The 55,637-nt window shown below is 71.0% G+C and carries 46 protein-coding genes; 14 read left to right on the forward strand and 32 right to left on the reverse strand.

Annotation, left to right across the window (positions count from 1 at the left end):
• Positions 1 to 159, reverse strand: a 159-nt coding sequence (locus tag PPSIR1_RS51315) for a CsbD family protein (protein ID WP_006974487.1), incomplete at its 3' end; no start/stop codon positions are given.
• Positions 160 to 526: 367 nt separating this feature from the next.
• Here PPSIR1_RS51315 and PPSIR1_RS46615 point away from each other — a divergent pair.
• Positions 527 to 700 carry a DUF1328 family protein gene (locus tag PPSIR1_RS46615; protein ID WP_006974488.1) on the forward strand — a complete coding sequence of 58 codons (174 nt, stop codon included), beginning with the start codon at positions 527 to 529 and terminating at the stop codon, positions 698 to 700.
• A gap of 94 nt (positions 701 to 794) precedes the next feature.
• Positions 795 to 1,301, forward strand: a complete 507-nt coding sequence (locus PPSIR1_RS27600) for a hypothetical protein (RefSeq protein ID WP_006974489.1) — start codon at positions 795 to 797, stop codon at positions 1,299 to 1,301.
• Between the two features lie 626 nt (positions 1,302 to 1,927).
• Here PPSIR1_RS27600 and PPSIR1_RS27605 read toward each other — a convergent pair.
• Together PPSIR1_RS27605 and PPSIR1_RS48345 are read right to left on the reverse strand one after the other, a co-directional pair.
• Positions 1,928 to 3,364, reverse strand: coding sequence for a BNR-4 repeat-containing protein (locus PPSIR1_RS27605; RefSeq protein ID WP_006974490.1), 1,437 nt, complete (start codon positions 3,362 to 3,364; stop codon positions 1,928 to 1,930).
• 60 nt (positions 3,365 to 3,424) lie between these two features.
• Positions 3,425 to 3,754 (reverse strand): PilZ domain-containing protein, encoded by a 330-nt coding sequence (locus PPSIR1_RS48345; protein ID WP_006974491.1) that lies wholly within the window; start codon positions 3,752 to 3,754, stop codon positions 3,425 to 3,427.
• A 265-nt stretch (positions 3,755 to 4,019) separates the two neighbouring features.
• On the opposite strand from PPSIR1_RS48345, the gene PPSIR1_RS27615 reads away from it, so the two are divergent.
• The 9 genes from PPSIR1_RS27615 to PPSIR1_RS43940 all read left to right on the forward strand — a co-directional run bounded on the left by PPSIR1_RS27615 (position 4,020) and on the right by PPSIR1_RS43940 (position 12,776).
• Positions 4,020 to 5,279 (forward strand): dipeptidase, encoded by a 1,260-nt coding sequence (locus tag PPSIR1_RS27615; protein ID WP_006974492.1) that lies wholly within the window; start codon positions 4,020 to 4,022, stop codon positions 5,277 to 5,279.
• A gap of 156 nt (positions 5,280 to 5,435) precedes the next feature.
• On the forward strand, positions 5,436 to 6,761 hold the full coding sequence (locus PPSIR1_RS27620) for a cytochrome P450 (RefSeq protein ID WP_157596044.1): 1,326 nt from the start codon (positions 5,436 to 5,438) through the stop codon (positions 6,759 to 6,761).
• A gap of 205 nt (positions 6,762 to 6,966) precedes the next feature.
• A complete protein-coding gene (locus tag PPSIR1_RS50855; protein ID WP_006974494.1) occupies positions 6,967 to 7,095 on the forward strand; it encodes a hypothetical protein in 129 nt (42 codons plus the stop codon).
• A 67-nt stretch (positions 7,096 to 7,162) separates the two neighbouring features.
• Positions 7,163 to 7,807 carry an extensin-like domain-containing protein gene (locus PPSIR1_RS43935; RefSeq protein ID WP_157596045.1) on the forward strand — a complete coding sequence of 215 codons (645 nt, stop codon included), beginning with the start codon at positions 7,163 to 7,165 and terminating at the stop codon, positions 7,805 to 7,807.
• A 17-nt stretch (positions 7,808 to 7,824) separates the two neighbouring features.
• Entirely contained in the window at positions 7,825 to 8,877 is a 1,053-nt protein-coding gene (locus tag PPSIR1_RS48350; protein ID WP_006974496.1) for an ABC transporter permease subunit, read from the forward strand.
• On the forward strand, positions 8,787 to 9,305 hold the full coding sequence (locus tag PPSIR1_RS27635; RefSeq protein ID WP_006974497.1) for an ABC transporter permease: 519 nt from the start codon (positions 8,787 to 8,789) through the stop codon (positions 9,303 to 9,305). Before PPSIR1_RS48350 ends, PPSIR1_RS27635 begins: the two co-directional genes overlap by 91 nt.
• A complete protein-coding gene (locus tag PPSIR1_RS27640) occupies positions 9,302 to 10,282 on the forward strand; it encodes an ABC transporter ATP-binding protein (protein ID WP_006974498.1) in 981 nt (326 codons plus the stop codon). Before PPSIR1_RS27635 ends, PPSIR1_RS27640 begins: the two co-directional genes overlap by 4 nt.
• A 126-nt stretch (positions 10,283 to 10,408) precedes the next feature.
• On the forward strand, positions 10,409 to 11,422 hold the full coding sequence (locus tag PPSIR1_RS27645) for a polyamine ABC transporter substrate-binding protein (protein WP_006974499.1): 1,014 nt from the start codon (positions 10,409 to 10,411) through the stop codon (positions 11,420 to 11,422).
• Positions 11,423 to 11,882: 460 nt separating this feature from the next.
• A complete protein-coding gene (locus tag PPSIR1_RS43940) occupies positions 11,883 to 12,776 on the forward strand; it encodes a DNA-processing protein DprA (protein ID WP_006974500.1) in 894 nt (297 codons plus the stop codon).
• A gap of 208 nt (positions 12,777 to 12,984) precedes the next feature.
• On the opposite strand, the gene PPSIR1_RS27655 is transcribed toward PPSIR1_RS43940, so the two are convergent.
• From PPSIR1_RS27655 to PPSIR1_RS43960, 9 genes are all read right to left on the reverse strand, one after another.
• Positions 12,985 to 15,099 carry a PAS domain-containing protein gene (locus PPSIR1_RS27655; RefSeq protein WP_006974501.1) on the reverse strand — a complete coding sequence of 705 codons (2,115 nt, stop codon included), beginning with the start codon at positions 15,097 to 15,099 and terminating at the stop codon, positions 12,985 to 12,987.
• A gap of 98 nt (positions 15,100 to 15,197) precedes the next feature.
• On the reverse strand, positions 15,198 to 15,884 hold the full coding sequence (locus tag PPSIR1_RS27660; protein ID WP_006974502.1) for a hypothetical protein: 687 nt from the start codon (positions 15,882 to 15,884) through the stop codon (positions 15,198 to 15,200).
• A 479-nt stretch (positions 15,885 to 16,363) separates the two neighbouring features.
• Positions 16,364 to 16,630 carry a hypothetical protein gene (locus PPSIR1_RS27665; protein WP_006974503.1) on the reverse strand — a complete coding sequence of 89 codons (267 nt, stop codon included), beginning with the start codon at positions 16,628 to 16,630 and terminating at the stop codon, positions 16,364 to 16,366.
• Between the two features lie 17 nt (positions 16,631 to 16,647).
• Positions 16,648 to 20,382, reverse strand: a complete 3,735-nt coding sequence (locus PPSIR1_RS43945; protein ID WP_198154627.1) for a serine/threonine-protein kinase — start codon at positions 20,380 to 20,382, stop codon at positions 16,648 to 16,650.
• Positions 20,383 to 20,446: 64 nt separating this feature from the next.
• Positions 20,447 to 21,724 carry a GNAT family N-acetyltransferase gene (locus PPSIR1_RS43950; protein ID WP_006974505.1) on the reverse strand — a complete coding sequence of 426 codons (1,278 nt, stop codon included), beginning with the start codon at positions 21,722 to 21,724 and terminating at the stop codon, positions 20,447 to 20,449.
• Between the two features lie 162 nt (positions 21,725 to 21,886).
• Positions 21,887 to 22,852 (reverse strand): hypothetical protein, encoded by a 966-nt coding sequence (locus PPSIR1_RS27680; protein WP_157596046.1) that lies wholly within the window; start codon positions 22,850 to 22,852, stop codon positions 21,887 to 21,889.
• 19 nt (positions 22,853 to 22,871) lie between these two features.
• A complete protein-coding gene (locus tag PPSIR1_RS43955) occupies positions 22,872 to 25,256 on the reverse strand; it encodes a DUF1592 domain-containing protein (RefSeq protein WP_198154628.1) in 2,385 nt (794 codons plus the stop codon).
• Between the two features lie 34 nt (positions 25,257 to 25,290).
• A complete protein-coding gene (locus tag PPSIR1_RS27690) occupies positions 25,291 to 26,586 on the reverse strand; it encodes a DUF1552 domain-containing protein (protein ID WP_045116865.1) in 1,296 nt (431 codons plus the stop codon).
• 145 nt (positions 26,587 to 26,731) lie between these two features.
• Complete coding sequence (locus PPSIR1_RS43960) at positions 26,732 to 27,628, reverse strand: expansin EXLX1 family cellulose-binding protein (RefSeq protein ID WP_006974509.1); 897 nt, start codon at positions 27,626 to 27,628, stop codon at positions 26,732 to 26,734.
• A 221-nt stretch (positions 27,629 to 27,849) separates the two neighbouring features.
• Between PPSIR1_RS43960 and PPSIR1_RS27700 the strand changes: the two genes are divergently transcribed.
• Together PPSIR1_RS27700 and PPSIR1_RS27710 are read left to right on the forward strand one after the other, a co-directional pair.
• On the forward strand, positions 27,850 to 29,109 hold the full coding sequence (locus PPSIR1_RS27700) for a Vgb family protein (RefSeq protein WP_006974510.1): 1,260 nt from the start codon (positions 27,850 to 27,852) through the stop codon (positions 29,107 to 29,109).
• 78 nt (positions 29,110 to 29,187) lie between these two features.
• Positions 29,188 to 30,273: a hypothetical protein gene (locus tag PPSIR1_RS27710; RefSeq protein ID WP_006974511.1), complete on the forward strand. Its 1,086-nt coding sequence runs from the start codon at positions 29,188 to 29,190 to the stop codon at positions 30,271 to 30,273.
• 57 nt (positions 30,274 to 30,330) lie between these two features.
• Here PPSIR1_RS27710 and PPSIR1_RS27715 read toward each other — a convergent pair whose 3' ends face one another.
• On the reverse strand, positions 30,331 to 30,891 hold the full coding sequence (locus PPSIR1_RS27715) for a hypothetical protein (protein WP_006974512.1): 561 nt from the start codon (positions 30,889 to 30,891) through the stop codon (positions 30,331 to 30,333).
• 157 nt (positions 30,892 to 31,048) lie between these two features.
• Between PPSIR1_RS27715 and PPSIR1_RS27720 the strand changes: the two genes are divergently transcribed.
• Positions 31,049 to 32,203, forward strand: a complete 1,155-nt coding sequence (locus tag PPSIR1_RS27720) for a tetratricopeptide repeat protein (RefSeq protein ID WP_006974513.1) — start codon at positions 31,049 to 31,051, stop codon at positions 32,201 to 32,203.
• A gap of 108 nt (positions 32,204 to 32,311) precedes the next feature.
• On the opposite strand, the gene PPSIR1_RS46625 is transcribed toward PPSIR1_RS27720, so the two are convergent.
• The 19 genes from PPSIR1_RS46625 to PPSIR1_RS27805 form a co-directional block, all read right to left on the reverse strand.
• Entirely contained in the window at positions 32,312 to 32,959 is a 648-nt protein-coding gene (locus tag PPSIR1_RS46625) for a sigma-70 family RNA polymerase sigma factor (RefSeq protein WP_086001749.1), read from the reverse strand.
• Between the two features lie 99 nt (positions 32,960 to 33,058).
• Complete coding sequence (edd, locus tag PPSIR1_RS27730; protein ID WP_006974515.1) at positions 33,059 to 34,909, reverse strand: phosphogluconate dehydratase; 1,851 nt, start codon at positions 34,907 to 34,909, stop codon at positions 33,059 to 33,061.
• Between the two features lie 12 nt (positions 34,910 to 34,921).
• The gene (locus tag PPSIR1_RS50860; RefSeq protein WP_006974516.1) at positions 34,922 to 35,185 is read right to left on the reverse strand and encodes a 6-phosphogluconolactonase; all 264 of its coding nucleotides are present in this window, start codon (positions 35,183 to 35,185) and stop codon (positions 34,922 to 34,924) included.
• Positions 35,098 to 35,637, reverse strand: a complete 540-nt coding sequence (locus PPSIR1_RS46630) for a 6-phosphogluconolactonase (protein WP_006974517.1) — start codon at positions 35,635 to 35,637, stop codon at positions 35,098 to 35,100. The genes PPSIR1_RS50860 and PPSIR1_RS46630 overlap by 88 nt, the downstream gene beginning before the upstream one ends.
• Positions 35,634 to 39,497 carry a glucose-6-phosphate dehydrogenase gene (gene zwf / locus PPSIR1_RS43980; protein WP_232296558.1) on the reverse strand — a complete coding sequence of 1,288 codons (3,864 nt, stop codon included), beginning with the start codon at positions 39,495 to 39,497 and terminating at the stop codon, positions 35,634 to 35,636. Before zwf ends, PPSIR1_RS46630 begins: the two co-directional genes overlap by 4 nt.
• A 75-nt stretch (positions 39,498 to 39,572) precedes the next feature.
• Positions 39,573 to 40,547, reverse strand: a complete 975-nt coding sequence (locus tag PPSIR1_RS27745; RefSeq protein WP_006974519.1) for an ROK family protein — start codon at positions 40,545 to 40,547, stop codon at positions 39,573 to 39,575.
• Positions 40,544 to 41,188, reverse strand: a complete 645-nt coding sequence (locus PPSIR1_RS27750) for a bifunctional 4-hydroxy-2-oxoglutarate aldolase/2-dehydro-3-deoxy-phosphogluconate aldolase (RefSeq protein ID WP_006974520.1) — start codon at positions 41,186 to 41,188, stop codon at positions 40,544 to 40,546. The genes PPSIR1_RS27745 and PPSIR1_RS27750 overlap by 4 nt, the downstream gene beginning before the upstream one ends.
• 38 nt (positions 41,189 to 41,226) lie before the next feature.
• A complete protein-coding gene (locus PPSIR1_RS27755; protein WP_006974521.1) occupies positions 41,227 to 42,975 on the reverse strand; it encodes a hypothetical protein in 1,749 nt (582 codons plus the stop codon).
• Positions 42,972 to 43,766, reverse strand: a complete 795-nt coding sequence (locus PPSIR1_RS27760; RefSeq protein ID WP_157596048.1) for an SHOCT domain-containing protein — start codon at positions 43,764 to 43,766, stop codon at positions 42,972 to 42,974. Before PPSIR1_RS27760 ends, PPSIR1_RS27755 begins: the two co-directional genes overlap by 4 nt.
• Before the next feature lie 30 nt (positions 43,767 to 43,796).
• Entirely contained in the window at positions 43,797 to 44,618 is an 822-nt protein-coding gene (locus tag PPSIR1_RS27765) for a hypothetical protein (RefSeq protein ID WP_157596049.1), read from the reverse strand.
• Between the two features lie 12 nt (positions 44,619 to 44,630).
• The gene (locus tag PPSIR1_RS27770; RefSeq protein ID WP_006974524.1) at positions 44,631 to 45,986 is read right to left on the reverse strand and encodes a two-component regulator propeller domain-containing protein; all 1,356 of its coding nucleotides are present in this window, start codon (positions 45,984 to 45,986) and stop codon (positions 44,631 to 44,633) included.
• Positions 45,987 to 46,257: 271 nt separating this feature from the next.
• Positions 46,258 to 46,650, reverse strand: coding sequence for a glycoside hydrolase family 9 protein (locus tag PPSIR1_RS43985; protein ID WP_006974525.1), 393 nt, complete (start codon positions 46,648 to 46,650; stop codon positions 46,258 to 46,260).
• Positions 46,651 to 46,706: 56 nt separating this feature from the next.
• Complete coding sequence (locus PPSIR1_RS27775; RefSeq protein ID WP_198154629.1) at positions 46,707 to 49,208, reverse strand: glycoside hydrolase family 9 protein; 2,502 nt, start codon at positions 49,206 to 49,208, stop codon at positions 46,707 to 46,709.
• A gap of 66 nt (positions 49,209 to 49,274) precedes the next feature.
• Positions 49,275 to 50,081 (reverse strand): ICP22 family protein, encoded by an 807-nt coding sequence (locus PPSIR1_RS27780; RefSeq protein ID WP_006974527.1) that lies wholly within the window; start codon positions 50,079 to 50,081, stop codon positions 49,275 to 49,277.
• Positions 50,082 to 50,099: 18 nt separating this feature from the next.
• Complete coding sequence (locus tag PPSIR1_RS27785) at positions 50,100 to 51,194, reverse strand: glycoside hydrolase family 5 protein (protein ID WP_006974528.1); 1,095 nt, start codon at positions 51,192 to 51,194, stop codon at positions 50,100 to 50,102.
• 128 nt (positions 51,195 to 51,322) lie between these two features.
• A complete protein-coding gene (locus PPSIR1_RS27790) occupies positions 51,323 to 52,708 on the reverse strand; it encodes a GH1 family beta-glucosidase (protein ID WP_006974529.1) in 1,386 nt (461 codons plus the stop codon).
• Entirely contained in the window at positions 52,705 to 54,024 is a 1,320-nt protein-coding gene (locus PPSIR1_RS27795) for an MFS transporter (RefSeq protein WP_006974530.1), read from the reverse strand. The genes PPSIR1_RS27790 and PPSIR1_RS27795 overlap by 4 nt, the downstream gene beginning before the upstream one ends.
• A 133-nt stretch (positions 54,025 to 54,157) precedes the next feature.
• Complete coding sequence (locus PPSIR1_RS27800) at positions 54,158 to 54,838, reverse strand: helix-turn-helix transcriptional regulator (protein WP_045116881.1); 681 nt, start codon at positions 54,836 to 54,838, stop codon at positions 54,158 to 54,160.
• Positions 54,839 to 54,878: 40 nt separating this feature from the next.
• Positions 54,879 to 55,292: a VOC family protein gene (locus tag PPSIR1_RS27805; RefSeq protein ID WP_006974532.1), complete on the reverse strand. Its 414-nt coding sequence runs from the start codon at positions 55,290 to 55,292 to the stop codon at positions 54,879 to 54,881.
• Positions 55,293 to 55,637 lie beyond the last annotated feature (345 nt).

Genomic DNA, 55,637 nt, shown 5'->3' on the forward strand with positions numbered 1-55,637 from the left:
CCACTCCTTGGTCTCACCGTAGCGCTCCTCGAGCTTGCCGATCAGCCGGTCGCGCCGGCCCTCGCAGCGCTCGACGTCGTCGTCTGTCAGCTTGCCCCACTGGGTGCGGACCTTGCCCTTGAATTGATGCCACTGTCCTTCGATTTGCGTCCAGTTCATTGTGTTGTGATTTCCTCTCGTTGGTTGTTCGTGTGAATCGTTAGTGGATGTTCGAGGCCTGCGCTGGTCGGGCGCCTCGACCTCTCGCCGGGTAGACAAAGCAAGGCTCGTGCCAAGCCCGGCGCGGGCTCTCTGAGCGGGCGCAGGCCAGAGCCCCGAGGCCGGATCGGCGGCGCGATCGGGTGGTTCTGACACAGCGCCCGCGTGCCCCGTGTCGGACCGGCACAGCTGGCATCGGTTGCCGACGGGGGCTCGCCCTCGCCGGGCCACTCGGGCCGCGAGGGCGGCTTGGCACGCGTATTGCTCCACAGTCCAGCGACGCGCTCACCTCCACCACCCCGAGCGACTCACCACGAAAGGACCAGACATGCTCAGAGCCTCCATCGCCTTGTTCACCATCGCCCTCGTCGCCGCCGTATTCGGCTTCGGTGGCATCGCCGCCAGCGCGGCCGGCATCGCCAAGCTCTGCTTTTGGGTGTTCCTCGGCCTCGCGCTCGTGTCCTTCGTCTTCAACCTCGGCCAGGAAGCGACCGCCTCCTGACCGCCACCACGACGACGACACCGAGACGACGACGACGTCGACCCGCACGAACACGACACACGACACGACACACAAAGAAAGACACCACGACACGATGACCCACCCCGCCCAGACCAAGACCCCCAACGCCACCGCCCTCCGACTCGCCGCCGCGCTCATCGCCCTGTCCGCGGTGTTCGCCTGCCAGCCGAGCGCGGGCGAAGACCACGAGCCCACGAGCCTCGCCCACGCCACGCAGCGCGCCGCCGCGGAGCTCGATCGAGCTCAATACGAGGCCGCCCGCGAGGCCAGGGAGACCAAGCGCGAGCTCGGCGAGGAGCTCCGCGACACCAGCCAGCGCATCGACGACAGCCTCGAGCGGGCCGAGCAGAACCTGAGCACCATCGACGAGCGCCTAGACGCCGCCCGAGCCAAGGCCCGGTCCGAGGGCCGCGAGCTCGGCCGCGAGCTCGAGTCCGAGGTCAGCGAGGCCAAGGCCGAGCTCGAGGTCAAGGCGGACGCCCTCGAGGAGGCCAGCGCCGAGCGCTCCCGAGAAGCCCTCGCCGAGCTCGACGCGGCGCTCACCGAGCTCGATCGAGCCCTCGACGCCGTCGCCAGCTGAGTTCTGTTTTGCCCCCACAGCCGCTTTGGGACCGGGGACGCTTCGTCGCTCCGCTCCTCCTCTTTGGCTTGGTGGGCAATGAAGTTCGTACCTTGGAGAAGGCTCGTGGTCGCCCCCGCTCGCGGGGGCGTGGGTTCGTTGACAGCCTCTGAGTCGTGGACGTGGGGCGGGGAGGGCGTGGCGTCGTCCACGACGACTAAAATGGACAGGGACTGTGAAATCTTCACAGTCCCTGAGTCGTGGACGTGGGGCAGGGAGGGCGTGGCGTCGTCCACGACGGCTAAAATAGTCAGAGGGTTGGCCAGAACTCGTTTTGGCCGACCCTCTGAGTCGTGGACGTGGGGCAGGGAGGGCGTGGCGTCGTCCACGACGGCTAAAGCAGACAGAGGGTTGGCCAAACTCGTTTTGGCCGACCTCTGTCTGCTGTTTTGCCCCCACAGCCACCTGGGACCGGGGACGCTTCGTCGCTCCGCTCCTCCGCTTTGGCTGGTGGGCAATGGAGTTCGTGCCTTCGAGAAGGCCCGTGGTCGCCCCCGCCAGCGGGGGCGCGGTCTGCCCCCACAGGCATCCGAAGACCGGGGGCGCTCCGTCGCTACCGCTCCTCCGCTTTGGCTGGGCAGAGGCGACTAATCCGGATCGATGATCATCGCCGCCACGGCCGAGTCCCAGTTGCCGCGGTTGTTCGAGTAGCCCCCGCGCATCCACACCAACGCCGTGCGCTCGTCCTCCCACTTGGGGATGATCGGGCGCAGGTTGTCGACGTCCGAGTCCGCGGTCACGGGCTCCCAGCTCCACATCCACGGGTCGCCCGCCTTGGTCGCCCGGAACAGCTCGTGGTGGGTCTCGCCGTCGGCCTCGGAGACCAGGGGCTCGCCCGTGCTCGGGTCGACGTCCGTCGAGATGTAGACGGTGTCCGGATCCTCCGGGTGCAGGGCGATCAGGCCCGAGTAGTCGTCCTCGCCCGAGTACAGGCGCGTGCCCGCGTAGGCGATCTCCTGGGTCCGCCACTGAGCCTGGTCGAAGCGCCCGTAGTGGTAGCGCAGGTCGAAGCCGCCGTCGTAGCGCGGCACGCCGGCGCCGTCGCGCTGGACCGAAAAGGCGATGTAAGGCTGCTCCTCGTCGTCGAGCTCGATGTCGACGGTCCAGGCCACGTGGTCCTCGTCGCCCTCGAACGCCAGGGTCAAGTCCCACACCGCCAGCCCCGCCTCGAGGCCCTCGCCCAGGGCGCCCAGGGCCTGCCCGAAGGAGTCGTGGATCATCCCGTCCTCGATGTAGCCGTGGTAGATGCTCGTGTCGTAGTTGCGCGGGTGGTCCTCGGTCGCGATGAAGTGCAGCCGGCCGCTCCCGTCGTAGGCGTACTTGAGGTAGGGGCTGTAGCCGTCGAAGCCCTCGAGCCAGCGCCCGCCGTAGGTCCAGCTCAGGCCGTCGTCGTCCGAGAACATGTAGTTGGGGTCGTGGTCGTAGCCCCGGAAGAAGTTGTAGATGCGCTGATCCGGCCAGCGAAACAGGTTGGAATAGGTGACGTTGTCCCCGCGAAAGTCCTTGTCCATGCCCGGCGTGTCGAACTCGATCGCCTCGGACCAGTCCAGCGGATCGCCCGCGGAGCTGCGCCGGATGTAGACCATGCGCTCGGTCGCGTGCTTGGAGTAGACCGCGAGCAAGCCCCCGTCGAGGGTCGGCAGGAAGGCCGGGTTGTTGTGGTCGTCCTGCTCGAACTGCTCGTGCAAGATGATGGACTCGACCGCGTCGAGCTCGATGTCGTAGGTCGCGACCTCGACGTTGCCCCAGCCGTCCATGCCCATGGTCGAGTTGAAGCCGCCGAGGGAGCGGACGGAGCCGACGACCAAGACGCCGTCGTGGACCACGACGCGCTCGTCCATGAACCACGACCAGGCCCCGTTGTCGTTGAGCTGGATGATGGGCGCGAGGGACCAGCCGGGGGCCGTCCCGGCCGACTCTTCGCCGAGCTCGTCCCCGTTGTCATCCCCGGCGTCCTCGCACGCGACGAGGGCGGTCAACGCGAGGACCAGCAGGCCCCGGGCGCTCGAGCTCGAGGAGGTCATGGGCGGAGCCTAGCCGATTCTCAGACCCTGCCTGCTGACCCGGAGGGTCAGCCACGGGGCTCAGGCCGCCTGCAACAGGTAGTCGCGCACGCGGGTCCGAGTCCCGAGATCCATGTCGAGGATCTCGAGACCCCAGACCGCCTCCGAGTCCACCCCAGCCCAGGCGCTGCGACGACGGAGCACGGCGTCGACCTCGGTCCAGGCGGCGTCGCGGCGGCCGAGCTGGAAGCGGACGCGGACGGGGCCCAGGGGCAGCGCGCGCGCGGGGGTGACGACGGCGAGGCCGTCGGCGGACAGATCGAGCACCTGACACGGGACCACGCGGTCTCCGAAGTCGATGGTGCCAATGGAGCGGAGCTCGACTCGGTTGCGATGGCGTCGGTCGGACATGTCTGATACTAGGCCACACTTACCTACATGTATGCAAGCATGAAATTTGACTTTTGTAGGTTTACGCCGAGTCAGCGTTCGTACTGTGTTTGAGACTAGTTTCGGGGTTTGACGCAGCTGAGTTGGACGCTGGAGCGAAGTCCGCGGACCACGCGACAGCAGCCATGACAGCTCCGGCGTCCCGAGCGCTCGATGGGGATGCGAGAGTCCAGCCATGCACCCGCGCCCTCTCGGGAAACTGGCGCTTTTTGCGCTGTCGCTTGGCTTGGCCGCCCCGGCCAGCCTGGGCTGCACCCCCTCCCCCACCCAGCCGCCCCAAGCGAGCGACAACCAACAGCCCGAGCCCGAGCCCGAGCCCGCCAAGACCGAGGACCCCGCCGTCCTCGCCCCGCTCCTCGCCAAGCGCTTCATCATCCTCGACGGCCACGTCGACGCGCCCATGAAGCTGGCCATGGCCGAGCGGGACCACGAGCCCACGCCGACCATCCACGACCACGCCGGCGACACCGACTTCGACTACGCCCGCGCCAAGGAGGGAGGCCTCGACGCGCCCTTCATGTCGATCTACACGCCGGCGCGGCTGCAAGACCAGCCCGGAGCCAGCAAGGCCTTCGCCGAGCAGAACATCGCCTACGTCCGCGAGCTGATCGCCGCGCACCCCGACCGCTTCGGCGCGGCCTCGACCCCCGCGGACGTGCGCGCCAACTTCGAGGCGGGCCGGGTGTCCCTGCCCATGGGCATGGAGAACGGCTCGCCCATCGAGGACGACCTCGCCAACGTCCGCCACTTCTACGACCTGGGCATCCGCTACATCACCCTGACCCACTCCAAGGACAACGCGATCTGCGACTCCTCCTACGACGATCGCCACACCCACGAGGGGCTCAGCGCGTTCGGCCGCAGCGTCGTCGAGGAGATGAACCGCGTCGGCATCATGGTCGACGTCTCGCACGTCTCCGACGACACCTTCTGGCAGGTCATGGAGCTCAGCGCGGTCCCGGTCATCGCCTCGCACTCGTCGTGCCGCCACTTCACCCCGGGCTTCGAGCGCAACATGAGCGACGAGATGATCGCCGCGCTGGCCGAACGCGGCGGGGTCATCCAGATCAACTTCGGCGGCAGCTTCGTGTCCCAGAGCTACCGCGAGGCCAGCGACGCCGCCGAACAAGAGATCAAGGCGCTGTTCGAGGAGGCCGGCGTCGAGTGGGGCGACGCGAAGGCCATGGAGATCGCCGAGGCCTACGCCGCCGAGCACCCCATCGAGAAGGTCGACGTCAGCGTGGTCGCGGACCACGTCGACCACGTCGTGAAGCTCGTCGGCATCGACCACGTCGGCCTCGGCTCGGACTTTGACGGCGTCGGCGACAGCCTCCCCGAGGGCCTGTCCGACGTGTCGATGTACCCCAACCTGATCCGCGAGCTGCTCGAGCGCGGCTACTCCGAGGGCGACATCGAGAAGCTGTGCGGGGCCAACGTGCTGCGCGTGTGGGACGAGGTCGAGCGCTACGCGGCCTCGCGCCGCTGACTGACCGCGCCCCCACCCACGGAAGGGGGCCGTCGTGGCTTTGAAGGCGTACGCCACGCGAAGCGCTCGAGCCGAGGCGAGCGGGAGTCCGCGGGAGCCACGGCGGCGCTGCCGAGCTGCGCGAGCCGCCCGCGGATCTCGTGATATAGCCAGGTGGTGGATGCGATTCGTGAGGCCAAGGATGCACCCCGGCTGGGCGGTCGCCTCCCGGTCCTCGGGCACTTCGTGTCGATGTCGAGGAACTCCCTGTCGATGTTCGAGCGGGCGCACAGCCAGCTCGGGCCGGTGTTCTGGTGCGACTTCGGCTTTGGCCACGACACGCTGATCGTGCTCGGCGAGGCCGGCATGGAGGTGTTCCGCAGCAAGGCGACCAACTCCTCCCACCTCGCCCAGCTCGAGACCTTCCTGGGCAAGTCGATGCTCGTGGTCGACGGGCCGGACCACAAGCGCATGCGCGGCGCGAGCGGGCACGCGTTCACGCCCGCAGGCCTGCGCCGGGCCAAGGTCGGCGACATCATCGGCGAGACCGTCGCCCGCCGCCTCGGCGAGTGGCAGGGCCGCGAGCGCGTGCCCGTGGTCGTCGACACCCGCACCATCGCCCTCGAGGTCATCTTCCGGGTCATGGGCGTGGAGGTCGACGACCTCCAGGCTTGGTCGAAGTGGTACGGCGAGTACACCCTCGGCGCGCTCAACCTGCCCCTCGAGTTCCCCGGCACGCCGCTGTGGCGGGCCAAGCGAGCGCGCCGCTGGCTCGACGAGCGCATCCGCAAGATGATCACCACGGCGCGGTCCAAGGACGACCACGACAGCCTCGTCGGCGCCATGGTCCACGGCCGCGACGACCAGGGCGCGGGCATGTCCGAGGCCGAGCTCATCGACAACCTGCTGATCCTCGGCTTCGCCGGCCACGAGACCACGGCCTCGACCATGGCCTGGTCGATGATTCACCTCGCCCACCACCCCGAGTACTGGGACCAGCTGCGCGAGCAAGCCACGGCCCTCGACGGGGTCCCGCGGGACTTCAAGGTCCTCGCCGAGCGCGTGCCCATCGCGGTCGGCATCTTCCGCGAGAGCCTGCGCCTTTACCCCCCCGTCGCCCAGGACACGCGCCTGGTCCACGCCCCCTTCGAGATCGCCGGCTACCGCGTCAGCCCGGGCTCGACCGTGGGCACGAGCTTGATGCTGCTCTCGCGCAGCCCCGACCTCTACGAACAACCCGAGCGCTGGCTGCCCGAGCGCTGGGTCGACCGAGAGCGCAAGCCGACCCCCGTGGAGAACTGCCAGTTCGGCGGCGGGGCGCACTTTTGCCTCGGCTACCACATGGCCCTGCTCGAGGGGACCATGTTCCTGGTCCAGGCCGCGCGCACCCTGGCGGCGTGGGGCGTGCGTCCGGCCCCGGCCGGGGCCATGCCCAAGCCGCGCTTCCTGCCCCTGGTCCAGCCGCCGCGCAAGGCCGAGCTGCGCCTGGAAAAGGCGCGCTGACGAAGCGGCCAGTCCCTGCTCATCCCCCTGCGCGTCGGCGAGGACGTCCGCGTCCTCGTCCTCGGCTTTGACGACCGCTGGAGCGGGAGCGCGTCGAGTCCCCTCCGGTAGTGCTCCGTGACGAGCGTCGACATGGACTACGCCTGCGAGGCCTTCGAGCCCGAGATCGCCCGGGTCTACTGGGCCCGACCACTACGGCTCGGACGTGTTCCTCTACGCCGACCACGACTACCTGTACATGGAGCACCTCGGGTCGCAGATCGGCAGCGACAAGGGCTGGCGCGCGGCCGAGGTCGCGGCGCTCCAGCGCGAGTTTGGCATCGCGCCTGGATGAGACGGGACGAGGCCGGATTGAGGCAGGACGAGGAGTCGATCGCCGGCCCCGCGCGTAGACTGATCCCGTGGCGCTTTTGCTGAGCACCTTCCCCTCTTGGCTCCCCGCCGCCCTCGGACTCCTCGACGTCGTCGACCCCGAGGTCATGCGCCCCCCGGATCCCATCGTCGCCTGCCACGAGCGCCTCGAGAACTCCGGGGTCGAGTTCCGCAAGTCACGCATCCCGCTGCACCCCAACAAGAGCGGGGACTTCACCTGCGGCGCGCCCCAGGTGGTCCGCTACGAGCGCGGACCGGGTGACATCTCCTACGGCGGGAGCCCGCAGATGGCCTGCCCCCTGGCCCTGGCGATGGCCGAGTGGGAGCTCATCCTACAGGAAGAGGCGCAGGCCCACCTCGGCAGCCGCGTCAAACGCATCAAGCACGTCGGCACCTACAACTGCCGGATGATGGCCGCCTACGAGGGCTGGATCAGCGAGCACAGCTACGCCAACGGCATCGACATCAAGTCCTTCACCCTCGCCGACGGGCGCGTGGTGCCCATCAAGGACACCTACTTCGAGGACACGCCCGAGGGGCAGTTTCTCCGGGCCATGTCCAAGCGGGCCTACGAGGAGGTGTTCAACGTGGTCGTGACCCCCGCGACGCCCGACGGCCTGCACGAGATGCACCTGCACTTCGACATGGCCCACTACACCTTCGACGGCAGCTGACGTGCTATGCCGCAGCGGTGAGCTCGGGAGCATCCAGCCGCGCGGGGCGAGCCTTCGCCCTCGCGCTCCCGGCCCTGGTGTTCGTGGCCTTCGTGGTCGCGCCGCTGCTGGTCCTCGGTGAGCTCGCCGACCCCTTCGAGCTCGCCGACTACGAGCGCGCCGCCGTGGCCCGGGCGTGGTCTCGCGGCCTGCTCCTGGCTCTGGGCGTGGCGACCCTGAGCGCGGCCCTGGCCGTGCCCCTGGCCCGCGCCGCGTCGCCCCTGGCCCTGCTCGGCCTGCTGCTGGTCAGCCGCAGCCACCTCGCCATGGGCGTGCTCGCCCTCGGGCTCGCGCCTGGTCCCGGGGCGGCGACGTTGACCCTGGTCCTCGACAGCCTGCCGCTGGCGGCTCTGCTGGTGGGCCTGCGCCTGCGGACGCGACCGCGAGCCCGCATCGACGCCGCCGCCGATCTGGGCGCGAGCTGGCTCGAGCGCGCGTGGACCTTCGAGCTCCCCCACCTCGCGCCGGCCCTGCTCGCGGCGTGGTCGTGGGCTCTGCTCCAGGGCCTCGGGGACGTGGTCGCCTTCGAGCTCGCGGGCGGCGGACACAGCTACACGCCGGGCCTCTTGATCCGCGACGCGCTGCTGCGCGAGCAAGCGGGAGCCCGAGCGCTCGCGGGCGTGCTCGGCATCCTCGTCGTCGCCCTGCCCTGCGCGTGGATGGTCGCCGGCGAGCTCGAGGGCTTCGAGGCCCACGCGCGCCGCGGCGAGCTCGCGCCGCGCACGACGGCCCCCTGCGCGCGCGCTGGAGCTGGGACGCGGCCCTCGGGTGGGCGCTGTTCCTGGCCATGCTCGCCGCCCCCGCGGCCCTGCTGCTCGGGGAGCACCCCGCCGGGCTCACGGCCCGCGACCTCGAGCTCGGCCGCCTCGGCGCGCGCAGCCTGGGCCTCGCCGCGGGGGTCGGCGCCCTCGCCAGCGCCCTCGCCTTTGGCCTCGCCCTGGTGCCACGAAAAGCGCACCCGCGCCTCGTCGCGGCCGCCCTGCTCACGCCCTTCGCCCTGCCGCCAGCGATCTCCGGCCTGCTCACGCTGACCGCCGGCACGCGCCTGGGCCTCGGGCCGGGTCCGACCCTGACCGCCCTCGCCCTGCTCGGCCCGACCCTGCCCCTGGCCTACCTGTGCGCGCGCCCTCTGGTCGCCGGCCTGCCGCCGCAGCTCCTCGAGCTCGCCCGGGACCTCGGCGCCAGCGCCCGCGAGCGCCTGCTTCGGGTGTGGTTGCCCCTGGGCCTGCCCGCGATCCTGGTCGCGTTCGCGGCCGCGTTCGCGTGGATCCTCGGCCAGGCCGCGCTGCCCTCGTTCACCTCCGGGCCCGGCGGCGACACCCTCTCGGTCGCGCTGACCATCCTCGCCCGCGGCGGCGCCCTGCCCCTCGTGCGACGCTGGGCCGCGCTCTCGATCCTCGCCCCCCTCGGCCTCGCCCTCCTCGCCAAGCTAGCCATCACCGCCACGACCCGCCGATGACCGCCAACGCCGACCTCGACGCCCGCGGGCTCCGCAAGGCCTACGCCGGGACCCTCGCCCTCGCCGGCGTCGACCTGCACCTCGACGCGGGCACCCACGCGTGCATCATGGGCGCGTCGGGCTCGGGCAAGACCACGCTGCTGCGCATCCTCGCCGGGCTCGAGTCCGCCGACGCCGGGGAGCTGCGCATCGCAGGGCGGCGCGTCGACACCCTGCCCCCCGAGCGCCGACCGACGCGCAGCGTGTTCCAGACGCCGACCCTCTTCCCCCACCTGAGCGTCCTCGACAACCTGCGCTTCGTCGACGGGCTGCGGGCCAGCGCCGCCCTCCCGCCCCCGCCCATGGACGCCGAGGCCCTGCTCGACGCCGTCGGCCTCGACCCCTCGCGCTTTGGGGCGCGCTCCATCGACGCCCTGTCCGGCGGCGAGCGGCAGCGCGTCGCCCTGGCCCGCGCGCTCTACCGGCCGCCGCCCTGGCTGCTCCTCGACGAGCCCCTGTCGGCCGTCGACAGCCCGCGCCGCAGCGCCCTGCGCCGCACCCTCGCCCAGCTGCGCGCGCGCCTGGGCCTGGGCATGATCCACGTCACCCACGCGGCCGGGGACGCCCTCGCCCTCGCCGACCGCCTGCTCATCTTCGACGCGGGCGAGCTCGTCGGCGCCGGCGCTCCCCGGGCGCTCTACGCCCGCCCGCCCAACCTCGTCAGCGCGCGCCTGCTCGGCGAGCTGAGCCCCCTGCCCGGCGCCGAAGCAGGCCGCTACCTCCGCCCCGAGCACCTCGAGCTCGTCCCGCCCGAGCGCGGCCGCGTGCGCGCCAAGGTCCTCGCGCGGACCTGCTCGGGCCCGCTGTGGACCCACGAGCTCGCCCTCGTCGGCGAGGACTCCAAGGCGCACGTGCTCGCCTCGGGCTCCCGACCGTGGGAGGGCGCGGACAGCTGCGGCCTCGACTGGCGCGACGAGGACGTCCTCGAGCTGCGCTGAGGCGCGGTGTCTACGGCCGGAGCGCCGCGCGACGGCCTTTGCTACTCTCCTCGCCTCCGCGTGGCGCCCCCGACCTCAACCTCTCTGGCCTCCTCGGCCCTGTCTCGACGCGCGCTGCTGCGAGGGATGATCGCGGGAGCGGGCGTCGGCGCCCTGGGCTGCCGACGCGGCCGCGCCCTCGCCCTCTACAACTGGGGCGACTACCTGGCCCCCGAGGTCGTCGAGCGCTTCCTCGAGTCCCAGGCCGGCGCGACCTTGACCCAGGACTTCTACCTGTCCGAGGCCGAGCTCGGGGCCAAGCTCCGCGCGGGGGCGGCCTACGACCTGTGCGTGCCCATCGACTACCAGCTCTCGGGCTTGCAGCGCGACGGCGTGCTGCTCGAGCTGCGCGCGGAGCCCAAGGGCGCCCACCACCTCGCGCCCGAATTCCCGATCTGGTCGGCCCGCGCGACCCGGGGCGGGGGCAAGTACGCCATCCCCTACCTGTGGGGCACGACGGGCATCGGCTACGACAGCGAGCGCGTTGATCCGGCGCCGACGAGCTGGAACGCGCTGTTCGACGCGCGCTACGGCGGGCGCATCTCGGTCATCGACAGCAAGGGCGACGTGATGGACCAGGGCCTGCTGGCCAGCGGCCTGGGCATCAACTCCATCGACAAGGCGGCGATCCGCGAGCGCGTCTACCCGCGCCTGCGCGAGCAAAAAAAGCTGCTGCGCGGCTACGACAGCAACCCCGCCGCCGCGCTCATCAACGGCGACACCTGGATCGCCCAGATCGACAGCGGCGACCTGCTCCGCGCCCAGGCCATGCGCCCGAGCCTGCGCTACCTCGTCCCCGAAGAGGGCGCCGCGGTGTGGACGGACTACCTGGCCATCCCCGACAAGGCCCGCGACCCCCAGCTGGCCCTGCGCTTCATCGAGTTCCTCCTCGACCCCGAGATCGCGGCGCTCAACGCCAACACCCTGCGCTACGCCACGCCCAACGCGACCGCGCTCGAGCGCGGGCTGATCGCCGACGCGCACGATCGGCAGATTTACCCGGACCCCGAGCTGCGCGAGCGCCTGTTCACGAGCGAGGACTGGGACGGGAATACCAAGCTGCTCGTCGACGAGCTGTGGCTCGAGCTGCGCGCGAGCTGAGTCGTGGACGTGGGGCAGGGAGGGCGTGGCGTCGTCCACGACGGCTAGAGCAGACAGGGACTGTGAAAACTTCACAGTCCCTGAGTTCTGTTTCGCCCCCACAACCGGCTGGGACCGGGGGCGCTTCGTCGCTCCGCTCCTCCTCTTTGGCTTGGTGGGAAATGAAGTTCGTGCCTTGGAGAAGGCTCGTGGTCGCCCCCGCTCGCGGGGGCGTGGATTCCTTGACGGCGCGCCGCCCCACGACCCCAACGCCCTCTTGCTCCATAGTCACCGTGCGTCAGCATAGCCCGCCCCGAGGTCCAAGCGCCACGACGACACCGGGCCTCACCGGCGTCTTTCTTTCTCGGGGTCTCGGCCTCGAGCTTGGCGATTCGGTGTTCGTGGTCATGCCCCCCGAGTGCCCGCTCGCCGGCAAACGGTTTAACTCGAAAACCCCGCCCGCGCGGGCCGACGAGGAAACGTGCGCCCCGAACTCGCCCACGCTCGCCTCCAGGTCCGGCTGCTCGCCGCCGCTCCCCTGCTCGTCGAGGGGACCCAGCTGGGCCTCGGACCCCGCTCGCGCCGCCTCTGCGAGCTCCTGGGGCCCCTCCCCCCGCCGCCGCGCCTGGCCGTCGTGGGCAGCCGAGCGGCCCACCGCGCCTACCTCGACTGCCTCCCCGCCGTGCTCGAGCTCGCCCGCAGCCGCGGCTGGTCGCTGGTCTCTGGCGGCGCCCTGGGCATCGACGGGGGCGCGCACCAGGCCGCCCTCGACCGCCGCGTGGCGCAGCTGGCCGTGCTCCCGTGCGGCCGCGACCAGCCCTACCCCTCACGGCACGCCGCCTTGTTCACGGCCATGCTCGACGCCCCCGAGGCCGGCCTATTGTTCGCGCAGCCCGTGGGCACCTCACCGACGCGAGCCATGTTCGCCTCGCGCAACGCGATCGTCGTCGGCCTGGCGAGCGCCGTGTTGGTCGTCGAGGCACGCTCGCGCTCGGGGACCATGGGCACGGGGCGGCTGGCGCTGGGCCGGGGCGTGCCGCTCGCGGCCGTGTCGGGCTCGGCCGGCGCGGGGCGCTTGATCGCCGCCGGAGCCCGGGGCTTGCCCCGCCCCGGAGGCCCGACGCACCGAGACCTACGCGCGGCCCTCGACACCTTCCTCGGCGCGGCCCTCGACCCCCAGCGCACCATCGAGGAGCCGACGCGGCCCTGGCCCGAGGCGCTCTCGGACCTGCGCGCACGGCTGCGAGCCGCCGGCCCTCGCGGGCTCAGCATCGACGCCTGCCCCGACCCCGAGGGCACCCTCTCGCAGCTGTGCGAAGCGGAGCTCCTCGGCCTGGTCACCGAAGCCACGCCGGGCCGCTGGGTCGCCCTGTGAGCCGAGAGCTCAGCCATCCACCAAACGAAGCTCCCGGCCCCCCGGTGGTTTGAGACCGCTCTTCATCCCCGCCAACTGACGCCCCCGCCAGCGGGGGCGACCCCATGCCCTCTCCCAGGCACGAACCCCATTGCCCACCAGCCAAAGCGGAGGAGCGGAGCGACAAAGCGTCCCCGGTCCAAAGGCGCCTGCGGGGGCAAAACAGGCTTCAGGTCGTCGCCGACCAGCTCTCGCCGGCGTCCCGGCTGACCACCGGCCGAAACAGCACCCGAAAGGCCACGCCCTTGCCCGGCCGGTTCTCGACCAGCAGCCCCCCGCCGTGAGCGCGCACGATCTCGGCCACGGCCGCGAGGCCCAGGCCCCGACTCGCCGGCTTGGTCGAGAAGAAGGGCTCGAAGATGCGGTCCTCGATGGACGCGTCGATGCCCCCGCCGGAGTCGCGCACGATCAGCCACACGTAGCGCCCCGGCTCGAGCGAGGTCCCGGCGCGCAGCTCGGCCAGCTCCTCCTCGCCGAAGTCCCCCACCCCCGTCGCCAGGGTCAGCTCTCCGCCCACGCGCCCGATCGCCTCGGAGCCGTTGTTGGCCAGGTCGAGGACCAGCTGGCGCACGCGGTGGACGTCGACGGACACCGCGGGCAGGTCCGGGTGCAGCGACAAGCGCACGCTGACCGCGTCGAAGATGACCGCGTGGATGGCCTTGGCGAGGTTGGCGACCAGCGAGCTCAGGTCGACCTGCTCGATGCTCGAGCGCCCGTAGTTGCTGTACTCGAGCATCGACGCGGCCATGCGCGCGGCCTCGCCCGCCGCGGCCTCGATGTCGAGGACGCAGACCGAGGCCAGGGTGTCGGGCTCGAGCTCGTCGAGGGCCATGCCCGCGTTGCCGAGGATGCCCTCGAACAGCTCGCCGAATTCCCGCGCCGTGCTGCCCGCGAGCACGGCCAGGTTCTCGAACTTGTGCGACTCGCCCTCGAGCTCGCGCAGCGTCCGCTGCATGCGGCGCTGCTCGGTGACGTCCTGAGCCACGGCGGTGATCACCGGGCCGCTGTCGCCCTCGCCCTCGCGCCGCACCTTGGCGACGACGAAGAGCTCCCGGACCTCGCCGTCGACGAGCAGGCGATGCTCGAGGGTCAAGCGCGTGCTGCCCTCCCCCCGGGCGCCCTCCTCGAGGGCGCGGCGCGTGGCCTCGACGTCGCTGGGGTGGAGCAGATCGAGGAGGGTCGAGAGCTTGTGGTCGTCGGCGCTGGGCAGGCCGCAGATCCGGCCGAAGTGGCTGTCCCAGCCCATGCGATCGCGCTCGACCACCCAGGTCCACCAGCCCAGGCGACCGAGCTCCCGGGCCTCGTCGAGCTCGGCCTCGCGCTCGCGCAGGGTCTCGCTCATGCGCACGGTCTCGGTCACGTCCATGGCCAGGCCGCCGATGTAGGACTCGCCGCCGGGACCCTCGAAGGGGAACTTGGCGCCCTTCCACCAATTGACCACCCCGCCCACGCCCACGGCGGGCTCGAGGATGTTGACGATGTCCCCGGTCTCGAGCACCTCTTCGTCGATGGCGCGGACCCGAGCCATGAGGCTCGCGGGCAGCAGCTCCTCCTCGAGGCGCCCGACGACGTCCGCCGGATCGATGCCAAACTTTTCGCGAAAGCCCTCGCTGATCCACCCCACCCGCCGCTCGGAGTCGCTCAGGTAGGCGACCAGCTGCGAGGCGTCCATGAACATTCGAAAGCGCTCCTCGGCCCGGGCGTACTCCTGCTCTTGCTCCTCGACCAGCGCGACCAGGTCGTAGTGCGCGACGAGGTTGCGGGCCACGCTCATGATCGGGCCCAAGCTGGCGATGAAGGCGTCGTCGAAGCCGCCGCTGCGATTGATCAACCCGACGACCAGCTCGTTGCGCGCGACCTCCGTGTCCGCGGCGGTCATCCTCGGCGCGGAGCTGCGCGCGATCGGCAGGGTGAGCATGTTGTCCACCGGCAGCTGCGGGTTGGCCTCGAACAGCTTGGGCCGCCGCGCCGTGAACAAGTCGGCGAGGGGCCGGGGGGGCGCCGCGCCGGCTCCGAGCTCCTGGAACAGGTCGTGGACCCAGAGCATCAAGGTGCCGTTGGGGTCGGCGTCGCTTGCCTCGACCGCGCCGTGGCTGACCAGCGGAACCGGACCGCCCGCTTCCCAGGTCAGCGGCAGGGCGAAGGCCACCGCGGCGCCCGAGAGCTCGACGAGCTCGACGGCGAAGCTCGACAGGGCCCGGCCGAGATCCTTCACGCCTCGCTCGGTAGGGGCGAGCATGCGCTGGATGGCGACCAGGACACGGTTCGGATCGGGGGCCGCCATGGACGCCGCCGATGGTGCCACGAAAGGGCTGAGCTGGGGGCGCGAGTTGTCGCTGCGCGTCTTTGCGCCCCTAGCAGTCGCTCCGGGCGAAGTTGCGCTCACTCGTAGCCGACGAGCAGCACGTCGAGGATGTCGGCGCTCCCGTCGAGCAGGTTGATCTCGGAGATGAAGTTGATCTCGATCATGAAGCCCTTTTGGTCCGCGAACTCGCCGGTGCCGCCGAGCAGCTCGCCGCTCCCGAACGAGGTCGTGACCACGGTCAGCGGCGGGGAGTAGCTGCGCACGAACTCCTGGGTGGCGACCATGTCGTTGATCTCGCCGAAGATCGGGGCGAAGTTCTCCTCTTGGCTCGCCAGCATGGTCCCCCGGTCGGGGAGGGTGAGGGTGTAGGTGGTGTCGGCGAGGGCGGTCTGGGTGTCGAGCAGCTGCTGCTCCGAGCCGAAGCCGATCAAGTTTCCACAGCGGTCGAGGACCTTGGTGCCGACGAAGGCGCCCTCGGAAATCTCGGGCTCGTCGAAGGTGTCGATGGTCGAGGGGAAGGGCGCGAGCAGCCCCCCCGTCGCGCTGGTCAGCGCGAAGGCGTCGGGCTGCAGGGAGAACATGAACACCTCGATCGAGCTGAAGTTGGGCACCATCAGCTGCGGCATCTCGAAGCCGGTGCATCCGACGTTCGCGCTCAATTCAGCGTTGTCGTCGACCGGCAAAGCGCGCAGTTCCCCGGAGTATTGCTTGTCCTCGGTGGCCTCGGAGTCACATCCCGCCAGCGCGGTGACGGCGAGAACCATGCACGTAGTGAGCAAAGTAACGACATTGCGAATCATCATGTTTTTACCCTTCATTCCTGCACGCGCCTACACTATCTCCCATCCGCGCACCTGCTGAAGCTCAGCGGTCTACGGCGAGAGATGCCCCAACACCTCGTCCCTACCCAAACCAAGAGTGGCATGTGCGGCCATGCAGAGCTCGTAAATTTGATCGGTTAATTTCAACTACACTCTCTCCTTGTACTTTCGATCAGTTTTGACGACTCATCCGCTAAATCGAGACACATTGCCGAGGTATTTTGGTGATTTTCGCCATCTAGACTGCAGTCGAGCGCTCGCCACCAAGTGCACCGAAGACCGAGGCTTGGATGATCGACCAGTGACCGGCGACCCGTTCGATCGCGAGACGGGGGTGAATCTTCGCCCGTCATTCGCGCGACTCGCCCGAGGTCCAGGTCGAGCAGTCGGGCTCCGGCCCAGCGTCCGGTCGCCGGCCTCCGCTATAGGGTTCGGGCCCGGTCGCGAATCGTCAGCTCTGCAACCAGCTCGCCTGCGCGATCCGCCTCGAGCATGGCCCCCAATCGCCGCAGGCGGGTCTCGGCAAGCTTTGCCAAGTCGAGGGCACCGCGCAGGTCGTGCGGGGTGAGGACCACCGCCTGCGCGAGCTGACACAGGCCCACGTGGCGCTGCGCGACGAGGGACTGGGCCTGGTTCGAGAGCACCTCGAGGCCGACGTACTCGTCGCTGGCTCCGTCGCCCGAGCCCACGCCCAGGCGCAGCGAGGTCAGGCCACGTCGAGCTCGCGGAAGGGGTTGCCGAGGACTTCGCTCTCGCTCCGGGCCCGCGCGAGCAGCTCGGGGCGCCCGCCCGCGGGGCTCGCCTCGGCCATGACCAGCAGCCCACCGATGCTCACCTCGCGCATGCCCAGCTTGTCGGCGATGGTGACCGCCTCACCAGCGTGGCGGCGCGCGTCCTCGGGGCGACCCTCGGTCAGCGCGACCAGCCCGAGCAGCTCCTCGGCGCGGGCGAGCTCGGCCTGGGCCCCGGCGCGGCTGGCCATGTCTCGGGCCCGTCGGGCCGCGCCCCCGGCCTCGGGCACCCGCGCGCCGAGCAGCAGGTGGCGGCCGTACTCGACGTGGACGAGGGCGAACAAGCGCGGCTCGTCGAGGACTTTGACGAGGTCTCGGGCCGCGTCGAGGATGTCGCTCGCGTCCTCGATCATGCCGAGGTCGCGCATGATCCGAACGCGCAGGCAGTAGGTCCGCGCCAGGCCGCGGCGGTCGCCCATCGCCCCCTTGTCCTTGGCCGCGCGCTCGAGCGAGCGCAGGGCACCGCTGGCGTCGCCCGCCAGCGCGCGAGCCTGAGCGAGGTGCAGGCGCACGCTCGAGGCTGTCCACCGCTGCTGACCCGCGTTGAGGGCGAGGCAGCGCTCGTAGGCCTCGATCGCCGCCTCGGCCTCGCCCCGGGCCAGGAACAGGGCGCCGGCGCTGCGCTCGAGGGCCGCCGCGACGGCGTCGCGCTCGGGGGTCCGCGGCTCCCGAGGGTAGGTCTCGAGGTCTGCTCCCCCCGCCTGCAGCTCGCCCCAGGCGCGGTCCAGGAAGCCCGCCGCGCAGTGGGTCTCGGCGGCCTGGGCCCACAGCCCCACGCGCTCGACGGTGCGCCGCGAGCCGACCAGCTCCAGGCCCTCGCGGCAGTAGTTGAGGGCCGACTCGTAGTGGCCGAGCTTGCTCGCCACCCGGGACAGGTTGCACAGCTGGCGCAGCTCCTCGTCGAGGTCGCGCTCGCTCTTGGCCCGGCGCCGCGCGTTCTCGTAGGCCTCGCGCGCCCGGGACAGCTCGCCGTGCATGAAGTGGTTGTCGCCCACGGACATCGAGCGGGCCGAGCTGACCGGGCGCAGGGCCGCGAGCTCGACCTTGGCCGCGAGCTCGAGCTCGGCCGAGTGCCCGTCCTGGGGGCGCAGGCCCAGGAGTCGATCGGCGAGCTGGCGCTTGCCCATGGTCCGGGCCAGCCCCGCGCCGCGGGTGCCGAGCTGCTCGAGGCGCGAGTCGTCGGACTCGTCGAGGGTCGCGGCCAGGCGCTGCAGCGCGCTCAGGGCCCCGCCGTGCTCCTTGCGCATGAGCTCGAGCTCGGCCGAGGCGAGGTAGAGCTCGGCGCGCTCGACCGCCGGGAGGGAGTCCGCGACCTCGAGCAGGGCCGAGAGCTTTGACAGCGCCCGCAAGGGGCGGTGCTCGGCCGCCGCGCGCTGGGCGAGGGCCACGGCCCAGGTCCGCGCGTCGGCCAGCTCGCCGGCCTCGAGCAGGTGGGCGAACAGGGCGTCGTCGCGGGCGACGTCCTCCTCGCCGCGGATGATCTTGCGCAGGCGAGCGGCGCAAAAGCGGTGCAGCTTGCGGCGCGCGGCCTCGTGGATGTCGTCGTGGATGACCCGGCGCAGGACCTCGCTCGAGAACCGGTAGACCACCGCCCCGCCCTCGCGGTGCTCGGTCAGCATGCCGCGGTTGACGGCGTGCTCGAGCTGCCGGACCAGGAGGTTGCGCGGGCGCGTGTGCAGCTCGGCGAGGTGGCCGAGCTCGAAGCCCCCGGAGCCCACGGCCAACACCGAGCCCGTGCGGAGGGCGGTGACCAGGCCGTCCTCGAGCTCGTTGAGCGTCCCGGCCAGCTGCACGCGGAGGCTGCGGGGCACGGGCCACAGGGCGGCGTCGAGGTACCACGAGCCCTCCCGGCGGATCAGCAGGCCCGACTCGAGGGCCGCGCGGACCAGCTCCCGGGCGAACAGGGGCCGGCCGCCGCTTTGGTGGTGCAGGCTCTCGGCCAGATCGAGCTCGGGCTGCTCGCTGCCCAAGAACTGGGCGAGGAGTCGGTCGTAGCGCTCGGGGGCGATGGGCCCGAGGCGCTGACGCAGGCAGCGGGGGTGCGCCCGCAGGCACCGCTCGAGGCGGCGCAGGGCGTGGTTGGGGGGCAGCCCGTCGTCCTGGTAGGCGACGACGATCAGCAGCGGGCTGTGGGGCAGGCGGCGAAACAGCAGCTCGACGAGCTCGACGGTCTCGCCGCACAGGTGCGCGTCGTCGATGGTCAGGGCGAGCGGGCGTCCGTCGGCCACGAGGGCCTCCACGGCCCGCACGATCAGCATGTCCACGCGCTCGCGCGGGGACAGCTCCCGGGTCACCTCGGTGCGCACGCCTCGACGGGGGCGCCGCCGGGGGGCCGCGGCCGAGAGCCCGGCGAACAGCTGCGGGTCGGGCTCGCGCCTGCTCGCCAGCTCCCCCAGGCCCTCCCGGTTCAGGGCCGGGAACACCTCGACGAGGTCGGCCGCGATCTCGACCAGGTCGCCGGCGGCCTCGGGGCGGCGGGCCATGCCCGCCGTGAGCACCTCCTCGAAGGGCCCGAGGCGCCCGTGGTCCTCGTCGGCGCGGGTCCGCAACAGCTCGATGCTGCGCTGCTGGCAAGCCAGCACCAGCTCGTCGAGCAGCGTGGTCTTGCCCATGCCGATGGCCCCAGACAGCAGCACCAGCTGCAGCCGCGAGCTCCGGGCCGTGGTCAGGCGCGCGTCGAGGGCCCGCAGCTCCCGGTCGCGACCGATCGCCTTGCCCAGCATGGTCCGCGCGTCGGCCTCGCCGCCGAGGGTCCAGGCCCCGCGCGAGCGGGCCGGCTCGATGAGCAACGTGGCCGCCGTCGAGCCGTCGGCGTAGAGCGACAGCCGCTTGGCCACGTCGCCAGCGTCGCCCGGGCGCCGCGAGGGGTCCTTGGCCAGGAGCTCGACGACGAGCAGGTCGAGGGCCCGGGGCAGGTCCGTGCGCAGCACCGCCGGGCGCACCGGGGTCGCCTCGGTGATCGCCTGGAGCACCGCCTGGCCGGTCCCGACGAAGGGCGGGCGGCCGACGATGCACTCGTAGAGCAGCAGCCCGAGGGCGTAGAGGTCCGTGCGCGGATCGGTGTCGCCGCCCCAGACCTGCTCCGGCGCGAGGTACTCCGGGGTGCCCATGGACAGCGCGGCCTGAGAGCCCTCCCCCGCCGCCTGCACGTCCGCGATGGGGCTCAGCCCGAAGTCCATGACCCGGACGTGCAGCGCCCCGTCGACCATGCTCAGGTTGAGGTTCTCGGGCTTGAGGTCGCGGTGGATGACCCCCTCGCCGTGGGCGTGGGCGAGGACCTCGGCGACCTGGCGGCCGATCTCCGCGGCCAGGGGGATCGGCAGGGGGCCCGGCAGCAGCAAGTCCCGGAGCGTGCGCCCCTCGAGCAGGGGCATGACCAGGAACAGCAGGTCGCCGTCGCGGTTGAACTCGAAGATGGGCACCAGGCCCGGGTGCTCGAGGCCCCGGACCTGCTTGGCCTCGTAGCGCAGGCCGACCTCGAGCAGGTCGCGCCCGGGGTGGTCGCCGATGACTCGGATCGCGACCTCGCGCTCGTCGACGAGGTCGAAGGCGTGATAGACGACGCCCGCGCCCCCCTGCCCGAGCTCCCGCTCGAGCACATAGCGTTCCCGGAGGATGCGCCCGTCCTGCACCAGGGACGTGTGTACCATCGCGGCGCTGGCGACGGTGCACCCACCCCGACCGAGAAGAGCCAAGCAGAGTCTAGAGAGCGGCTCAGAGCTCCAGGCGCATGGGCAGCCAGGGCTCGGTCCCGCCCCCCTCGGGGGCCTGGCCGTCGACGCGGGTGAAGCCGCAGCGGGCGTAGAATTCCCCCGACTTCGAGGGCGCATGGACGCGCAGCTCGGGGTCCCCCGCGCCGCGCCGCGCCCGAGCCAGCGCCTCGACGATCCCCTCGCCGAGGCCGCGACCGGCGTGACTCGGCGCGACGACCACGGCGCGCAGCCGGCCGAGATCCCCCGCCCCACCCGCGCCGGCCCAGCCCGCCTGGGGGTCATGGAGCGCGCCGCCCACGACCTCCCCGCGCACGCGCGCGACACACCAGACGCTGCGCGCGGCGATCGGCCCGAGCGCGTCCAGGCTCTCGACGTCGGGGCCGAAGCCGCGCGCGGACCACAGCGCCTCGAGGGCCCCCCGCCAGGCCTCGGGGACGGCCTCGAGGGTGTCGTGCAGGCTCACCTCGACGTCGGGCCAGCTGTAGTGCCACCACACCGGGCCCAGGCCGCTGCGCAGCGCCGCGGGCAGGTGCTCGAGCTCGTTGTGGGCCTGGAGCAGGGCGCCGCCGCCGGGATCTCCGAGGGCGAGCTGCACCCGGGTGATGCCGGTGTTGCCGTGCACGAAGGCGCTGCGCTGGTACCACGGGACCTCGAACAGGCGCCGGAGCCAGCGCGACATCAGATCGCCGTGCACGACGACGATGGCCCGGGACCAGCCCCGCTCCATCGCCTCCGCGCCCAGGGCCTGGGTCCACGCCATCACGCGATCCAGGCGCGCCCAGCAGTGCTCGACCGGCTCGGCGCCCCGCGACTCGACGCCCCGGCCCGAGTACCAGCCCGCCTCCGAGATGTCGCGGCAGTGCACCGGGTGGGCCGCCTCGAGGGCGTCCGCGTTGGCCGTGGCCGCGGCCCGCTCGCCGACGTAGGCGCCCCCGACCTCGTAGAGATCCCCCTGGCAGCGAAAGCGCTCCCGCGGGACCTGGCCGACCTCGGCGATGGCCTGCGCGGTGTCCAGGGCCCGGCGCATCGGGCTGGCGACGAGCAGGGTGTCGGGCCGCGCGGCCAGGGGCCCGAGGGCCTCGCCGACGATGGCCGCCTGGCGCCGGCCGAGGGCCGAGAGCTCCGGGTCCGCCGCGCGCCGCGTCTCGTACAAGTCCTTGGCGCGGACCAGATCGCCGTCGCAGTCCTCGACGCTCTGGGCGTGGGCGACGTTGTTTTGAGACTGAGCGTGCCGCACGAGCAGCAGGTTCAGGCGCGACGGGGGGAGCCTCCCTGGCATGCCCCAAAGCTACCCTACCGCCGGCGACACGCTCACCCCGCGCGGGTCACGAGCGGGCAACGGTGCGCGCTCAGAGGGTCGGCCAAAACGAGTTTGGCCATCCCTCTGTCGACTTTAGCCGTCGTGGACGACGCCACGCCCTCCCTGCCCCACGTCCACGACTCAGCAGCCCACGCGCTCGAGCGCGACGACCACGTCGTCGAACCACACCTCGTTGGCGAAGTTGCTGAAGCTGTGCCAGCCGAGCATGAACTCGGTGAACTTGCCGTCGAGGAAGTCGGTCCCGAGCACGCCGTTGTTCCACTGCGAGGGGTCGTCGACGAGGTGGATCGGCTCGCCGTCGCTCCACGCCTCGACGCGGTGCGGGCCCTCGTCCGCGACGAAGGCGACCTCGATGCAGTGCCACTCCCCGGCGGTGATCTCCGGGCCCATGCCCCACTGCTCCTGGGTCGGGGAGATGTCGTCGCTGGGCACCTCGTTGGTCCCGATCACCCCCTTGATCTCGCCAAAGCGGACCTCGTCGCTGGCCTGCCCCGGCGTGCCGCGGATGCCGATCAGGGTCTCGTGGTTGTTGCCCGGGTTTTGGCCGAGCTTGCCCGTGAGCCACACGTGGGCGCGGACGTAGATGGTCGTGGTCCCCGGCGGCAGCGGCCGGGTCAGCATGCCGGGGTTGGACCCGGCCTTGACGTGCAGGGACTGGGAGCCGCCGTGGGGCTTGGTGCCGTCGACGAGGGCGAAGGTGTCCGCGCCGGGCATGTTCGCGGCGTTGACCTGCCAGTTGACGAAGCTGTCCCAGCCCGCGGGCACGGTGTCCGGGGCCGCGGCCTCGAAGTCCTCCTCGAAGAGGATCAGCGCCGGGTCGAGGCCCGTCTCCGAGCTCTCGGAGCTCTCGCTCTCCGCGTCGCTCGAGCTCGAGCTGTCCGTGGTCGACTCTTCACCGGCCGTGGTCGAGCCCTCCGCCTCGTCGGAGCTCGAGCTGTCCTCGGTGTCCTCGCCCGCGTCGAGGCTCCCCGCCGTCGTGTCGAGGGTGGCGATGGCCGTGTCCTCGCCCTCGCTGGGCTCGGGCGCGGAGCAGGCGGCCAGGCTCGCCAGCGCGAGCGCGGCCAGGCCCGTTTCGTGGATGGTCATGCGCATCATCCCGCTCCCCTCAGTAGCTGACGCAGTAGCCAAAGGAGGTCGTCCCCTGGGCCGGCACCGTCGCGTTGGTGAAGTCGCCGGTGAAGGTCGTGTACTCGCCGTCGGGCGTCGCCGTCGAGGTCCAGTGGTTGTTCAAGGTGCCCTCGAGGATCAGGCTGACCTCCCAGTCGATGGGCGCGTCGGTGACGTTGTAGACGTGGATGGTGTTGCACTGGCCCTGGGCCCACTGCGAGTCGATGGTGACCTCGATCTCGATGCCCTCCGAGATGAGCCCGTCGCCGCCGGAGTCTTCGCTCTCGGTGTCGGCCTCGCCCTCGCCCCCGTCCGTCGAGCTGCCGCCCTCGTCCGTCGAGCTCTCGCCCTCGTCGCCGCCCCCGGTGTCGCCGCCGGGCACGTAGTCCCCGGCCTGGCGGCGCAGGAAGTGGGGCGAGCGGACCAGCTCCGAGACCAATCCGTCGAGGCGACCGCCGTTGGTCGCGAAGCTCTCGCGCATGGACTCGCCCACGCACTCGAGCTCGCCCTCGAGCTCGGCCCCGAGGGCGAACTCGGTCCACAGCTGCGCGTAGCAGTCGCGGACCTCGTCGCCGCCCGCGAGGATGCCCTGGAGCTCGGCGGCGCCCTCGAAGGTCCCGTCGATGCCCTGGCTGCGCACGATCTCACCGGTCGCGTCGACGGGGTGGATCCCGTCGACCTCGCGGAAGCGGCCGATCGCGTCGTAGTGCTCGAGGCCAAAGCCGATGCCGTCGATGAGCTCGTGGCAGCCGCTGCAGGCCATCTCCGAGGAGTGGGCCGCGTAGCGCTCGCGGGTGCTGAGGTCGGGGTCGACCGCCGGCGGCGAGGTGTCGAGGCCCGCCGGCGGCGGCGGGAGCTCGTGGCACATCAGGCGCCCGCGGACCATCAGCCCGCGGTGGATCGGCGACGAGGTCGTCGGCAGGGCGTGGGCGGCGTTGACCGAGCCCTGGGTCATCAGGCCGCCGTAGCTGACCCCGTCGAGGCCGACGCGGCCGTAGCCCTCGGCGTCGACCTCTCCCGGCGCCGGGACGCCGTAGAAGGCCGCGAGCTCCGAGGTCACGTGGGTGAAGTCGGCGGTCAGCAGGTCCGCGAGGCTGCCCCCCGAGTAGAACACCTCGGCGACGACGCGGTGGGTCTCGCCGAGCATCGCCTCGCGGATCTCCGGGGTGAACTCGGGGTAGAGATCGGGGTCGCGGGTCACCGTGGGCAGCAGGCCGATGCCCAGCCACTCGTCGACGAAGCGCGCGAGCACCCGCTCGCTGCCCGGGGCGCCGAGCAGGCGCTGGGCCTGGGCCTCGAGCACGGCCGGGTCGAGGATCTCCCCGCTCTCGGCCAGGGCCTCGAGCTCGGCGTCGGGCATGGTCCCGACGATGAGGTAGGAGAGCTCGGACGCGACCTCGTGGGCGGTCAGCGTGTAGGTCCCGTCGCCCGCGTCGACGCCGAGCTCCGTGCGGTAGAGGAAGTTCGGCGACTGCAGGGCCGCGGCGACCATCCACTTGAGGCCCTCGTCGAAGCCGTCCTCGGCCTCGACGACGGTGTAGAGCGCCAGGTAGCGCGCGACCTCCTCGTCGGTCACGGGCCGCCGGAAGGCCCGGACGGCGAAGGCGCGCATGAAGGACTCGGCGCAGGCCTCCCCGTCGATGGGGTCGCAGCCCAGGAAGTCGCCCTGGTTGGTGACGATGTGATCGGCGAGGGCCTCGGCCGCCACGCGGTACTGGTCGGCGAGCAGGCCCGAGACCGTCAGCGAGTCGGCGTTGTTGGTGAAGCCGTTGATGACGTTGTCCGAGGCGAAGCCCTCGGCCTGCGCGGCCAGGTCCCCGTCGACCGCGACCAGATCGCGCACGGTGTTGTCGTACTCGAGGTGCGAGAGCCGTCGGATCCCGCGGCCGCCGATGTCGGAGTTGGCGTCCTCGCAGCTCGCGACCTCGCCGCCTTCTTCGCCGTCGCTGCCGCTGTCTTGCTCGCAGTCGAAGGTGCCCTGGGCCCGGGCCACGAACTCCTCGAGGGCCGCGTAGTCCGGCGTCCCCGGGGTCAGCTGCGTGCCGCCGCCGTGGCCGTCGGGGTGCGCCCCGATCGGCTTGAGCAGGAGCACCGAGGTCCCGTCGACCTCCTCGTTGGCCACGCCGGCCATGACCTGCATGTTGTAGGCGGCGGCGCCCTCTTCCCCGGGCGGGCGCAGGACCATGGCCGAGTCCTTGGCCGCGCCCTCGCTGTTGTGGCAGCTAAAGCAGGTCATGGACGCGAAGGGCTTCCAGACCTGCTCCTCGAAGAACTCGGCGTCCGAGGGGCAGTCTTCGCCGCCGCCGTCTTGTCCCTGAGCACAGCCCGCGGCGACGCCCATGGCGAAGCCCGCGACCGTGAGAACCTTGAATACCGGATGCATGGGATGCGTGGTGGTCATCGGATGCTCCGCCTTCCTAAGCCATCAGCCCCGCGAGGGGTCCCGCGCCAAATGAAGCCTGACCGAAGGTGTCGTTGCTCAGGCCCATGGCCTGACACAGCGACACCATCAGCTTGTTGTGGGGTTCGCCGTCGAAGCTGAGGTACTGCCCCGTGGTGAAGCAGCCGCCCCCGCCCCCCGCGAGCACGAAGGGCACGTCGGTGCACACGTGCTGGCGGGAGTCGCCCATCTCCTTGGCCCACAGGACCACCGAGTTGTCGAGCATCGTGCCCTCGCCCTCGGGCTCGGGCAGGGCCGCGAGCTGCTCGAGGAGGTAGGCGAACTGCTCGGCGCTCCACCGCTCGCAGGCGGCGAAGTGGGCGACCCCGGCGGGGTTGCTGTCGTCGATGTGCGAGAGCGAGTGGTGGCCCTCGTTGACCCCGTCGACCCAGGAGAACACCGACTGGCTGACGGTGTGCGACAGCTGGATCGTCGCCACGTTGGTCAGGCCGCAAGACAGGCCGATCACGGCCAGATCGATCTGGGCCTTGGTGATGTCCGGGATCTGGGTGTCGGAGAACAGGTTGCCGATGACCGGGGCCAGCGGCGGCTCGCCGCAGCTGCCCGAGGCCTGCAGCCCCTGCTCGACGGTCGCCAGCGCCTCGAGGTGCGCGTCGAGCTTGTGCCGCTCCTCGCTGCCCAGCTCCTGGCGCAGGGAGTGGGTCTCCTCCGTGACCAGGTCGACCACCCGCTGACGGCGCTCGCGGAGCTTGGCCGCCTCCTCCTCGCCGCCGAGCAGATCGCCGAACATGCGGTCGTAGACGTTGAGCGGGCTGTCGTCCGGGGTCACGAACTGCCCGGGCGCGCTGTAGCACATCCGGGTCTGGTTCGAGCCGCCCCAGGCGCTGGTCTGGATGCCCAGCTCGAGGGACTTGAACTTGGTCGAGGTGTCGAGCTGCGAGGCGATGAACTGGTCGACGGACGCGCCCCCGCCGACCGAGCCCGCGTCGCCCTTGCAGGTCAGCATCGCCTCCATGCCGCCCTCATGGTTGTCGGCCTGGAAGAAGTTCAGCCCGTCCATGACGATCAAGTTGTCCTGGTGGGGCGCCAGGGGCTCGAGGATGCTCCCGGCCGGGAAGGAGAAGTCCGTCCCCCCGCCCGTCGGCCGCCAGTGCGAGTGCACGATGCCGTCGGGCGAGAAGAATATGACCAGGCGCTTGGCCACGCCATCGGCGGCGCGAGCCCGCCGGGTCCGGGCCAGGTTGACGAAGGGCGCGGCGACGAGCCCTGCTCCTGCGAGCTTCAAGAAGTGACGACGGCGTACGGTGTGCATGGTTCACGCTCGAGCCTCGCTGAGGGACGAGGCGCGGCTACGTCAGCCGAGCAAGGGAGCTCGGCCTGACATTGGGTGCTCACGGTTGGGGTTTGACGGACCTCAGCTCCAGCGCGAGCGGGCTGGGGTAGAGGCGGTGGTGGCGTCAATCACAAGCAGGAAACTGGGAGCCGCCGACGACGGGGTCGCCGAGCTGCAGGGGGATGTCGACGTCCGTGATCACGTGGCCGTGGATGTCGGTCACCCGGAAGGTGAAGGGGCCGGTGCCGAAGCCGTCGGGATCGACGAAGAAGTTGTAGCCTTCGCGCGGGACGGCCTTGAAGTTCCCGCCGCCGGTGTCGTACTCGAACTTGGCGATGGGGTTGCGGTGGTTGCGGACCAGGACCCCGGTCCACCACTGGCTGCTGCCTTCTTTAAAGCTGTAGGCGATCGTGCCGGGGTCGTCGCAGGAGATGAGTTCCCAGGTGATCGGGATGATGCCGTCGATGATCTCGCCGATCTGCTCGAAGGCGGGCGGGTTGAGGTCGATGTGGCCCTCGTAGCAGATCGGGTTGGTGGCGATCGGGCACTGATCGACGATCTGGATGTCGACGCTGCCCTTGGGCCCGGTGACCCGCGCGCAAGCGCCACACATCGCCGCGTCGGCGTACTGGGCCGTGTTCAACGCGCCGTAGAACTGGGGCAGCGTTCCCGTGGGGTAGCTGCAGTTGACCAGGTCGGTGGCCAGCTCGTACCAGGTGGCCTGGCCCTCGAAGACCTGCGCAGGTCCGCACGAGCCCTGTCCGCCGCTGGTCTCGGACGCCGTGTCCCCCGAGCTCGCCTCGCCGCTAGTCTCGCCGGAGCTCTCGCCAGACCCCGACTCGCCGCTCGACGCTTCGCCCTCGGAGCTCTCCCCCGCGGTCGTCGTGTCGGCCTCGTCCCCCGTGTCCGGAAAGCCGAGGGTCGCCCCGCCCGTCGAGCCCTCCTCGCTCGGCTCCTCGGCGCACCCAAACAGGGACACCAGGGTCAGCGAGAGCAGGGCGATGCTACGAGCAGGAGACATGAGAACGAGAGGCACACGCCTTGTGTATCAGTGCTGTGCACCCGGCTTCGACGAGTGGATGAAAGTTTCCCGATATTGAAAAAAATCGTCCATTCAGACACTCGGGGACCCACGTGGTCCACATGCGAGGGTTGTCCCCATCGTCCTGCCTGATCCCCATCTGTTGTGTCACCGCGCTCACGCTGAGTGCATGTGGAGACGACGGCTCGAGCAACCCCTTCGTGACCACCGAGGGCAGCGCGACCCTCACCACGACCGGCAACGATGACGAGGCCGGCGACACCCTCGGCACCGAGTCTGGAACGACGGGGCCCAAGCTCGACATGTCGGCGGAGGAGTCCGGGGCGGAGGGCAACCCCTGCGCCGAGACCACGGGCGGCGGCGGGCTGGCCGAGATCGCGTTCAGCAACATCTGGATCGCCAACTCCCCCGAGGGCACGGTGTCCCGCGTCGACACCGTGACCGGCGAGCACGTCGGCCGCTACGCCACGGGCCCGAACAACGCCAGCGATCCCTCCCGGACCACGGTCAACCTCCAGGGCGACGTCGCCGTGCTCAACCGCCAGGGCTCGGTGATCAAGATCGCCGCCGAAGAGGATCGCTGCGTCGACCTCAACGACGACGGCATCATCCAGACCTCGACCAACGACACGGCCCTGGGCTGGGGCGTCGACGAGTGCATCGTGTGGGAGGTGCCCCTGCACCCCGGCGCGCGCGCGGCCGCGTGGGACTCGGGCAGCGACCCCGAGTCGGAGGACTGCGAGGGCATCCCGAGCCTGTGGGTCTCGGCCCTCGACGCCCAGAACACCATCCACGTGTGGCGCCTGGCCGGGACCGACGGCGCCGAAGAGGGCCACGCGACCATGCCCAACTGGGCCGGCGCGCAAGAGTGGGGCGGCCTCTACGGCGGCGCCGTCGACAAGGGCCGCAACTTCTGGGCGATCGGCAAGGACGACCCCGCGCTGTTCCGCACCGACTTCGACACCATGGAGATCACCCGCTACGACGCGCCCCAGGGCGTCGGCCGGCTCTACGGCATCGCCATGGACAAGGACGGCAACCCCTACGCGACGGCGGAGTTCGACAACCGCCTGCTCCGCTTCAACGCCGACAGCGAGACCTGGGAAGACCTCGCCACGATCCAGGGCACGCTCCGGGGCCTCGCCGTCGACGGCCTCGGCGACGCCTGGGTCGCGACCAACGGCAACTGCGGCCTGGCCCACTACCACCTCGCCGACGGCACCGTCGACACCATCACGCTGCCCGAGTGCAACATCCCCGTCGGCGTGTCCATCGACGTCGACGGCTTCGTGTGGGTCGTCGACCAGTGGGCCGGCGCGCCGCCCTTTGGCCGGGCCCACAAGCTCGACCCCCTCGACTACACCGTGGAGTTCACGGTCATGGGCTTCGACACGCCCTACACCTACTCCGACATGACCGGGGCCGGGCTCGATCTGGTCTCCTACCCCCCCGTGGGCTGATACACGGCTCTCCTCGACCATCGAGCGACCCGCTTGACCGCCCCCGAGCGGCTCCGGATACTCGATTGGTCGAGTTGAATGCTCAGCCTCCTGCTCAGCACCTTGGTCCTGGGCCCCGCCCCCGAGCCCGCGCCCGCCGAGACCCAGCCCGAGACTCCCGGTGAGCCCGCCGAGCTCTCGGCCGTGGAGGACATTGCCTTCGCCCTCGTCGGCGAGTGGCCGGGGCTCGAGCCCGCCCAGCTCGAGCCGGTGCTGGCCTCGAACCTCGTCGACCTCGGCATCGAGATCGAGGTCACGACCCGGCCCGCCGGGAACGTGTTCGTGCAGCTCGACTGGGCCCGGACCCTCGGGGCGCAGCGCCGCGGCCGGGCGGTGTTCTGGCTGGTCCGCCGAGACCCCGAGACCGTGCAGCTGTTCGTGCTGCCTCCGGGGACCGACCTCGGCTACGTCCGCGACATCGCCTTCGCCGGCGGCCCCGACGAGCTCGCCGAGCTGCTCGCGGTCATCGTCCGCGGGGCCGCCGAGTCGCTCCAGGCCGGACCGCCCAGCGGGATGCGCGGAGTCGAACCACAGCCCGATCCCGATCCGCCGCCGGACCCGGACCCCGATCCCGACCCGCCGGTCCTCCCGCCCGTCGACCCCGGCCCCTGGGTTCACGTGTCGGTGAGCTACCTCGGCGCGAGCTTGTCCTCGAACGCGCCCTGGCAACACGGCGCGGCCGTGGACGTCGGCCTGCGCCTGCGCTCTCGCCTCGACGTGGGGCTGACCGCCGGGTGGGGCACGGGCCTCGCCCGCGACGCGCTCAGCCCCCTCCAGCTGCACCGCGTGCCCATCGGGCTGACCCTCGGCTACGCCTTCGATCCCGACCGACGGGTCTCCGGGCGGATCCTCGCCACGGGCGTGGTCGAGGCCGTGAGCTGGCAACCCACGGACGCGAGCGACCTGGAGCTCGCGGGCGGCACCGACCTACGCGTCGGCCTCGGGGTGCGCGGTGACCTCGTCATCAAGCTCCACGCAGGCCTCGGCCTGCTGCTCGGCGGCAGCGTCGTGGGCTGGCTACGCAACGTCCGCGTCGACGTCGACGAGTCGGGCGAGCTGCGAACCGTCCTCGGGCCTGCGCCCGTGGGTGGAGAGCTGCGCGCGGGCCTCGAGTACGCCTTCTGATCTGACACCACTGCAGGAATTGCCTGCACTCCTGGATGGGTGCAGAAGCTGCCCGCTTCACTCGCCGGGCATGCAAGCCATGCAGCAGCCGAACTGAATGGTCTGCCCTTCGAGCACGACGACGTTGCTCGCCGCGGCCGTACCCGTGAAGCTCCAGTCCGTCGGAGAGAGCTCCTCGAACTCGGTGTTCCAGCAGTTGTTCATCTCGCCGCCGAAGCGAAGATCGCGGGTCCAGACCAGGTTTTCCGTGGACTCATTGGTCAGGTAGACGTACCTGCACGCTCCGTCTTCCCAATCATTCATCGGGGCAAACTCGACGGTGATGCCTTCGGTCCCGCCCAGGTCGACGATCTCGCAAGGCTCGGGTACGGGACCGCCCGTATCTTCGCTGCCGTCGGTCTCCGTATCCATGGACTCGGAGGACTCGGTGCCCGTGTCGGTCTCCGTCGACTCGGTCTCCGTCGACTCGGTCTCCGTCGACTCGGTCTCCGTCGAGCCCGAGTCCGTCGAGCCCGTCTCGGTCTCCGTCGAGTCCGAGTCGCTCTCGTCTCCCCAGGCCTCGGTCGCCGCGTCCTGTGCGCCTTCGTCCCCCGCGTCGACCTGCCCAAGTTGATGCACTTGCACACAACCGACCCCCAACCCACACGCGACCGCTGCAAAAAGGAAGCGCACGTCAACCACGACTGGGGTAGTGTACCCCACTCGCGGAGGCGACTCCCACGCCTTCGTTTTTGTTCGTCCGTTTCGAGCCGCTGCCGACCACCTGCAATACGTGATGTCCAGTGACGCGAACAACGGCGCTGCCGACGGGGTTGAAGAGGCCATTCTCGCCGCGCTTCGCCAATACCCCGAGCTGGAGGCGTCGCCCGCCGAGGACGACGAGGCGCTAATCTCGGCGGTTGTCACCGCCCACCTCGAGGGCTCGAGCGCGACGGCCCCCGAGCCTGCGCGCGTCATCCCGATGCGCTGGATCGCCGCCACGGGGCTGCTCGCGGCGGCGGCCGCCGCCGTCTTGTGGCTGGTCCCGTCGAACTCCGACGACACCGCGCGTCAGGCGACGGCGACCAATCAGACCGACACCAACGCACCCACCCAGGCCATGTGGGTGCTCGAACCCCAAGGTGCGCCCGCGCAGGGGATCGTCGTGTCCGAGTCCGTGGAGACCTGCGCCAAGCGGAGCGACGCCCGCGCCTGCCTCGAGCCGGGATCGCGCGCGAGCTTCCAGGACGACGGCAACCTCGAGCTGCTCGCTGGGCGTGCCCGCGTCGAGGCCGAGGCTCCCATCGTCGTGATGCTCGCCGGCGTGCGCATCCAGGCGACCACCGCCGCGGCGGTGTTCGTCGCCAACTTGCGCATGGACACCGAGACCTGGACCGTGTCCGTGGAGAGCGGGACCGTCACGGTCTCCGACTCCAACGGCATGAAGCAGGTGCTCGAGGCTGGGGAGTCCGCCGGCAGCGAGAGCGCTGGCGTGCCCGCCCAGGTCGTCGACCCCGACGACGCGGCGCCCCCCGTCGACGCGGCCGCGCCCAGCTCCGATCCGAGCGTCGCCAAGGCCAAGCCCAAGTCGAGCAAGAGCGCCGACGAGCTCCTCGATCTGGCCCGCAGCCAACGGACGGCCAAGGACTTCGCGGCCGCGGCCGCGACCTACGAAGAGCTGGTCCGCAGCTACCCCAGCTCCGCCAAGGCCCGATCGGCCCACGTGTCCGTCGCCCAGCTCTACCTCGGGCCGCTCGACAACCCGAGCAAGGCGATTCGCCACTTCGATCGCTACCTCAAGCGCGGGGGTCCCCTCGCCGAGGAGGCCCACTACGGCAAGATCCGGGCGCTCCGCAAGCAAGGTCAGACGGCCAAGGCCAAGACCGAGGCCGCGGCCTTCCTCGACGACTACCCGCAGAGCGCCTACGCCGACGCCGTGCGCGGGAACTAAAACCGGGGCCGCCCCCCCAAGCGAGCTTCGAGGCTGTGGATGTGTCCACGGCCTCTTTCATTTTCTGCCATCTTCTGCGACCCCCGCGGACCACCAAGCGTGCGAGGGCTACTCCGTTCGGCGAACGCCGAGCTTGAGATCGCGACGCACCAGCCGACACAGCTCCTGGTGCCCCTTTTGGATCCTCGACTTGACGGTCGGCACGGGCGCGCTGGTGATCTCGGCGATCTCCGGGATGGTGTGGCCCATGGCGAAGCGCAGCAACACGGCGACGCGCTGCACCTCGGACAGCTGGCCGAGGTACTCCTCGAGGGGCCGCGGCAGACGATCGAGGAGCTCGGTCTGCAGCAGGGTGCGGCGCTCTCGTTGCTCGCCGTCTTGGGCCTGCGCCTGGGCCTGCCTGCGCTCGCGGACCCGCTTTTGCTTGTTCATCCAGCGCAGGGTCGAGCGCGTCGCAATGCGCTGCGCCCAGGCCTCGAGGGGCCCCCGGCCCGCGTAGTTCGAGGCCGAGCTCAACAGGTCCATCAGCGAGATCTGGACGGCATCGTTCGCGTCATCGCTACGTCGCAGCAACCCTCGCGAGACACGACGGACCGTGGGCAAAAGACGACGCGCGAAGGTCTCGCACGCGCGCTTGTCCCCCTCGGCGACTGCGCGCGCGAGGGCCAAGTCATCGGCGTATGCGCTCGTGCTCGTCCTCCCACTGGACCCGTCCAGCGCGCGGTCCATGGGAATGGCATTTCCGCCAGACCCCATCGACGCGATCGTATCGGAGGCCCATGGCCTTGTCCACGACGGTGATCCCCCCGTTGGCTGTCGAGTTGGTCGCGTCAGCGCGCCCAACACCTAGGCTCGTCACGCGGGTCCGTCGAGGTCGGCGAAGATCGAGGCACCGCGGTCCGCCGGACCGACGCCCGCGCGGAACCTGGCGAAGAGCTCGCGCCCGTAGCCCTGGGCGCTCGGTTCGGGGGCGACCTCGTCTCGCCCAGCCCGGACCTCGACCTCCGTATCCCACGCGAGCGTCCCGGCGTCGCCGTCGAGCTCGAGCCAGTCGCCGTCGCGAATCTTTGCGATCAGGCCGCCGTCGGCCGCTTCGGGGGTCAGGTGGATGGCCGCGGGGACGCTCCCCGACGCCCCCGACATGCGACCGTCCGTGACCAGCGCGACCGCAAAACCGCGCTGCTGCAGCGCCTTGAGCGGCGCTGTCAGCTTGTGCAGCTCGGGCATCCCGCGCGCCCGCGGGCCCTGGCCACGCACGACGGCGACGAGATCACGCTCGAGCTCCCCGGCGTTGAAGGCCGCGAGCAGGTCGAGCTGATCCTCGAACACCCGCGCCTGGGCCCGGACCTTGCGGTGCTCGGGCGCGACCGCAGAGATCTTGATCACCGCGCGGCCGAGGGGGCCGGTGATCACGCGCAGGCCCCCATCGGGCGAGAACGGCTCGGCGGCCGGACGCAGCACCGCCAGATCGCGGCTGCTCGCCTCGGCCTCGGGCGCGGGCCACTCGACCTCGCCCTGGGCGTCGAGCCGCGGCCTCCGGCGGTAGGCCTCGAGCCCCTCGGGCTGATCCGCGCCCCAGTCGAACACGGTCCCGATGTCCCCATGCAGCAGCCCCGCGTCGAGCAGCTGGCCGATCAAGAAGGCCGTCCCGCCCGCGGCCCGGAAGTGGTTCACGTCGGCCTGGCCGTTGGGGTACATGCGCGTCAGCAGCGGGACCACGGCCGAGAGCGTGTCCATGTCTTCCCAGGTCAGCGACAGCCCCGCGGCGGCGGCGATGGCCGGGACGTGCAGGGTGTGGTTGGTCGAGCCGCCGGTCGCGAGCAGGGCGACGACGGCGTTGACCACCGTGCGCTCCGAGAACATCTCGGCCATCGAGCGGCCCCGGAGCGCGCCCGCGGCCGTGCGCCGGGCGACCTCGCGGGTCAGGGCGTGGCGCAGGGCCGTGTCCGGCGGCTCGAAGCTGGCCCCCGGCAGGTGCAGGCCCATGACCTCCATGAGCAGCTGGTTGGTGTTCGCGGTCCCGTAGAAGGTGCAGGTGCCGGCGCTGTGGTAGGCCTCGAGCTCGCTGTCGAGGATCGCCGCCTCGTCGATCTCGCCGTTGGCGAAGCGGACCCGAGCCGCCGCCTTTTGGGCGTTGGACAGCCCCGAGGGCATGGGCCCGGCGGGCACGAAGGCGATGGGCAGGTGGGCGAAGCGCAGCGCGCCGATCAACAGCCCGGGGACGATCTTGTCGCACACACCCAAGCACAGCGCCGCGTCGAAGGTCCCGTGGCTCAGGGCCACGGCGGCCGCCATCGCGATCACGTCGCGGCTGAACAAGCTCAGCTCCATGCCCGGGTAGCCCTGGGTGATGCCGTCGCACATCGCCGGCACGCCGCCGGCGACCTGGCCCACGGCGCCGGCCTGACGCAGCGCCGCCTTGAGCCGCGCCGGGTAGTCCCCGTAGGGCTGGTGCGCCGAGAGCATGTCGTTGTAGGCGGTGACGATGCCGACGGCCGGAGACGAGAGCACCTGGAGGTGGTGCTTGTCGTCCTTGGGCGCGGCCGCGAGGGCGTGGGCCTGGTTCGGGGCCGCGTACTTTCGACGCGCGCGCGAGCCCTGCGGGCGGGCGCGGTCCATGGCCTCGAGGTAGCGGGCGCGGGTCGCCGCGCTTCGCTGGCGGATCGACTCGGTGACCTGGGCGACGACGGGGTGCAGCTGTGTCATGGGTACTTCGCTTCAGGGCGCCCAGTAGAGCGCCGGCGGCTCGGGGAGCCGGTGGAACAGAGCGTGGGCCGGCAGGGCGCGGGCCCCCTCATCGTCGGCGATCGCGGCGTCGATCAGGGCGCGCTTGGTGGCGCCCGTGACGTGCAGCACCCGCCACCGCGCCGAGGCGATGGCGGCGAGGTTCAGGCTCACGCGCCGACGCGGGTGCGCGGGCGCCAGACCGGGGACGACCCGCGGCGCGGCGTCGAGGTCGAGGGCCTCGGCGAGGCCGGGCATGCCCGGGAACAGCGAGGCGAAGTGGCCGTCGCCGCCCATGCCCAGGACCAAGACCGTGGCGGGCCGAGGGCCTCGAGCATCGCGCTCGCGGCCGCCGGCCCCGCCTCGTACGCCACCTCCGACACCAGCGGGTGCAGGCGCGCGCGCGCGACGGGGCCTCGCATGAGCCGCTCCCGCACCAGCCGGGTGTTGCTGTCAGGGTCGTCGTGGGCGACCCAGCGATCGTCGACGAGGCCCAGGTCGACGCGCTCCCAGGGGAGCGCGGCGGACTCGACCAGGGCGTCGAAGAGCGGTCCGGGCGTGCTGCCCCCGCTGACGAACAAGCTCGCCCGCGGGTGCTCGGCCAGGCGCTGGCTCAGCCGCGTCGTGATGGCCTGTGCCAGGGACCGGGCGAGGTCGCCCGGCGTCTCGGCCTCGAGGCGGTGAATCTTGGGAGTGGTCGAGCGGGTCATGGGTTCTCCTGAGTCAGCAGGTCGTTGTCCCAGCCCCCGCGGCTCTCGAACAGCCGATCCGCGCCGGTCGGCCCGGTGCTCCCGGGCACGTAGCGCAGCAAGCCCGAGCGGCCGCGCCGCTTCCAGTGCGCGGCGATGGGGTCGACCCACTCCCAGCCCAGCTCGACCTCGCGGCGGTCCACGAACAGGGTCGAGTCCCCGCGCAGGGCGTCCCGCAGCAAGCGCTCGTAGGAGTAGGGCCGGCGCCGGGCGTCGTGCTCGTGGAAGTCGAGGGACAGGTCCGCGCCCTGCAGGGTCATGCCGTGCCCGGCCTGCTTGGCCATGAGCTTGAGGCGGATGCCGTCGTCGGGCTGCAGCAGCAAGTCGAGCTGGTTGGCGCGCAGCGGCGCCTCGTTGGGGAAGATGGACTGGGGCACCTCGCGGAACTTGAGCGAGATCCGCGAGCGCCGACGGCTCAGGCACTTGCCCGTGCGCAGGTAAAAGGGCACGCCGGCCCAGCGCCAGTTGGCGACCTCGGCCCGGATCGCCACGTAGGTCTCGGTCTCGCTCTCGGGCGCCCCACCGTAGCCCTCGTACTGGGCGCGGACCGTGCAGCGATCCACGTCGGCGCCCCGGATCGGCCGCAGCGCGCTCATGACCTTGAGCTTCTCGTCGCGCACGGCCTGCGCCGTCAGCGAGAAGGGCACCTCCATGGCGACCAGGCACACGAGCTGCAACAGGTGGGCCTGGACCATGTCGCGCAGCGCCCCGGTGCGGTCGTAGAAGTCCATGCGCCCCTCGACGCCCATGTCCTCGGCGACGGTGATCTGCACCTCCTCGACCACCGTGTTGCGCCACAGCGGCTCGAACATCACGTTGGCGAAGCGCAGGGCCAGGAGGTTCTGGACGGTCTCCTTGCCCAGGTAGTGATCGATGCGGAACACCTGGCGCTCGTCGAAGTGGCGGGCGACCGAGTCGTTGATCGCCGCCGCGCTCGCGGCGTCGTGGCCGATGGGCTTCTCGATGACCAGGCGCGTGTCCTCGGTGATCAGCCCGGCCTCGGCGAGCTGATCGCACAGCGAGCCGTAGTGCGCGCTGCTCGTCGCCAGGTAGATCAAGCGCGGCTTGGTGCTCCCGCGCAGGCGCTCGGCGACCCGCGCCCACGCCCCCTCCGCGCCCAGGTCGTCGTAGTTCCACGCGCCCACGAAGGCGGCGGTCGTCAGCGGGTCGCGCTCGTTGGGCGCCAGGGTCTCGGTGATCGAGCGGGCGACGTGCTCGTTGAACTCGGCCCGGGTCATCGGACCCAGGGCGAGGCCGTGCAGACCCGAGCCCCGCGCCAGGTCGCCCGCGCGCAGCAGCTGGTAGAGGGCGCGGAACAGCTTGCGGTAGGCCAGGTCGCCCGTGGCTCCGAGCAGCAACACCTCGGCGTCGACGGCCTCGGAGCCCGCCGACGCGGACCCAGCCTCGCCGCGCCCGCGCTCGGGTCGGTCGGGCCAGTGCTCCCGCGCCGCGAGGTTGAGCGCGCCGATTTCCAGGCGCGCGTCCGCGGGGATCGGCGCCCCGCCGGGCAGCGCCACCTGCACCCGCGTCGACTCCCCGGGCAGCACGCCGAGGTAGTTGTCCGAGTAGTGCGCGGGCGTGATGTCTCGGCCCTCGGCGTCGCACAGCCGCAGCTGCACGTGGAGCGCGACCGCGTCGCCGGTGTTCTCGAGCTGGACCTGCCAGCGCTCGCCCTCGACCTCGACCTGGACGTCGAGCTCGGCGGGCGGCAAGGCCTCGGGGCGCAGCGCGGCGCCCTCACCCAGAGCATAGAAGTTGTGGCTGAGCTGCTCGCCCGCTGGCGTGCTGAGCTGCAGATCCACGAACGCCAGCGCCTCCGAGCTCTCCGGCAACACGGTGACCTGCGCCAGCCCGCCGCCGGGAACGTCGACGCGGTCGCGCCGGGCGTGGATGAGCTTGCTGCTGCGATCGAACACCCGGACCGAGACCCGCGCCCCGTAGAGGGCGTCTCGGTGCGCGTTGCTGACCCACACGCCGCGCTCGTCGGGGGCGTAGAACACGTGGACGGGCTCGCAGGCCTTCTTGGCCCCGAAGTAGGCCCCGCCAGGGCGCAGCGCGTGGTCGACGAGGTGGGCGTCGATCGACGGCCAGGCCGCCCCGAGGCAGCGGTGGAGCACGCCCGTCGCCGGCTTGCCCGCGCGCCCGCGGTTGCGCGTGAAGGCCTCGAAGAGCGCGCGCTGGCCCTCGTAGCCGTGGATCTGCGCGGCCTGGGCGAAGGCCTCGACGGTGTCCGACGGGCCCAGGCGCGCCTCGATCGCGGCCCGCAGCGCGTCGACCTCCCCGCTCCCCCCGGCTCCCGCGAGCCGGCGCCAAGGCGCCGCGATCGGCCACAGCTGATCGCCGGGCACCGCCGCCCGCAGGCTCTCCACGGGCGGAACCACCGGGCCCGCGCTGGCTCGCGTGACGAAGCCTTCCGCGGCCTCGAACCAGCCCTCGGGCGCCGCATCGGCCCCGAGCTCCACCGCGCCGCGCAGGCCGGAGGCTCCGGTCACCTCGGCGGACAGGCCCGACGCGCTCGAGTGCGCCGCGTTGGGCCAGGCCTCCTCCTCGAGCACCGCGAGGTAGGCTCGCTCGAGCTCCGCCGGCGGCGGCTCGTCGCTCCCGGTCCACCACGCGACCATGCACGGGTGGCGACGGGTCCGGCGAACCTGGTCGCGCAGCGCCGCGCGGGCGCCCGCGCGCTCGGCCTCGCTCCACTCCGCCCAGGGCTTGCGCCGATCGCCGCTGCTGCAGCTGGCGATGACCATCACGCCTTCGCGATCGCAGCGCGCGAGCAGGTCGGCCCGCGGCGGCAGGCCCTCGAAGCGCAAGGTGTCCAGGTTGAGATCGAGCAGGTAGTCGAGCAGCGCCCGCTCACGGTCGAGGTCGCGGCGCAGCTGGGGGTCGGGGGTCCACACCGCCCCGCGCACGAGCACGCGCTCGCCGTTGACCTCGAGGGCCGCGTGGCCCTCTGGGGTGCGCACGCCCTCGACGGTGCGGATGCCAAACTCGAAGCGCTCGGCGTCGGAGGTCGAGCCCTCGACCTCGACCTCGAGGGCCATGGTGTGCAAGGTGGGCGCGCCGAGGGGCCGGGGCCACCACAGCTCGGGCTGCTGGACGTGCAGGCAAGGCGCGTCCGCGGCGGTCAGCACCACCCTGCCCTCCCCGCCCGCCGCGAGCGCGACGGTCTTGGAGAAGCGGTGGCCTCGGAACTCGCCGTGGACCAGGGCCTCGACCGCGCGATCGGAATGGTTGGCGAGCTCCGCGAGCACCCGCAGCTTCGCGCTGCCCCCGGGCTCGAGGCTGGTCAGCACGGCCGGAGCGCGCAGCGTCACCGGGCCGCCGCGCATCAGGGCGACGTCGGCCCAGATACCCACGTTGCCGTCGAGGGGGCGCGGGCTGCCGATCTCCCAGTCGTGGGCCAGATCCGTCGCCCCGGGGGCGAAGAGCTCGACGGCCAGGGCGTTGCGCCCGTCGGGGGCGAGGCGATCGCCGATGTTCAGCTCGAAGCAGCGGTGGGTCCCGACCACCTCCGCGGGCTCGGCGAGGACCTCCCCGTTGAGCCACACCCGCGCGCGGTAGTTGAGGCCCTCGAACACGAGGCTGACGTGCTCGCCCGCTGCCGGGGCGCAGTGGAATTCCCGGCGAAACCACCACGGCCCCGCGAACGCGGCCTCGGGCTCCCGACCGCGCGCGTCGGCTTCGGGCCCGATGCGCTCAGCGACGCGGCTCCACTCACCGGCGTCGATCAGGGCGCCCAGCGCCGTGTTCGGCAGCTCGACCCGGACCCAGCCCGTGGCGTCGAAGGCCGGGCTCGACAGCAGCTCCCCCGGAGCGTCCACCTGGGCAGCACGCTGGACTCGCCAGCCCATGTTGATTTGACTGCGACCTCGTCGATGCATGATGGAATTCGGCTTTCACTGCCTGCGTCGCAGGCTGTCTGTGGTGTGCCCGAGCACCGAGTGTCCCGGCCGCGGTAGGCCCCAGGCCGCCTCGGCCGTGGGCCACAGCCAGGCCGCCCCGCGCACCCCGGAGGCGTCGCCGTGGGTCGAGGGCACGATGCGCGCGGCGGGGCGCGTCGGCCCCAGCCAGGCGGGCAAGCGCTGGGGCAGCTCGTCGTAGATTTCGTGGACCTTCGACACGCCCCCGCCGAGCACGATGACGTCCGGATCGAGCAGGCTGATCAGCACGGCCAGGCTGCGCGCGAGTCGGTCGTAGAAGCGACCCAGGGTCGCCCGCGCCCCGCGATCGCCCGCCCGCGCGGCGGCGACGATCTCGTGGGCGTCGAGGCTGCGCTCGGTCGCGCGGAGGTGGTCGGCGGAGATGCCCGGGCCGGCCAGGAAGGTCTCGATGCAGGACGCGCGCCCGCAGTGGCACGCCCGGATCCCGCGCTCGTCGGCCCGCTGCCACGGCAAGGGCGTGTGCCCCCACTCGCCCGCTAGGCCCCGCGCGCCGGCCAGCACTCGGCCGTCGGCGACCAGGCCCGCGCCCACGCCCGTGCCCAGGATGACGCCGACGACGAGCTCCGCCCCCGCGGCCGCGCCGTCGACCGCCTCGCTCAGCGCGAAGCAGTTGGCGTCGTTGGTCACCCGCACCTCCCGGCGCAGGCGCGCGCCGACGTCCGCGACGAAGGGTCGGCCCTCGAGGGCCGTGTTCCCGGCCAGGGTCATGCGTCCGGTCTTGCGACAGCTCGCCCCGGGCGTCCCGATGCCCACGCTCGCCGGGCGGCCGAGCTCGCCCTCGAGCGCCCCGATGAGCTCGGCGATGCGCTCGAGGATCGCGCCGTAGCTCCCGGGCGTGGCGAGCCGGCGCGAGGCGAGCTCCGTGCCCGCGTCGTCGAGGGCGACGGCGGCGATCTTGGTCCCGCCGAGGTCGACCCCGATGCGCATCACAGCACCTCCCGGGCGCGCTCCGCCAGGATCCGCGCCCGGCGGGTGACCTCGCCCCAGCGCGCCTCGGCGATCAGCTCGCCCTTGCACGGCCAGCTCGCCCCAGCGGCGAACACCTTGGGGCAGCCCAGGTAGTCCGCGAGGGTGTCCGGGCCGACCCCGCCCGTGGGGCACAGGCCCAGGGATCCGGTCACGGCCCCGAGGGCGCGGAGAAAGGCCGGGCCGCCGAGCACCGACGCCGGAAACACCTTGACCGCCGAAAAGCCCCAGTCCCGGGCCGCGAGGGCCTCCGAGGGCGTCGCCACCCCGGGCAGGGCGGGCACCGGGCAGGCGCGCAGGGCCTCGGCCAGCGCGGGCGTGAGCCCGGGGCTGACCAAAAAGTGCGCCCCCGCGGCGACCACCGCCGCGACCTCGCTCGCCCGCGTCACCGTGCCCACGCCGAGGACCACCTCGGGCACCTGCGCCGCGACCCGCTCGATGCAGGCCAGGGCGTTGTCCGTGCGCAGGGTCAGCTCCACGCAGCGCAGGCCGCCAGCGTGGAGCGCCCGGCTGACCGCGACGGCCCGCTCGGGGTCATCCACGGCGACCACGGGGAGCACGGGCGCGTCACCGAGGAGTTCATTCCAGTCGCGCATGGCGTCCATGTCTGATGTCCGATCTCGAGCTGGTGTCCGCCCGCGGCTCACCACCAGATGTTCGCGCCGATGGTGATGACGTCGTAGTCGGGCAGGTTCAGCGGGCCGCCGCGGTTGTCGTCCAGCGAGGGCGCGCCCCAGCCGTCCGGGGGCACCGGGGTCACCGCCTGCTGCGTGCAGAAGTAGAAGTCGCTCGGGTCCGTGCACTCGCGCTGGGCGTAGAAGTAGCGGGTGTACTGGATGAAGAACTGCTCGCGGGTCAGCCACGAGCTGCGGAACACCAGGCGCGGCGAGAGCACGGAGAAGCTCTGCTCGGGCAGGTCGCTGTGGGGCTGGACCCGGTCGAGGCGCAGCGCCGCGCCCAGCCAGGGCAGCGCGCTGTAGAACAGATCCGCGCCGAACTTGAGCTTGTAGGTCCCGTCGACGTCGGGGTCCGGCGAGTCGATCAGGTTGAACATGCCGTAGGCCGTCAGCCGCACGTCCCAGCCCGCGCCCCAGAACTTGTCGCCTTTGAGGATCTTCTTGAAGCTCTGCTCGGTCTGGAAGCCGACGCTGTGCACGGCCCCGTCGCCGTTGGACTGCTGCTGCGGGCCCTCGAGGTAGTTGTCGACGATGCCGAGGGTGAAGTTGCCGCCGCCCTGGGCGTGGATGACCTCGATGGTCGAGCCGATGGTCCGGCCGTTGGTCATGTCGACGTTGGAGTAGCCGAGGTACCAAAAGCCCGCCCGCTTGGCGTTGATGCGCAGCTCGGGCCCGAACACCTGCATGCGGCCGCGGCGGTCGCCGAGCTCGAGGTTGGTGTCGAGATCGCCGCGGCGGTTCTCCTCCATGGCGTAGGCCGCCAGGTAGTGGAAGTTGAGCTCGACGGTCTCGTTCCAGTCGACCCCGGCGTGGGCGTGGTTGAGCACGGAGAAGCGCGAGGTGTTGTGGATGCTCGGGTCCGGGCGGTTGACCCCGAAGCCGTGCTCGAGGTTGATCGTCCACTTGTCGATCGGGATGTCCAGGGTCATGGTCTCGCCCATGGCCCGGGTGCGGCCGAAGATGTAGGTCTCGTACTCGCCCAGGTCGTAGCGGCCCGACATGCCGTAGCGGTTGTCGAAGGCGCCGACCCGCGCCCGGAAGCGGACCGGGACCCGGCGAAAGCGCGGCGCGATGGACACGTAGGCCTGGCCGATGCCCAGCTGCGCGTCGGCCTGGTTCCAGTTCACGTCGGTGAAGTTGAAGGCCTCGATCACCGCCGTGCCGCGCACGATGTCGTTGCCGTAGGAGAAGTAGAGCTCCGACCAGCTGCGCCGCATGTGCGAGGTGTGCTGCCAGCTCAGGAACTGGTCGTCCGGCACCAGCGGCGCGTGCAGGGTGGTCTGGTTCGTGTCCGGGTGCTTGTTGATGCCCAGGCGCATGGGCGCGTTGAGGTAGCCGTTGAAGTCGAAGCCCCAGCCCTTGCCGCCGACCTGACCGCCGCCGCGGGTGCTGACGGTGTTGATCTTGGTGCTGTTGCGCAGCGGGCCCGGGCCGACGTCCTCGCCCGCGGCGGGGTGGCCCTCGTCGGGGCGCTCGCTCTCTTGCTCGAGGCGGACCACGGGCAGCGCGTCCGTCTCGCTCGGGGCTTCGGCTTGGGATGCGGCGCCGGCTTCGGCTGCCGCCGCATCCTCGGCCGGCGCGTCGCTGCCCTCGTCGCCCGCCATCGCGGGCGCGTCGGTGCTCGTGGTCTCTCCTTCGGGAGCGGCGGCCTCGGGAGCGGACGCCTCCGGTCCCGAGAAGGCGAACGAGAGGGCGAGTAGAACAGTCGTGGTCATTCTGAGGTCTCGGAGGGGCTCGGGGAGGGGTCGACGAGTCGGGCGCGTCGGCGCTCGTACTCCTCGCGGTCGATGACGCCGTCGCGCAGCAGCTCGTCGAGGAGCTCCAGCTTGGAGGCGTTCGGCTGGGAGAGGGTCTCGGGCTCGGGCTCGGGCTCGGGCGCCTGCGGGGGCGCGCTCGAGCTCGGGGCGATCAGCGGCCAGGCCACCCACAGCCGGCGCGCCCCGTCCTCCCCGCGACCCTCGAGCTCACCGGTCTCGGTCAGCAGGCGCACCCACGACTGGGCGCGCAGGGTCGGATCCGGGGAGTCGAGCTCGTCGGGGGCGACCCGGTCGTCGACCAGATCGAAGGCCAGGTGGAAGCGGCCCTCGAGGTCGACGAAGGCCACGCCTCGGGTCAAGCGCTTGGTCGGGGTCATCCACGGCGTGTGGGCGTCGTCGGTGATGCTGAGCACGAAGCGCACGCGCTCATCGGGCGCGGCCGCCGACAGGCCCTCGGCCAGGGCCGCGGCGAGGCGCTGGCGATCCTCGACCTCCATCAATGGATGGACCTTCTTGCCCTTGGGGCGGGCGTAGGCCAGCTCCCCGAGCAGGCCGTCGAGGCGCCCCGCCAGGGCCTCCGCGCCCTCTTCCCCGCCCGCGACCGGGTGGGCGTAGGGTCCCCACGCGCCCGACTCCGAGGTCGACGCTTCGATCTGCACGAGCAAGGCGTGGCCGGCGATGCGGTCGTCGACCACCGTCTGCACCCCTGGGGTGGTGCCGCACCCGGCCAGCATTAGACCGAGTGCCAAGAGCGCAGAGTGGAGTCGCACGTTGATCCGTCAGCAGCCAGCCGTGGAGCAGTCACACGAGCTGCCGCAGTCGAGGAGCTGCGGGTTGTAGCTGTCTGTCCCGCCACACATGACCGAGCAGGTGTCCGGTCCGCAGGTGACGTCGAGGTTGTTGCAGCTGCCTCCGCCCGTGCAGGACACCGCGCACTGCCCGGTGCCGCACACGACGGTGCCGTCATTGCACGAGCCGCCGTTGCCACACGATACGCTGCAGTCTCCGTCGGCACAGGTGACGCTGACGCCCTGGCACGCCCCGCTTCCGTCGCAGTTGACGTCGCACGGCCATCCGGGCGGGCACACGAGGCTCTGCCCGTTGCAGCCGCCGCCCATGAGGCACTCGATCTGGCAGCGGTTGTTGTTGCAGCTGTCGCACTCCGGCGGGCACGGCCCCATGCCGCCCGGGCTCGGGATGCCGTCGCAGCCGTCGCCGTCTCCAGACGAGTCCGTCGAGGTCGAGGTGTCTTCGCTCGACGAGTCGCTCGAGCTCGAATCGCTCTCGCTCGACGAGTCGCTCTCGCTCGAATCGCTCTCGCTCGACGAGTCGCTCTCGCTCGAATCGCTCTCGCTCGATGAGTCGCTCGAGCTCGTGGAGTCGCTCTCGCTCGACGAGTCGCTCGACGTGGAAGTCGAGTCGCTCTCGCTCGTCGACTCGCTGTCCGTGGTCGAGTCCGAGTCGCTCTCGTCCGCGGACTCGCCGACCTCCTCGTCGACGTTGCTGCCCAGGGAGGCGAACTGCCAGTCGCCCTCGGGCTCCAGCGTGCACGCCGAGCTCAGGCCCAGGCCCAAGAGCGCGATCAGTGAAATGCTTCGCAAGCGCCCCATGGTTCACCCCACCGGCGGGAAGCCGACCTCATTCAGCGCGAAGCCCGTCATGTCGCTGTAGGTGTAGGGTTGGTTGAGGCCGTCGACCCGCGTGTAGTCCGCGGGGTTGTTCGGGTTGAACTTGTAGGCGCCGTTGCTGAAGGTGTCGACGAGCCACACGAAGCCCTCGACGTCGATGCTGACGCCGGCGGCGTGCTGGAGCTGCCCGCCGAGGGACTCCTTGCTGTAGAAGGAGTAGGTGAAGGGGTCGGTGTTGGTGTCGACCTTGAGCACGCCCGGGAAGGAGCCGCCGCCGAAGGCCTGGACCGTGGCGATCCACAGCACCCCGTTGCTGTCCTTCATCAGGCCACGGAGGATGTTGTTGGGGTGGCCCGTGCTGGCGAAGAAGGCGTCGAGCTCGGGCTTGAAGTTGGCCCACACCGCGTTGACGGAGTCGTAGTAGTAGAGGCTGTTGTTTTGCCCAGCCATCCACACCTTGCCGCTCGAGTCGACCGTGATGCCGTAGGGGTCCATGTCGGCGTCCGGGCGGTCGAAGACCTCCCAGCAGCTCTCGCCGCCCCCGGGCTCGCAGTCGTACTTGGCCATGTACAGGGCCTTGCGGGTGTCGTTCTCGACGAACCAGAAGTTGTTCTGGATGTCGAGGCCGCCGCCGTAGGGGCCCATCATCTCGCACATCATCCCGGGGATCGGGATCTCGACCTCGAGGTCGCCGGTGTCGCCGTCGACCAGCCAGACCGTGCCGTCGTTGTCGAACTCGTTGCAGAACGCGACCCAGACCTTCGCGCCCGTGAAGTCGCAGCTCGCGATGTTGTCGGGCAGGGCCCACTGAACGGCGCGGGGGCCTCGACGATCGTCGTAGACCCCCGCCATGCGCGGAATGTCGATGCGCCACGCGAGGCACTCGTCGGCCCCGTAGGGCAGCGGCACGTTGTTGGTCGAGGTGTCGATCTGGCCGTTGTCGTTGGCGTCGAAGCAGTCCTCTTCGCGGGCGTAGATCTTGGCCAGGCCGCCGCTGCGGTCGGCGACGACCATGTCGCCGTAGATGCCCACGGAGGTCCGCGAAGGCCCGACGAGCACGTTGTTGGCCGGCTGCGGGGTGACCTGGAAGCGGCCGATCTCCGTGGCCGAGACCGTGTCGATCTTGGAGATGGTCCCGTCGGGCGAGTTGGCGATCCAGATGTTGGAGAACTCGATCTCGCCGCCGGCACCGCTGCCGCCCCCCTCTTCGCAGGGGATGCCCCCGCCTTCGTTTCCGCCGGGGCCCATGTCGAGCTTGTCGCCCGTGTCGGACTCCGAGGACCCAGCCGACTCGTCGAGGGTGTCGTTGTCCTCCCCCATGTCGCTGATCTCGTCGCCCACGACTTCATTCGTGGCCCAGCGGTCTCCACCCCTCCCGTCGTCGCCACAGCCTGCGGCGACGAGCGTCACCAGGGCGAGCGCTAGCGAGTAATGAGTGAGTTCGAGGCGTGGTGGCATGGGGCGAAAACTCCGGCTACGAGGGGGTTGTGAGGGGCACAGGGCGCAATACGCCCTACGTCTCCGTGGATCCCACGGGCCGTTACTGGATGACTTTTTTGCTGTGGGTCCTCTCTGGGGATGAACAGCGTTTGTTGGGTCTGTGACCCTCGTTCTAAGGGCGCAGGTGTTCGTCGACGTAGGCGACCACCCAGGCGAAGGGCGCGTTCCAGTTGATCGCCACCTCGTTCGTCGACCACGACTCGACGTGATCCACGAAGCACTTCATCGGCGGGCAGCCGGGCAGGCCGACCTCCTGGGCGTAGGGGTCCTGCAGATCCGAGTTCGGTCCGCCCGAGATCGCCCCGGGGGGCGGCGGCGGGAAGGCCGGATCGAGCTGGGTCGCCCACGCGCGGTGGTGCGGGTTCAAGAGCGGGTAGGTGCCGTGGCCAGCGACGTAGGACTGCGAGTTGGGGTTGCGACCCAAAAGGTAGGCCATGCCCTCGAGCATGCCCTCGAGGAAGGCCTCGTCGCCGGTGAACTCGTGGGCCAGGCCCAAGATGATCATGTTGTTGAGGACCAGCGAGTTGCTGCCCCAAGGGTACTTGGCCGCGCCGCCCGCGGTCAGCGGGACCGGGTAGCCCTCGACGCCGACGTGGTGCAGTAGCCCCGGGCCGCGGTCACGATCGCCGCGCGGGCCTGCTCGACGCTCTTGGCGTCGAGTTTGTTGGGCGCCACCGCCAGCGTCAGGTGCCCACGCTGCCGACATGCTGCCAGCTCATCGAGGACTGCGCCCCCCTCCCCCCTTGGCGTTGGGGCCCTGGACCTTGGCGAGTGCTCCGACTCCTTCACGGCCTTGGCGTACTCGGCCTTGCCCGTGGTCGCGTAGAGCTCGGCGGCCGCCCAGTAGAACTCGTCCGACAGGGACTTGTCGTCGTAGGGGCCGCCGCCGACGTTGTCGTCGCTGGGCGCGTAGAGCTCGGGCTCGGCCACGGCCGCGGCGTAGGCCCGCTCGGCGGCGTCGAGGCAGCGCTTGGAGAAGGCCGGGTCGATGCTCTTCCACACCCGCGCGGCCTGGGCGGCCACGGCCGCGAGGTTGAGGCCGGCCGAGGTGCTCGGGCGGTGCAGGAAGCGGGGCGGGCCGTCGGCGGAGGGGTCCAGGGGCAGGCCCGTCCACGCCTCCTCGTGGAGCTTGTGGTGGGCCAGGCCCGCGTGCGGCTGACCGGCGGGCACCTGCATGCGCAGCATCCAGTCGATCTCCCAGCGCGCCTCGTCGAGCAAGTCGGGCACGCCGTTGCTGCGCTCGGGGATGCTCAGCGTCCCGTCGCCCAGGCGCGCGCGGCCCTTGGCGTCCGCCCGCTCCCACAGGTTGAGCAGCGTCCAGGTCGAGATGCCCGCGTTGACGACGTACTTGCCGTAGTCGCCGGCGTCGTACCAGCCGCCCGAGGCGTCGAGGGTGTAGTCGCAGCCGCTGCCCTCCCGACACGCCGCCTTGGCGTCGCCGGGGTGGCCCGGGCCCCGCGCCCAGCGCTCGTCGGCGACGTGGGGGAGCTCGAGCGGCGTGCCGCTGCGGTTGTAATAGAAATAGGCCAGGGCGTCGCCGCGCAGGCCCTCGTAGAGGTCGTCGCCGATCGCAAAAGGCGGGCTGACCTGGTCGCCGAGGGCGAGGGTGTAGCCCGTGCCCGGCTCGGCGAAGCTGGAGAAGTCGACGTGGTGCAGGAAGTCGCCAGAGGCCGAGTCCTCGCCGCGCACCTTCGACTCGCCCGACTTGGCGACCGAGCCGTCCTCGCGGCGCAGCTCCCAGCTCACCGGCTGCTTCTCGGCGGTGGCGAACACCGCCAGCTTGCGGCGCTTGGTCGCGTAGCCGATCTGGTTGACGCGGACCTTGGGCGCGCGCTCGGCCAGGGGCGGCAGCGGCGGGGTGTACTCGGGGTCGGACAGCGAGATCCGGTCAAAGCACACGCGCGAGCCGGACTTGGCAGACGGGCCGCCCAGCTGCAGGCTGAGCTCGGCCAGCCGCGCGCCGTCTCCCGGCTTCTCGAAGTGGCCGACGAAGCGCTGGTCGCCGGTGCCGACCTCGGCCTGGCTGGCCCAGTAGTCGACGTAGGGCGGCCCCGCGCTGCCGACCCGCGCGCGCACGGCCGTGGGCTGGCTCGAGCGCGCGACGAAGTCCGAGAGGTAGGCGTGGGCGTCCTCGAGGCGCACGCGGTGGCGCAGCTGGACGTCCGAGAGGCGCTCGCCCGGGGCGTCGATGTCGACGCAGGCCCGGCCGTCCTCGATCTCGACGCGGGCCGAGGCCTCCGGGCCCAGGGTCAGCACCCACGGCGAGAGCGCGCCCGCCTCGAAGCTCGCGTTGCGGATCAGGTCGTGGTCGCCCTCGATGGTCGGCTCGCTGCCGCCGGTGATCGGGGTGAGCTCGCCGGGCGCGGACTCCCCGGCGCAGCCGACGAAGGCCACGTCGTCGACCCAGATGTCGAAGGCCGCGCCCGGGCCCTGGACCTGGAACTGGAGGCCGTAGACCGAGGCCGCGTCGATCATCGCCGGCCGCGGCGCGCCCCAGCCCGGGAGCTGCGCGAGCTCCTCGAACTCGAACACGAAGTGCTGCCACTCCTCGGTCAGCTCGAGGTCCACGCCGAAGTCGTTGAAGCACTCCGTGCACTCCCCGGCGGCCGGGAAGGTCTTGCTGTCGGGGACCTTGAGGCGGACCTGGCCGCCCGATCCCGCGCCGCGCCGCGCGAAGAAGGAGATGCCCTCGTAGCGCGACGCGTCGAAGCCGACCTGGGGGTCGGTGAAGTTGAAGCCCAGCCCCGCGAAGGCCATGTCGTCGCTCCCGACGGTGCCGTGCATGCGCGCGGCGTGCTGCGAGCCGTTGGCCCCGCCGAGGCTCATGGTGAACACGCCCCCGTCGGCCCCCGCGGTCGGCGAGACCTCGGTGTCGCCGCCGCGGAAGGTGTAGATGTAGCCGTTGCGGTTGGCGTGCACGACCACCTGGTGGTCGTTGTTCTCGCCGTCCTCGATCACCGCCGAGCGCGTGCAGGTCACCGCCTGCGTCGAGCCTCGGGGCTGGCTCGACGAGTCCGACTCCATCATCGCGCAGGCCGTCCCAAGGACGACCCAGGCAGACACTCCAACAGGCGCGTAGCGCTTCATGGTGATCGCGGGGGCAGGGGCGGTTCGAGGGGGCGCGAAGGCCTAGTAGAAGCCGATCTCGTCGACCCAGAAGTCGAAGTCGGTGTCCTTGCCAGCCTTGAACTGGATGCCGACGACGATCGACGAGTCCCAAGCGGCCGGCGAGCCCCAGCCCTCTTGGTTCAGCTCGTCGAAGGGCAGGGTGAACTGCTGCCACTCGTCCGTGAGCAGCAGGACCTTGCCGTGGGGGTCGCAGTCGAGCTCACAGGTGCCGCCCTCCTCGGGGGGGATGGTCGACGAGAGCTGGACCGAGGCGCGGATCTGGGAGTTGCCCTTGGCCATCAGCACGATGCCGGTGTACGAGGAGGAGTCGTAGGGCATCTTGACGCCGTTGGTCATGCCCTCCGGGTCGCCGGCGTTGTTGAGGTCGATGCCGATGCCCGCGCCCCACTCGGCGAAGCCGCTGCCGGTGGTGTGCATGGCCATGCTGGTCCCGGCCGCGCCGCCCATCTCGGGGGCGACCGCGTCCTCGGCGGGGCTCTGCGTCGACCCCTCGCTGGCGTCGTTGAAGGTGTACCAGTAGCCCTGACGACCGCCGTTGGGGATCAGCGCGTTGTCGCCGTCCTCGAAGTTGTCGATCATGTTGTCGGGCTCGATCGGGATGCCACCATCTCCGCTGTCGGTGGAGTCGGAGTCGCCGTCCGTGCTGCCGTCGGTGTCCTCGCCGGACTCGCCCATGGTGTCGCCGTCCTCACCTTCGTCCGCGTCGGCGTTTTCGGTGGTGTAGCCGCTGCCGGCCCCGTCGTCGCCGCCGCAGGCGACGAACAGCGAGAGGGTGGCGCATGACACGAGTAGGGTCTTGATTCGCATGGTTGATTCTCCGTCCATTTAGTTGGCCTCGAGGGCCGTCTTGACAATTTGCCCGGTCGCAGAGGGGGCGCCGGACCAGGCGTCGATGAGGGCCGGGAAGTCGCAACCTCCCGGGTACCAGGCCCACGCAGACCAGGACATTCCTCGCTGCTCTGCGTAGTCGATGAGTTGTTGGGAGTAGTTCGGGTTGCAGTCGAAGCTGCCGAACTCCGTCACGATGATCGGATCGCTCTCGCCCAGGAAGCCCCAGTCGGCCTCCCACGCAGCGGGCTGCTTGGTGGGGAAGTCGTAGGGGTGCGCGGCGTAGGTGATGTTGTAGCCCTCGACGCGGTGGTTGGGCACGCCCGAGAGGTCGTAGGCGTAGTCGAGGCCGCCGATGAGCACGAGGTTGTGGGCCCCGGTCGCGCGGACCGTGTCGTAGAGCTCCTGCATGCCCACGACCTGGAAGCCGTCGCCCGAGTCGCCGCCGTGCAGCCACACGAACCAGGCCACGTCGTGGGGCTCGTTGTAGAGCTCGAAGAGCACGCGCCCGTCGTCCTTGTAGCGGTCGGCGACGCTGTGCCAAAAGGCCCGGGAGTTCTCGTCGGCCATGCGCTGCTGGCCGGGGACCACGGAGAAGTCGCCGCGGTCCGACCAGTGCAGGTCGAGGATGACGTCCATGCCGGCGTCCTCGCACCACTGGATCACCTGGTCGACGCGCTGGCGGTAGCTCGGGTCGTAGACCACCGAGCCCTCGAGCCAAAAGCCCTGGTTGATGGCGACGCGGACCACGTTGGCGTTCCAGCCGGCGATGAGCTGGATGTCCTCCGCGGACAGGCCCTCGCCGTTGGGGTCCCACTCGAGCGAGGGCCGGTCGACGCCGCGGAACACGTGCACGTTGCCCTCGGCGTCGTAGATCTGGTTGCCGAGGACATAGTAGCCGTTGGGGGCGATGGGCGGCGGCTCGCTGCTGGTGGTCGAGGCCTCGCCGCTGGAGCTCTCCTCGCCCCCGCCGCTGCTCGACTCGCCCGCGTCGTCGTCGCTGGTGTTGCCGTCGCCGCCCTCGTCGATGGTGGCGGCCTCGTCCATCTCGCCCACGGGCTCGTACTTGGAGCAGGCCGAGGTCGAGGCCACGAGCGCCGACAGCGCAAACGCCCCGCTTCCAAGCCCCGCTAGACGACCCGGCTTCATACCTGGGCCTGTGGTGTGGGGCCGGTCCAAATGGATGAAGCTTTGTCGCGCGGCGATCGACCTGGCGGCTTTCACGCGGGCGTCTCGTCCACAGGAACAGCGTTATCCGCGAACACCTTGGCCAGGAACTCGGCGCTCGCCTTGGGCGTCCGGGCCTGCGTCTCGTAGTCGACGTGGACGATCCCGAAGCGCTGGCCGTAGCCTCGCTCCCACTCGTAATTGTCCATCAACGACCAGGCAAAGTAGCCCGCCAGGGGCGCCCCGTCGGCGATGGCCCGATGGGCAGCGCGGAGGTGATCTCGGAAGTAGGCCACGCGCCGCGCGTCGGGGACTTGGCCGTCGGCGTCGGGGCCCGTGGAGTAGCTGCAGCCGTTCTCCGTGACGTACATCTTGCGCGGCCCGTAGTGCAGGTAGACGCGCATGAGGGTCTGGTAGAGGCCGTTCGGGTAGACCTCCCAGCCCATCTCCGTCCACTCCTCCTTGGGCGCGAGCGAGCGGATCACCGGATCGTTCTGCGCCTCCGGGATCTTCTCGCTGCGGATGATCATCCGGTTGTAGTAGTTGACGCCGAGGAAGTCGGCCGGCGCCGCGATGGCCTCGAGGTCGCCCGGCTGGACCATGGTCATGCCCTCGGCCGGCAAAAAGCCCCCCGCGATGTAGTCGCGGACCATGTCCTCGGGGTAGCCGCGGCCGTGCACGGGGTCGAGGAACCAGCGGTTGAAGTGGCCGTCCGAGTGGCGCCAGGCGTCGTGGTCGGCGGCGCTGTCCGAGGCGGGCTCCATGGGCTGGAGGTTCAAGGTGATGCCCGCGCGGGCGCCCGGGCAGTGCTCGCGGATCACCGGCATGGCCCAGCCGTGGGAGAGCAGCAGGTGGTGGCTGGCGACGATCGCCCGCGCCTTGTCGACGACCCCCGGCGCGTGCACGCCCATCTCGTAGCCGAGCATGCTCGCGCACCACGGCTCGTTGTGGGTGATCCAGTCCGTGACCCGGTCGCCCAGGTGACGGACCACGGCCTCGGCGTAGTCGACGAAGGCCTTGGCGGTCTCGCGCTTGGACCAGCCGCCCTCGTCCTCGAGGACCTGGGGCAGATCCCAGTGATAGAGCGTCGCAAAGGGCTTGATCCCGGCCTCGAGCAGGGTGTCGACCAGGCGCGAGTAGAAGTCGAGGCCCTTTTGATTGACCGCCCCGCGGCCCGCCGGGACCACCCGCGGCCAGGCGATGGAGAAGCGATAGGCCGGGACGTTGAGCGACTTCATCAGCGCCACGTCCTCGACGTAGCGGTGGTAGTGGTCGCAGGCGACCGCGCCGCTGCTGCCGTCGATGACCTTGCCTGGGGTTGCCGCGAAGCGGTCCCAGATCGACTCGCCGCGGCCGTCCTCCTGGGCCGCGCCCTCGATCTGGTAGCAGGAGGTCGCAACCCCCCACACGAAGTCCTCGGGAAAAGCGTGATCGGTCATGGATCTGGTTTTGCTGTCTTGGGTGGGCCGGCGCCGGGTGGGGGCGCAGGCGCGTCGTCGCCCGCGAGCTCGTGGGTGGCGTCGGGGCGTCGGGGGAAAGGAGCGAGCTTCGCCGCGACGAGCGAGGGGATGGTCGCGACGATGACGAAGATGAAGTAGGCCCGGTAGCCCATCCAGTCCGCCAACGGACCGCTGGCCATCTGCGTCGGGATCAGCACCAGGTTCATCAGCGCCGTACAAAACGCATAGTGCGTCATGTGGTAACGGCCCGGGCTGATCTGCTGCATCATGTACAGCATGTTGCCGACGAAGCCGAAGCTGTAGCCGAACTTCTCGATGGTCACCAGCATGCCGATGGTGGTCATCGACAGCGGCGCGTCCGGGGTCACGGCCCAGCTCAGGTAGACGTAGCAGAGGTTGGGGACGTTGAGGCACAGGGCCAGGAAGAACAAGCTCTTCTTGAGGCCGTGGCGCGACACGAACACCCCGCCGAGCAAGCCGCCCACGATGCTCGCCGCCGTGCTGATGGTCCCGTCGATGACGCCCTTTTGGACCAGGGTCATGCCCAGCCCGCCGTCCGCCAGGGGCGCCTGCAAGAACAGCGGGGCCTCGACCAGCAGCAGGCCCTCGGCGCTGCGGAACAGGAAGACGAAGGCCAGCATCCCCCAGATCTTCTCCTTGGAGAAGAAGTCCTTGACCGTGTCGACGAAGGTCTCGACGACCTCGTCCGTGGTCTCGGCGGTCGAGGTCTTCGACCCTGGCGGGAGCATGACCCAGTGGTAGAGGGCCAGGGCGGCCATGGTCGCGGCGCTCAGGCCAATGGCCACGCCCCACGCGGCCTTGGGCGTGTAGTTCGACTCCTTGAGCGTGCCCGCGACCCAGACCACGCCCGCGGTCGCGAAGATCCGGCCCACGTTCCAGGCCATGCCCTGCACGCCGATCCACGCGGCCTGTTTTTCCTCGTCGAGGGAGGTGATGTAGATGCCGTCGACGCAGATGTCCTGGGTGGCGGAGGCGAAGGCCAGCACCCACAAGATCGCGATGATCGCCTGGAAGTAGTTGGGCAGCGGCAGGGCGAGGGCGACCAGGCCGAGCAGCACGGCCATCGCAAGCTCCATGGTCAGCACGAAGAAGCGCTTGGTCCGGAACATGTCCAGGAAGGCCGCCCAAAAGGGCTTGAGCGACCACGCCAGGCCGATGCTCGCCAGCGCCACGGTGATGTCGCCGTCGGCGTGGCCGAGATCCTTGAACAGGGTCCCGGCGACCCAGATGACCATGGCGAAGGGGATGCCCTCGGCGAGGTAGGCGGTCGGCACCCACCCGAGGGGATGCTTCGCGCCCCGAGCTACATCGGAAGGCACGAAAGGGCGGTGGTCACCAGAGGGCGCGCATGGATGAAAATTCCTGAAATTCCCAAACGCGCGCTGTGCAAAAACGAACGCAGCTGCGTCAGCACTTGCGCATCGCGGCCCTGTAGTCTTCGAGGGTCACCGGGGAGGCGTGCTCGAATTGTGCGTCGAGGAGCGCCATGCGCTCGACTCGGTCCAGACGAAAGTTGCGAAAGTCCTCGCGGAGCTCGCACCACGCCCCCAGGCTCCAGCTCGGGCCCCAAAAGTAGAGGCCCAGCGGTCGGACGATCCGCTCGCTCGTGGCCCCGGCCTCGGCGACGTAGCTGAACTCGAGCTTGCGCCGCTCATGCACGCCGCGGCGGGCCACGGCCAGGTGGGCCCGGACCTCGTCGGTCACGCGGAAGGACATCGAAAACAGCGCGGTCTCGTCGATGATCCCGCGCTGCTCCTCGGGCAGCACCGCCGTGGTCTTGTCGAGCACCCGCCGAGCGGCCCCGCGCAGCTCGTCGTCGCCCCAGGTCTCGACCATCCGCGCCCCGAGCACGAGGGCCTGAATCTCGTCGACGCTGAACATCATCGGGGGCAGCTCGAAGCTCTTGGCCAGGCGATAGCCGACCCCGGCCTCGCCCTCGATGGGCACGCCGGAGCCGGCGAGATCGCGGATGTCGCGATAGATGGTCCGCTCGCTGACCTCGAGGCGCTCGGCGAGCCAGGCCGCGGTCGCCATGCGACGGCCGCGGAGCAGCGAGACGATCTGAAACAAGCGATCCGCGCGGCGCATGGTCGTCGCCAAGCTACCACCGCGCGGACCGACTCACGCCTCAGACCGCCGGAGCCATGGCCGGCGCAGCCGCGACGTGGAAAAAGTCGAGCAGCAGCCCGTTGGGATCGGCGATGAAGAAGCTCTGCCACCCCCACGGCTTGCGGCTCGGCTCGGTCAGCGGCGCCAAGCCCTTGGCCTTCAGCGCCTCGTGGTGCGCGTCGGCGTCGGCCACCGGCACCGAGACGATCAGGCCCTTGCCCGCGAAGGCCTGACGCAGGGGCGGCGGCTCCCCCGGCGCCATGAAGCCCAGCTCGGGGCCCTCGGCGTCGGCGCTGCGCACCTGCAGGTAGCCGTCCATGTCGTAGACGGCCGTCCAGCCCAGCCGATCGACGTAGAAGGCCTTGGTCTCGGCGAGGGCGTCGGTGATGAGCAGGGGGAGGAGCTTGTTGGGGTTGGTGAGTGCGTCGTTCATGACGCCCTCGGTATGCGCTGGGGCTCCTGACAGCGTGGTGTCAGCAGCCTCGTCTTTGGGTTGGGTCTCCTGACAGCGTGGTGTCAGGAGGCCTGAAGGCATCGGCTGCAGCAGTTGGCATCGATCCCAGGCTTCGGCAGACGGCGGGCACGGGCCGGGAGGGTCGGCTCCCCCGCTGTCGCCTACAGAGGCATCGGCTGCAGCAGTTGGCAACGAGTTCTGGCTTCGGCGGACGGCGGGCACGGGCCGGGAGGGTCGGATCCCCCGCTGTCGCCTACGGGCATCGGCTGCAGCAATTTTCAACGCCCAATGTTGGCGAGCAACGCGACTTCGATGAGCGCTGGA

Origin of the sequence: Plesiocystis pacifica SIR-1, assembly GCF_000170895.1 — a bacterium.
GTDB classification, from domain to species: Bacteria; Myxococcota_A; Polyangia; order Nannocystales; family Nannocystaceae; genus Plesiocystis; species Plesiocystis pacifica.

What these genes read in the sequence shown, in the direction of transcription:
- PPSIR1_RS46615 (WP_006974488.1), top strand. Translation starts at nt 527, where the DNA reads ATGCTCAGAGCCTCCATCGCCTTGTTCACCATCGCCCTCGTCGCCGCC.
- PPSIR1_RS27600 (WP_006974489.1), top strand. Translation starts at nt 795, where the DNA reads ATGACCCACCCCGCCCAGACCAAGACCCCCAACGCCACCGCCCTCCGA.
- PPSIR1_RS27605 (WP_006974490.1), bottom strand. Translation starts at nt 3,364, where the DNA reads ATGACCTCCTCGAGCTCGAGCGCCCGGGGCCTGCTGGTCCTCGCGTTG.
- PPSIR1_RS48345 (WP_006974491.1), bottom strand. Translation starts at nt 3,754, where the DNA reads ATGTCCGACCGACGCCATCGCAACCGAGTCGAGCTCCGCTCCATTGGC.
- PPSIR1_RS27640 (WP_006974498.1), top strand. Translation starts at nt 9,302, where the DNA reads ATGACCGCCAACGCCGACCTCGACGCCCGCGGGCTCCGCAAGGCCTAC.
- PPSIR1_RS27645 (WP_006974499.1), top strand. Translation starts at nt 10,409, where the DNA reads ATGATCGCGGGAGCGGGCGTCGGCGCCCTGGGCTGCCGACGCGGCCGC.
- PPSIR1_RS27655 (WP_006974501.1), bottom strand. Translation starts at nt 15,099, where the DNA reads ATGGCGGCCCCCGATCCGAACCGTGTCCTGGTCGCCATCCAGCGCATG.
- PPSIR1_RS27660 (WP_006974502.1), bottom strand. Translation starts at nt 15,884, where the DNA reads ATGGTTCTCGCCGTCACCGCGCTGGCGGGATGTGACTCCGAGGCCACC.
- PPSIR1_RS43945 (WP_198154627.1), bottom strand. Translation starts at nt 20,382, where the DNA reads ATGGTACACACGTCCCTGGTGCAGGACGGGCGCATCCTCCGGGAACGC.
- PPSIR1_RS43950 (WP_006974505.1), bottom strand. Translation starts at nt 21,724, where the DNA reads ATGCCAGGGAGGCTCCCCCCGTCGCGCCTGAACCTGCTGCTCGTGCGG.
- PPSIR1_RS27680 (WP_157596046.1), bottom strand. Translation starts at nt 22,852, where the DNA reads ATGACCATCCACGAAACGGGCCTGGCCGCGCTCGCGCTGGCGAGCCTG.
- PPSIR1_RS43955 (WP_198154628.1), bottom strand. Translation starts at nt 25,256, where the DNA reads ATGCATCCGGTATTCAAGGTTCTCACGGTCGCGGGCTTCGCCATGGGC.
- PPSIR1_RS27690 (WP_045116865.1), bottom strand. Translation starts at nt 26,586, where the DNA reads ATGCACACCGTACGCCGTCGTCACTTCTTGAAGCTCGCAGGAGCAGGG.
- PPSIR1_RS43960 (WP_006974509.1), bottom strand. Translation starts at nt 27,628, where the DNA reads ATGTCTCCTGCTCGTAGCATCGCCCTGCTCTCGCTGACCCTGGTGTCC.
- PPSIR1_RS27710 (WP_006974511.1), top strand. Translation starts at nt 29,188, where the DNA reads ATGCTCAGCCTCCTGCTCAGCACCTTGGTCCTGGGCCCCGCCCCCGAG.
- PPSIR1_RS27720 (WP_006974513.1), top strand. Translation starts at nt 31,049, where the DNA reads ATGTCCAGTGACGCGAACAACGGCGCTGCCGACGGGGTTGAAGAGGCC.
- PPSIR1_RS46625 (WP_086001749.1), bottom strand. Translation starts at nt 32,959, where the DNA reads ATGGGGTCTGGCGGAAATGCCATTCCCATGGACCGCGCGCTGGACGGG.
- edd (WP_006974515.1), bottom strand. Translation starts at nt 34,909, where the DNA reads ATGACACAGCTGCACCCCGTCGTCGCCCAGGTCACCGAGTCGATCCGC.
- PPSIR1_RS50860 (WP_006974516.1), bottom strand. Translation starts at nt 35,185, where the DNA reads ATGCCCGGCCTCGCCGAGGCCCTCGACCTCGACGCCGCGCCGCGGGTC.
- PPSIR1_RS46630 (WP_006974517.1), bottom strand. Translation starts at nt 35,637, where the DNA reads ATGACCCGCTCGACCACTCCCAAGATTCACCGCCTCGAGGCCGAGACG.
- PPSIR1_RS27750 (WP_006974520.1), bottom strand. Translation starts at nt 41,188, where the DNA reads ATGGACGCCATGCGCGACTGGAATGAACTCCTCGGTGACGCGCCCGTG.
- PPSIR1_RS27755 (WP_006974521.1), bottom strand. Translation starts at nt 42,975, where the DNA reads ATGACCACGACTGTTCTACTCGCCCTCTCGTTCGCCTTCTCGGGACCG.
- PPSIR1_RS43985 (WP_006974525.1), bottom strand. Translation starts at nt 46,650, where the DNA reads ATGATCATCTTGGGCCTGGCCCACGAGTTCACCGGCGACGAGGCCTTC.
- PPSIR1_RS27780 (WP_006974527.1), bottom strand. Translation starts at nt 50,081, where the DNA reads ATGCGAATCAAGACCCTACTCGTGTCATGCGCCACCCTCTCGCTGTTC.
- PPSIR1_RS27790 (WP_006974529.1), bottom strand. Translation starts at nt 52,708, where the DNA reads ATGACCGATCACGCTTTTCCCGAGGACTTCGTGTGGGGGGTTGCGACC.
- PPSIR1_RS27800 (WP_045116881.1), bottom strand. Translation starts at nt 54,838, where the DNA reads ATGCGCCGCGCGGATCGCTTGTTTCAGATCGTCTCGCTGCTCCGCGGC.
- PPSIR1_RS27805 (WP_006974532.1), bottom strand. Translation starts at nt 55,292, where the DNA reads ATGAACGACGCACTCACCAACCCCAACAAGCTCCTCCCCCTGCTCATC.